Raw genomic sequence first — 57,671 nt, 5'->3', positions numbered from 1 at the left:
ATAGGCCTGGCGCAGCCACTGCAGCATGCCCGAGGTGGCGGTGCGCAGCGCATCATCGCTGGAGCCACCCTGGCCCAGGGTCATGATCTGCGTTGCCGATTCCACCCGCGGCGTTGCGATCGCATGCTGCTTCAGCAGCTCGACCTTCACCACCACATCCAGCGATGTCTCCAGCGCCCACTGCGTGGTTTCGCCATCGCCCTGGAGCGCATGCCCATCACCCAGGTACATCAGGGCACCAGGCTGCTGCACGGGCAGGTAGACCGTATTGCCTTCGACCACGGCGTTGAAGTCCATGTTGCCGCCGAAGTCACCGGTATCGCCGGTTGAAAACGGCGGGTAGCCGAAGCCCGGCGCCAGCGCCAGGCCGCCGAGCATCGGCTTCACCGGCACTTCGAAATGCCGCAGGCCACCACCTGCGCCCTGCGGACGGGCGACGCCCCTGCTGCGGTCCAGCTGCCAGCGCACCGGCTTGCCCAGCCCAGTGGCTTCGGCAGCCACCCGCGGCGTTTTCAAGCGTCCCACCAGGCCATCCAGGCTGTCGGCGTAGTCACGGTTGAGCTTCAACGAGGTAAGCGTGATCGCCAGCGTGTCGCCGGGTTCGGCACCGACCACGAAGAACGGCCCGACCTGTGGATTGCCGAACAGCGCGCGGGTGACACCCTTCTCGTCCACGCCGCCGGAGTCCAGCGTACGGGTCTGCACCGAGTCCCCCGGCCAGATCACCAGCACCGGCGCACGGTCGGCGCTGAACGTATTGGAGTAGTCCGTCGGCGTGAACACATGGTGCTGAGGTGCGGTCGAAACCCGCGCCGGTACTTTCCAGGCGCTGAAGGCGTGGACGGCACGCGCCTCGCGGTTGTTGGTGTCCGGCTGATCGCTCTGTCCCTGCATCCGCGCCCCGTCAATGCGCCCGTCGAACTGGTAGCGCTGGCCCTGGCTGTCGGTTGCGGTGAATACCATCTGCCCGGCACCCAGGGTGCCGGTGACCGGGTCGGCGTCCAGACGGCCGGCGATACGCCCGTCCTGCACGTCCACCTGCAGGGTCTGGTAGTTCCTGCTGCCCCACAGGTCGGTGGCAACGATCCATTGTTCGGCAGCCAGCGCATTCAAGGGCAGCAGCGCCAGCAGCACTGCAGGCAATCGCATGGGGGTGGGCACGGCGCGAGCATCCAGGAGCGCCGACATGGCGGGTTGACCCAGTGTAGGAACACCCTGGCAACCTCCGCAGTGTCGAACGTAATGCGGCCCGGCCGCAGTCTTCCGGCAGGGGGGGATGGTCGGCACGCGCAGTTTCCACTGTCTATAGTGAGCAGCCATGCGGCGCACGGCCTTTTCAAACGATCGCTTTAAACACCACTAATTTCGCCGAACTGGACAGCATCCTCAGCTTCCGCCAGACTGCCGCCCTTTCCCGTCAATCGGATCCCATGGCGAAGCTGCTGGTCCTGCATGGCCCCAACCTCAACCTGCTCGGCAGCCGCGAGCCGGAGGTCTACGGCCACACCACGCTGGCCGACATCGACCAGGCGCTGGCCGCCCAGGCCGCTGCCGCAGGTCATGCGCTGGAGAGCCTGCAGTCCAACGCCGAGCACGTCCTGGTGGATCGTGTACAGGCCGCACGCACCGACGGAACGGCCTTCATCCTGATCAACCCGGCCGCCTTCACCCATACCTCGGTTGCCCTGCGCGATGCGCTGGCGGCGGTCGCGGTGCCGTTCATCGAGATCCACCTGTCCAACCCGCATACCCGCGAGCCCTTCCGCCAGCACAGCTATTTCAGCGACAAGGCGGTGGGCGTGGTGTGTGGCTTCGGTGCCGACAGCTACCGCTATGCGATGGACGCGGCATTGGCGCGCGTGCAGGCTGCCGCCGCATCATGAGCCTGTCGCGCGTCCTCGCCAGCGTTGTGCTGTGGGCCGGCCTGTGCGGCGCTGCCAGCGCGTTCGACCGCAAGGACGAGGGCATCGACTGCGCGCATCCGACCACCACGATGGAGAGCGACCTGTGCGCCTCGGACGTGGCAGCGGCCGCCGACGTCGAACTCAACACCGTCTACGCCCAGGCACGCAGGCAGCTGCGCACGCCGGCCAACGGCGGCACCTGCAGCTACTGCGGCAACGCCGAACAGGAACTGGTGCTGGCCCAGCGCGCATGGATGCAGCTGCGCGACCACGACTGCCAAGCGGTGTACGCCCTCAATTCCGACGGCACCGCGCGCAACGGCGCGCAGATGCGCTGCCTGATCACCCTCGCGCGCGACCGCACCCGGCAGCTGCGCGACTTCTACGAACTGCTTTGACCCGAGCGCAACGCGCTTCCCACCACACTGACATCAAAGAGCAAAGAGGCCACCATGGATCTCCGCAAAATCAAGAAGCTGATCGACCTGCTGGAAGAGTCGAACCTGGCTGAAATCGAAATCAAGGAAGGCGAAGAGTCGGTGCGCCTGTCGCGCGCTCCGGTGTCCGGCTACGGCATGATGCAGGCCCCGCCGCAGATGATGATGGCCGCTCCGGCCGCCGCCCAGCCGGCCACCCCGGCCATGCCGATGCAGTCGCCGACCGAAGCCTCCACCGGCGGCACCGCCAAGCCGGGCAACGCGCTGCCGGAAGGCCACGTGCTGCGCTCGCCGATGGTCGGCACCTTCTATGCCTCGTCCGCACCGGACAAGCCGGCGTTCGTCAGCATCGGCCAGCAAGTCAAGGCCGGCGAGACCCTGGCCATCATCGAAGCGATGAAGATGTTCAACCCGATCGAAGCCGATGCGTCGGGCACCATCGTCGCCATCCTCGGCGAGAACGGCCAGCCGGTGGAATTCGACCAGCCGCTGTTCGTGATCGGCTAAGGGGCGGCTGCCATGCTCGACAAAGTCGTCATCGCCAACCGAGGGGAAATCGCGCTGCGCATCCTGCGCGCGTGCAACACCCTGGGCATCCGCACGGTGGCCGTGCACTCCACGGTCGACCGCAATCTCAAGCACGTGGCCATGGCCGATGAATCGGTCTGCATCGGCCCGGCGGCGTCGGCGGAAAGCTACCTCAACATCCCGGCGTTGATCGCCGCGGCCGAGGTCACCGACGCCCAGGCCATCCACCCCGGTTATGGCTTCCTGTCCGAGAACGCCAACTTCGCCGAGCGCGTGGAAGAGTCCGGCTTCATCTTCATCGGCCCGAAGGCAGACACCATCCGCCTGATGGGCGACAAGGTCGAAGCGATCCGTGCCATGAAGTCGGCCGGTGTGCCGTGCGTGCCCGGTTCGGGCGGCCCGCTGGGCGACGACATCGTCGCCAACACCAAGATCGCCCGTGAGATCGGCTACCCGGTCATCATCAAGGCGGCCGGCGGCGGCGGTGGCCGCGGCATGCGCGTGGTGCACGCCGAAGCTTCCCTGAAGACCTCCATTGAAACCACCAAGAGCGAGGCCAAGGCCGCGTTCGGCAATGGCGAGGTCTACATGGAGAAGTTCCTGGAGAACCCGCGCCACGTGGAGATCCAGGTGCTGGCCGACGGCCAGGGCAACGCCATCCACCTCGGCGAGCGCGACTGCTCGATGCAGCGTCGTCACCAGAAGGTGGTCGAGGAAGCACCGGCACCTGGCATCACCGCCGAGCAGCGCGAGCAGATCGGCAAGGTGTGCGTGGAAGCCTGCATCCGCATCGGCTACCGCGGCGCCGGTACCTTCGAGTTCCTGTATGAAGACGGCCGTTTCTACTTCATCGAAATGAACACCCGCATCCAGGTGGAGCATCCGGTCACCGAGATGGTCACCGGTATCGACCTGGTCGCCGAACAGCTGAAGATCGCTGCCGGCCAGAAGCTGTCGATCAAGCAGAGCGATGTGGTGCTGACCGGTCACGCGATCGAGTGCCGCATCAATGCCGAAGACGCAGAAACCTTCGTACCGAGCCCGGGCACCATCACCGGCTTCCACGCACCGGGTGGTCCCGGCGTGCGCGTCGATACCCACATCTACAGTGGCTACCGCGTGCCGTCGAACTACGACTCGATGATCGGCAAGCTGATCGTGCACGGTCCGGACCGCGAGACCGCCATTGCCCGCATGCGGGTGGCGCTGAGCGAGATGGTGGTCGATGGCATCAAGACCAACATCGCCCTGCAGCAGCGGATCATGCGTGACAAGGGCTTCCAGGCCGGTGGGCAGAACATCCACTATCTGGAAAAGCGCCTTGCCGAGCGCAAGAGCAAGCCGATCGCGTTGACCTGATCGGCAACTGCAGTCGCTGCACATGAAAAGGGCGGGGTTTTCCCCGCCCTTTTTGCGTTTTTACGGTAGCGCCGGGCCATGCCCGGCGGCCTTCCATCGCCACCGCCCACCCGCCGGGCATGGCCCGGCGCTACCGGCGTGGCGTCAGCGCGCGTCGGCCGCGGTCGCCGGAATCTGCGAGTTCGCCAGAGGACGCACGCCGTTCGGCGAGGTCGGATCGACGATCACCATGGTCTCGCTGGACCCATCGGGCCACACCACCTGGAAGGTGCTGCCGGCCGGCAACGACGAGAACGGCACGCCGCTCTGCGCACGGTAAACGGCGGCAACCTGGCTGGCGCCGGCACGGCGTACGTCCTCCTGTGCCTTCACCGAGGTCAGCTCCACCTTCGACAGATGCCGGTAGCGGTCCTCGTAGGTGTCGATCATCAGCAGGCCTACCGCACCGGCCGAATAGGCCACGAACAACACCACCCAGAACCAGAACTTGGCCCCATGCAGGAATCGACGGTAGTTCATCGCCCGTCCCTCGTTCCAATCAATCGCTTGATCCATTCCTTCATTTTCCCCGCACCTTGCCGCGAAACCGCGGCGTCATACACAAATTCACGGAAGTCCTGCGTTCCATCCGGCGAACAGATCCCTCCATTCGCGCAAAAACTGTTGACCAGCACGCTGTCGGCTCCACAGGGAAGACCGAGTTCGCAGGCCGCAACCCGCCATGCCAGTTCACTCAGCTGTTCACCGGCCACCATGCCGGTCAATGCCTTGTCGCCCGCCGCACGCAATCCCATGCCCGGCGCGATCGCCATGTACGCCTCCGGATCGCGCGAGGTACGTACGCGTTCAACCAGGTCGCGGCGGTACTGCTCGCTGTCCTGCAGTGGCTCACCTTCGGCAAACAACGCCGCTTCGGCCGCCAGGTTGCCCTGCTGGGCCGCACGACGACGCTCGCCGATCACCAGTGCCGGGCCCAGCTTGTCGCCGGGCACGAAGCCACCGCAACGCTGCGCCACCCGTTCGCGCGCCTCCACCATCTCCGGCGCCGCACTCAGGCCGAGGCCGGACAGCACGTTGTTGTCCAGCCGGTAGCCGCCCGGGTCAACGGCGTACTGCGCGCAGTAGTCGTAGACCCGGCTGAGCATCCAGCGCGCCTCGTGGTTGCCCTGGTCGGCCTGCACGCGCAGGCGCTGCGCGTAGGCGTACAGATCGGTGGCACTTTCGATGTCGGCGCGGATATCCAGCGGCAGGCCCGACGGCAGCGCGGTGCCACGTTCGAAAGCCGCGAGGCGGCGTGCCAGCGCTTCGGGCATCACCGGTGCCAGCGCGCCCTGTGCATCGCTGGCCTGGGTGGCCAGCGGCACGTCGACGTGCGCGTCCATGGCCCGGCTGTGGCCGTTGGCCCGATAACCGGCCACGCCCAGCACGGCCACGGCCGGCAGGACGAGCAACCAGGTTTTCAGGGTCGGGGCGAAGGCCATCGGCAACGGTCGGCGGTACGGCGCACAGGAAAGCGCCGAGTTTAGCAAGGCCCGTGAGCCCTGTCTGAATCGGCTTCGTTCATCTCAAGGCATACGGAGACGCCCTGATGGTCTAGCATGGCCCCCTTTCCCGCGATTGCCCTCACCGCCATGCCGTTCCTGGAACTGACCCTGCGTTGTACTGAAGCCACCCAGCCCCGCTATGAGAATGCGCTGGAGGATGTGGGCGCGCTGGCGGTGACCCTGCTTGATGCCGAAGCCGACACCAGCAACGAACAGGCCATCCTCGAACCCGGCGTGGGCGAGACCCCGCTGTGGGACACCCTGGTGCTCAGCGCGCTGTTCCCGGCCGACAGCAATGCCTTGCTGCTGCTGGCCGCGCTGGAAGCCTTCGACCCGGAGCTGGACTGGAGCAACGGCAGCTTCCGCGCCGTGGAAGACGAAGACTGGGAGCGCGCGTGGCTGGACCAGTTCCAGCCGATGGACTTCGGCAGCCGTACCTGGATCGTGCCGTGGAACCACGAGCTGCCGGAAGCCGCGCAGGCCGCCGACGCCGCCATCGTGCGCCTCGACCCGGGCCTGGCCTTCGGCTCGGGCACCCACCCGACCACCGCGCTGTGCCTGCGCTGGCTGGACCAGTTGGCCGTTGATGGCCAGCTGCAGGGCCAGCGCGTGCTCGACTTCGGCTGTGGCTCGGGCATTCTCGCCTTGGCCGCGCTCAAGCTCGGTGCCGCCCAGGCCATCGGCGTGGACAACGACCCGCAGGCGTTGATCGCCACCGCCGACAATGCCGAACGCAACGGCGAACAGGCGCGCATGCAGGTGTACCTGCCGCAGGACGAACCGGTCGCCACCTACCCGATCGTGGTCGCCAACATCCTGGCCTCCGCGCTGGATGCACTGGCCGAACTGCTGGCCGCCCGTGTCGCCAGCGGTGGTCGCATCGCCCTGTCGGGCATCCTGCATGGCCAGGAAGACGAACTGCTGCAGCGCTATGCGGCCTGGTTCGACGACCTGCAGGCCACCCAGGATGGCGACTGGATGCGCATCACCGGCGTACGCCGCGCCTGATCGTGGTTGAATGACCGCTGGATCCGAGCCCGCGCCCTGAGCATGTCCGAGCCGAACCCACCGCGCCGCCCCCTGGCCACGTTCCTGCGCACCGCGCCGGGACGCGATGCCGCGCCTGAAGCCACCGAACCGCGCGAACCGGCGCCGAGCGATGCAGCGCCGGTGATCGAGGACATCGACCCGGCAACGGACATCGTGGCGGCAACCGAAACAGAACCGCTGGCCGCCGCTGATCCAATCATCGAGCCGGACTTCACCGCCAAACCCGGCATCGTTGCCACCGCCGCCGATGCGCCCAGCTTCCTCGGCGTACGCCCGCGGGCGCTGCCCACCCCACGCTGGCATTGGCTGCTGGTGGCCGCGCTGGCGCTGCTGCTGTTGCTGCAGAGCGTGTTTGCCGACCGTGCACGGCTGGCCGCCGATGCCGGTACCCGGCCGTGGATCAGTGCGCTGTGCAGCGTGCTGCGCTGCGAGCTGCCCGCCTGGCGCGAGCCCACTGCATTGACCATGACCAGCCGTGAAATCCGCCCGTTGCCGGCCCAGCCCGGCGTGCTGCAGATCCAGGCCAGCATCCGCAACGACGCGCGCTGGCCGCAGGCCTGGCCGGACCTGCGCCTGTCGCTGTCCGATGCCGATGGTCGTGTGATCGGCACCGGCGTGTTCGCACCAGCGCAGTACCTCGGCGAAAACCCGGGTGCGGCCCCTCTGGAACCGGGTCAAAGCGCACGCATCGCCTTCCGCGTGCAGGAGCCTGCCGCATCCACGGTCGCATTCACCTTCGAGTTCCTTTGACCTGGGCCTGACCGTCCGGCCGTGGCAGGTCGGGCACGCTCGCGCTAGACTGACCGCCATCACCTCATCCGGTCCGGCGCCCCGCGTGCATGGACCAACCAGATCGGGAACCCCCTTGAACGCTGTCCTTTCTCGTCCTGACAACAGTCGTGGCGCTGCCCGGCCACCGCTGCGCGAACATGTGGCCCAGTCCGTGCGCCGTTACCTGCGCGACCTCGATGGCTGCGATGCGGACGATGTCTACGAGATCGTGCTGCGCGAGATGGAGATTCCACTGTTCGTGGAAGTGCTCAACCACTGCGAAGGCAACCAGAGCCGCGCAGCGGCGATGCTGGGCATCCACCGCGCCACCCTGCGCAAGAAGCTGAAGGAATACGGCATCAGCGCGTAAGCGCAGCATGGGTAGTGCCGGCCGCTGGCCGCAACCGCAACACACTGTCATCATTCATGGGGTTGCCGGCCAGCGGCCGGCACTACCGGCTCCGGTAGATCCACGCCATGCGTGGATGAATCTCCCCCGCAGCTCAACCGCCACCTCCCGCCTTCCAGTAGTAACGCACCACGTGGAAGAACACCGGCGCGGCGAAGCACACTGAATCCAGCCGATCGAGCATGCCGCCATGGCCCTCGATCATGTTGCCCCAGTCCTTGATGCCGCGGTCGCGCTTGATCGCCGACATCACCAGGCCGCCCCAGAACCCCATCAGGTTGATCAGCAGCGACAGGCCGAACGCCTGCAGCGGCGTGAACGGGGTGATCCACCAGAGGGCGGCGCCCAACGCGCTGGCACAGAGCACGCCGCCCACGAAGCCTTCCACCGTCTTCGACGGCGACAGCTTCGGCGCGATCAGGTGCTTGCCCAGCAGCTTGCCCCAGATGTACTGCAGCACGTCCGACGACTGCACCACGATCACCAGGAAGGCGAACAGCAGCACGTTGCGCGCCGGATCGTAGCCCGGCACGCGCAGGTTCAGCAGCAGCGGCACGTGCGAGATGCAGAACACGCAGATCATCAGGCCCCACTGCACCTTCGACGTGCGCTCCAGGTAGTGGGTGGTGTCACCACCGATGGTGGCCAGGATCGGCAGGAACAGGAACGCGTACACCGGGATCAACAGCGTGTACATGCCATACCAGTCGATCCACACCAGGTAGTACTGCCACGGCAGCACGATGTAGAACGCGGCCAGCAACGCGTAGTAGTCACCTGATCGTGTTGGCGCCAGGGTGATGAATTCGCGCAGTGCGAACAGCGAGATGATGGCGAACAGCACGATCACTCCGGCGCGCCCGAAGAACAGCGCCAGCCCGACCACGATGGCCATCACCCACCACGCGCGGATGCGCGAGACCAGGTTGGCGATCACCGCGCTGGGCTGTCCACGCTGGCGCCAGCGCAGGGTTTCGGACACCAGCGTGGCCAGCACCAGCACCGCGCCTACGCCCGCGAACAGCAGCCCTGTCTGCTGGCCCACACTGCGTGCGGCAAGATCACCGGACACATCGATCATGAAGCTCATGCACGGCCTCCATTCGGTGCCAGAGCCAGCAGCGCCTGCCGGCTGCGTGCCAGGAACGCCGCCTTGTCCTCATCGGCCTGCAGCCGCAGCGGCGTACCGAAGGTTGCCGTGCACAGCAGCGGCAGCGGCAGGAAACGCCCTTTCGGCATCACCCGCTTGAGGTTGTCGATCCACACCGGCACGAACTCCAGCTCCGGGCGTTGCCGTGCGAGGTGGTAGATGCCGCTCTTGAACGGCAGCAGCGGCTCATCACCGATGTTGCGCGTGCCTTCCGGAAACAGGATCAACGAACAGCCCTCGTCCACCGCGTCACGCAGCACCTGCAGCGGATCCTGATGGCGGTTGCCGGCCTCGCGCTCCACCAGCACGCCATTGAATACCGCGTCGATCAGGTAACGACGCAGACCGTCGCGCTGCCAGTACTCGGCGGCGGCGACCGGCCGCACCTGGCGCCGCAGCGCCGGCGGCATCGACGACCAGATCAGCACGAAATCACCATGACTGGCATGGTTGCCGTAGTACACGCGGTGCTCGCTGGACGGCGCGCAGCCAACCCACAGCGCGCGTGCGCCGGTCACTACATGGATGGCCGCGCTGCAGGCGCGGGCGATCAGTTCAGCAAACATCGGCACCTCCGGTCAGGTCTGCGGCCACAGCACGGCCAGCAGCAGGGCAGCGAACTGCAGCAGCGTGGCGGCGTACTGGCGCATCAGCAGACGCCGCATGCCGGTCCAGCGCGCATCCCAGCCACGCGTCGGTGCCGATGCGTCCAGCCTGCGCAGGCCAGCGGTGTGCAGCGCCTGGTCCACGCGTTGTGCCGCGACTTCACCCTGCAGGCCCTCCTGCTGCAGCAGGCGCAGCAGGCTGGCGTCCAACTGCACCCGCACCGCGTAGTACGCCTGCGCAACACCTGCAACCAGGCTCAGCAGCAGCAGGCCAGCGGCGAACATCGCCAGCCCAGGCTCGATACCCAGCAGCAACAGAGCCACCAGCAGCAGGCCCAGCGACAACGCGGCAGGCACTCGCCCCTGCCGCAGCAGCAGATGCATCATCGGCAGATCGGGCACGGCGCTCATGCAATGGCCTCCTGCGCGGCAGCGGCCGCGATCACCTGTAGATGAACGTCATGCAGCACGATCGACGGCCGCGCGCCACGCACGATCGACACCGCGTCAGCCACATCGCGCGCACGGCCGGTGCGCAGCAACCAGGTCGCCACGCTGGCCGCGCTACGTGAGTACCCCAGCGCACAGCAGACCAGGACGGGGCCATGGCCGCGCAGGCGTTCAATGGCATCTGCCGCGGCACGCAGCTGCGCCGCCGAAGGCACCACCAGGTCCAGCATCGGCACGCTGGCGTACGCTGCTCCCGGCGCGCGGCAGGACAGCTCCGCACAGGTGTCGACCACGCCCACCAGCGGTGCCGGCAGTGCGGTACCTGGCAGGCGCCCCAGCCAGACAGCGTCGACGACCGGCACCGGCTGCGGCGCGCGGCGCGTCCACAACCGCGAGTTGATCCACGCCGCACCCAGGTACGGTGCCAGCAGCCAGCGCGCGGCCATCGTCAACCGGCCATCGGCGCGCTTCTGGAACACCGCCGTGCCCAGCCCGGCATAGGCCAGCGACACCAGCAGCAACGACACCACGGGCCACAGCAGCCACAATGCGGTGCCGCGCAGCATCACCACCGGCACCAGCAGCAGGCCGGCACCCAACACATACAACGCGGCCAGCCGACAACGCTTCGGGTCACCTGCAGCCTGCCAGGCACGCAACGGCGGCGTGCCCTGCTCTGGCCACAGCCACACGCACAACCAGCCGGCCAGCAGCCCGGTGGGAATGTCGATGAAGTGATGCTGGAACGTGGTCAGCACCGAAATGCCGATCAGCAGCGCCCACACATGCAGCACCAGCCGCCAGACCCCGTGCAGGTACTGCGCGAACTTCACCCACAGCACGATCAGCAGCACGATATGCAGCGACGGCGCCTGGTTGAATGGCTTGTCGAAGCCCAGCAGCACGTCGAACAACCAGCCGAACACACCGCCGATTTCCGGCCGTTCGAAGCTGAAGCGCAACGGCCACAACAGGAAGCACGCCACCGCGATCACCTGCGCGCTGAGCAGGCGCAGCGCGTGCCGGTCCAACTCCAGCCGGCGCCGGCACAGGAAGAACGAGATCGCATAGAACAGGTCGATCGACCAGTACGGCACGATCGTCCACGGCACGAACGGAATCCGCGCCTCCCAGGCAAATGCCATCACCGGCAGCTGGGCATGACGGCCGGCCATCCAGTTGGCGAAGCCATAGCTGGCGAAGAAGAACGGACCGAGCAGGGCCAGCCACAGCAGGGCGCGCCGCCAGGGGCGCGCCTCGCTGGATGATGCGGTTGCCGCCAGCGTCGCCATCACGCGATCCGTCGTGCCAGCGATACGGTGAAGATGCCGAAGTCATCGATGCGCTGGGCCACCTTCTGGAAGCCGGCCAGGCGCACCAGTTCGTCCATCTCGTGCTGGGTACGGCGGCGCATCACCCACGCCGCGCCACCACGATGGCTGGTCAACGCACGCGCGATGAACTCCAGCTGCGGATGCCACGGCTGCCCGGTATAGGCCAGGTAACCGCCCACCGGCACCGTCGCAGCGATGCCCTGCAGTGAACGCAGCACCGCATCGTTGTCGGGGAACAGTTCGTAGAGGCCGGATACCACCGCCAGCGTCGGCGCCGGTTCCACTGCTGCCAGCTGCGCCGGATCGAACGCATCGCCCTGTTCGAAGCGGGCGATGTCGGCCGCGCCGAGGCGCTCGATCAAGGCCTTGCCCTGCGTTACGTTCAGATCGCTGAAATCGCGCAGCACGATGCGGTCGGCACGCTGTTCGCCCTGGCCGAGTGCTTCCAGCACGTAACGGCCATGGCCGGCCGCCACGTCCAGCACGCGCACCGGCGCGCCCTGCCCGCGCAGTCGCTGGGCGGCATCGCGCAGCAGTTCCTGCAGGTGCTTGCCGCGCACGCGGATGCCGCGCCAACCGATCGCATCCAGATAGTTGCGGTCGACCATCCGGCCCAGCGGGCCCTTGCCCCGCGCCTCATCACGGTAGATGTAGTCCAGCGTGCTGCCCGAGTCGAAACCGGTCTGCAGGCCCAGCGCGATGCCCTCCGACAGCGTGCCGCCGAAACGCAGGCCACCGCGCACCACGCGCCAACGCAGGTCGGCCAGGCTGTTGCGCTCCGGTGGCCACGACAGGATCTCCGATTCCTCGAAGGTCGGGCCATGCCGATGCGCATCGCGCCGCGACAGCTCCTGCAGCGGTTCGGCAAAGCGTGCCTGGATGAAGCTGCGGATACGCGCCAGCGCCGGTGCACGGTCACGCTCGCCGAGGGTGTCGTGGAAGAAGCCCGGCAGGTGCACGCGCTCCTTGATCGGGCTGGACAGGCGTTCGTAGAAGCGGTCCTGCGGGCCGCGATGCACCACGAAGTCCGAGCCCGAAACCAGCAACTGCACCGGCACGCTGATCGCCTGCGCGTCGGCCACGATGCGGTCGGCCGCTTCGTACAGGCCCAGCAGCACGCGCACCGAGATCGGCCGGGTGATCAGCGGATCGGTGCGGTAGCTTTCCACCCGTGCCGGGTCGTGGGTCAGCCACTGCGGCTTGACGTAGCTGTTGACGAAGAAGTTGCCGCGCAGTTTCTGCATCAGCGCCAGTCCAGCGCGTGCGAACGGTACGTACAGCTTCACCTTGAATGCCGGCGAAGCCATCACCAGCGCGCGCAGCCGCGGCGCATAGTCATGCACCCAGGTGGCGGCAACCACCGCGCCCACGCTCTGCGCGATCACCACGATGTCCTCCACCGCGATGCCATGCTCGGCACTGATGTGGGCGATGAAGCTGTCCAGGTCGCGCACCAGCGCCGGGAAGCCCGGTGCGTCGCCGCGCGTGCCGGGCGAGCGACCATTGCCGCGCGCATCCCACGCGAAGAACGCGGTGTCGGGCAGGTCCAGCTCGTCGACCAGATGGGTGACCCGGCCGGAGTGTTCATGGCCGCGATGCAGCAGCACGATGGCCTTGGCCGGCGTGGTTGCCGTGGTGCTCGGCCAGTACCGGTAGAACAGCGGTACCTGGTCGAAGCTGTGGAATTCCCGTTCCTGCGCCTGACGCATGCAATCTCCGTATGGATAGGGCGTGTAATCGTGTTGTGCTTACCGCTGCGATATCGCCGCGGCTTCCTTCAATCCCTGGCGTACGCGACGGACCACCGTCACCCCACACAGCAGTGCGGCCAGTGCGGCGACCGCGCTGACCACGGTTGCGCCTGCCCAGCCAAACGCCAGCAGCAGGCCCAGCACGCCGATCACGAACGCACGGTCGCTCTTGCCCATCGGGCCGTCATAGCGGCGGCTGGCGCCGACCATCAGGCCCAGCACGCCGGCGTACTCGCTCAGCGCGGCGGCCCAGGCCAGCAGCCACAGTGCCTCGGGGCGCACGCCCGGTACGCTGAGCAGGCTCAGGTACAGCGCCGCGTCGGCGATCACATCGCACAACTCGTTCAGATAGGCGCCCAGCCGCGATTGCTGGCCGAACTCGCGGGCCAGCATGCCGTCGACGGCGTTGAGGGCCATGCGCAGCAGCATCCACAGCGGCAGGGCCAGATACAGCAGCGGCTGGGTGGGAGCGCAGCACCACACCGCAGCGGCCACCAGCAGCGAGACCACGGCCGCAGCCACGGTCACCGTGTTGGCGGTGATCCCCACGCGGTACAGGCCGTGTACGGCCGGACGCAGCAGGTCCTGGAAACGTCCTTTCAATGCATAGATCGACACGATCTGAACCCGCTAATCCTTGGCAGTGCGGGCACAGCCTACCTGATTGCGACAGCGCCACGTATCGAATTGCGCCCAATGCCGGCCCATGCAGGTGCTGTCGAGCGGACCAGGACGGGAGTCTGCACCGGCCAATTTCCCCCACCAGCGCCCGCCACCGGCCCCCACCGCCTACAATATCGGCCCCGCTCCGCTGCCGATTGCCCTGTCCCCATGACTGCTGATCTGTTGCCCGTCCGCCGGGCCCTCCTCTCCGTTTCCGACAAGACCGGCCTGGTCGAGCTGGCCACCGCGCTGGCTGCACGCGGCGTGGAGCTGTTGTCCACCGGCGGTACCGCCAAGGCGATCCGCGATGCGGGCCTGGCCGTGAAGGACGTAGCCGAGGTCACCGGCTTCCCGGAAATGATGGATGGCCGGGTCAAGACCCTGCATCCGATGGTGCATGGCGGCCTGCTGGGCCGCTCCGGCCTGGACGACGCGGTGATGGCCGAACACGGCATCGGTGCCATCGACCTGCTGGTGCTGAACCTGTACCCGTTCGAATCGGTCACTGCCAAGGCCGACTGCACCCTGGCCGACGCGGTGGAGAACATCGACATCGGCGGCCCGGCGATGCTGCGCTCGGCGGCCAAGAACTTCGCCCGCGTGGCGGTGGCCACCGACCCGTCGCAGTACGCCGAACTGCTGGCCTCGCTGGATGCCAACGACGGTCAGCTGTCGGCCGGCACCCGTTTCGCCTTCTCGGCGGCCGCATTCAACCGCGTTGCCCAGTACGACGCGGCGATCAGCAACTACCTGTCGGCCGTCACCGCCACCGACGCCGCCGTGCCGGTGCGCGCCGAGTACCCGGCGCAGATGAATTCCACCTTCGTGAAGGTGATGGACCTGCGCTACGGCGAAAACCCGCACCAGAGCGGCGCGTTCTATCGCGACCTGCATCCGGTGCCGGGCACGCTGGCCACCTTCCAGCAGCTGCAGGGCAAGGAGCTGAGCTACAACAACCTGGCCGATGCCGATGCAGCCTGGGAATGCGTGCGCCAGTTCGACGCGCCGGCCTGTGTCATCGTCAAGCATGCCAACCCGTGCGGCGTGGCCGTTGGCGCCGGCAACGGCGATGCCTACGAGCTGGCCTACGCCACCGACCCGACCAGCGCCTTCGGCGGCATCATCGCCTTCAACAAGCCGCTCGACGCAGCCACCGCGCAGGTGATCCTGGACCGCCAGTTCGTTGAAGTCCTGATTGCGCCGGACTACGAACCGGCCGCGCTGGAATACGCGCAGAAGAAGGCCAACGTGCGCGTGCTGCGCATCCCGCACGGCGACGGCCTGAACAACTTCGACAACAAGCGCGTGGGCTCCGGCCTGCTGCTGCAGTCGTCGGACAACCGCGGCATGACCCGCGACGAACTGAAGGTGGTCAGCAAGCTGGCACCGACCGACAAGCAGTTCACCGACCTGCTGTTCGCCTGGAAGGTCGCCAAGTTCGTGAAGTCCAATGCGATCGTCTACGCCAAGGACAACCGCACCATCGGCGTGGGTGCCGGCCAGATGAGCCGCGTCTACTCGGCGCGCATCGCCGGCATCAAGGCCGCCGACGCGAACCTGGTGGTCGAAGGGTCGGTGATGGCCTCCGATGCGTTCTTCCCGTTCCGCGACGGCATCGACGCCGCTGCCGCCGCCGGCATCAAGGCGGTGATCCAGCCGGGCGGTTCGATGCGCGATGCTGAAGTCATCGCTGCCGCCGATGAACATGGCCTGGCCATGGTGTTCACCGGCGTTCGCCACTTCCGCCACTGATACCTGGAGCGACACGGATGTCTGCAGTCTCTTTGAAACCGCTTGCCGTGCTCGCCTTCGCTGGCACGGCCCTGCTGGCCGGCTGCAAGCCGGCCGCCGAGCCCGCATCTGCCCCCCAGGCAGATGCGGCAAAGCCCGCCGCCAGCGAACCGGCAGCGCATGTCAGTCGCACCGCGCGGCTGCAGGCCTTCCTGACCGGGCGTTACGGCAAGGACGCCAAGCTTTCCGGCCAATGGCGCGGCAGCTGGACCCAGGACGATGAAACGCGCGCGATCGACTGGCAGGTCTGCGCCGAGCAGCCGGTGGTGACCGGCGACAGCTGGCAGCAGCTGCTGGCGGTGTGTGGTGCGCTGGTCGATGGCGCGCATATCGACCCGGGAACGATCGAGTTCTTCGTGCTGCAGCCCAAGGGCGATGGCTTCGGGGTGACCAGCGAGCTGACCGGCGAGCGCTTCGGCAGTGGTGGCCAGCCCGGCACCGCCAGCATCATCCGCGCCGGCAGCGATTTCTACGGCTTCCGCGTCGAGGATGGCTGGTTCGGCCAGGGCTTCTCGCTGCTCTCGCAGACCCTGGTCCTGCCGGGCCCGAAAGGCCTGACCAGCACCGGCAACGTGCGCAGCCACATCGACAACGACGCCCAGTACGAATGCGAGAACGTCGACGCGGCCGCCGACCCCGATACCGCCGAAGACTGCCGCACCCGCCGCTTCAGCATCGATTTCGCACTGCGTTTCGACGACAGCGACCGCAGTGCGCGCATCTGGCCACTGCTGATCGAGGAATCCGGCAACACCTGCGGCGGCAAGCGGGTGCGTCAGGAGCACCGCTTCACCCTGGACCCGAAGTCCTGGACCTACTCCTTCCCCGAATCGCTGCGACGCGAAGGCTGCGAATGACGCACACGCGCCGCCGGGGACCTGGAACTTCCCTTCCCACGCAATCTGGAATCTCGTGATGAACGTACTTGTCATCGGCTCTGGCGGCCGCGAACACGCTCTGGCATGGAAGCTGGCCCAGTCCTCCCGTGTCACTGAAGTGCTCGTGGCGCCCGGCAATGCCGGCACCGCCAACGAAGACAAGTGCCGCAACGTCGCGGTGAAGGTCACCGACATCGATGGCCTGCTCGCCCTGGCCCAGGCCGAAGGCGTGGCGCTGACCGTGGTCGGCCCGGAAGTGCCGCTGGTGGCCGGCGTGGTCGACCGCTTCCGCGCCGCCGGCCTGCGCATCTTCGGGCCGACGGCGGCAGCCGCGCAGCTGGAAGGCAGCAAGGCCTACGCCAAGGATTTCCTGGCACGCCACAACATCCCCACCGCGTTCTATTCGGTGCACACCGAGATCGAGCCGGCACTGGCCTACCTGCGCGAGAAGGGCGCACCGATCGTGGTCAAGGCCGACGGCCTGGCCGCCGGCAAGGGCGTGATCGTGGCGATGACCCTCGCCGAAGCCGAAGACGCGGTGCGCGACATGCTTTCGGGCAACGCCTTCGGCGATGCCGGCGCGCGCGTGGTGATCGAGGAATTCCTCGACGGCGAGGAGGCCAGCTTCATTTCGATGGTCGATGGCGTGCATGCACTGCCGATGGCCACCTCGCAGGATCACAAGCGCGTCGGCGACGGCGACACCGGTCCGAACACCGGCGGCATGGGTGCGTACTCGCCGGCTCCGGTGGTGACACCTGAAGTGCATGCACGGGTGATGCGCGAGGTGGTGAACCCGACCGTGCAGGGCATGATTGCCGACGGCATCCCATTCACCGGCTTCCTCTATGCCGGCCTGATGATCGATGCCAGCGGCGCGCCGAAGGTGATCGAGTTCAACGTGCGTTTCGGCGACCCTGAAACCCAGCCGGTGATGCTGCGCCTGCAGTCGGACCTGGTGGACCTGGTGGACGCGGCGATCGATGGCTGCCTGGACCAGGTGGATGCGCAGTGGGATCCGCGCCCGTCGCTCGGCGTGGTGCTGGCAGCCAAGCCGTACCCGGAAACGCCGATCACCGGCGAGGTGATCTCCGGCCTGGATGATGTGCCGGCAACGGCCAAGGTGTTCCATGCAGGAACGACGCTGGATGCGCAGGGCCAGGTGCTCAGCGCAGGTGGCCGCGTGCTGTGCGTGGCAGCACTGGGTGACAGCGTGCGCGAGGCGCAGGCGAACGCGTACGCGGGCGTGGCGAAGGTGACCTGGGCCAACGAGTTCCACCGCACCGACATCGGCTGGCGCGCGATCGCGCGGGAAATCTGAGACCGCGCTGATCCACGCGTGGCGTGGATCTACTGGATCGCGACGTAGATCCACGCCATGCGTGGATCCAGCAGGAAAAAAAGGCCCGGCAATGCCGGGCCTTTCCATTACTCAAACGCTTCGCCGCCTTATGCGGTGAACAGCGCCTTCATCTTCTTCAGCGCGTTCGCTTCAACCTGGCGGATACGCTCGGCCGATACGCCGTACTCGTCCGCCAACTCCTGCAGCGTCACCTTGCTGTCCGCATCCAGCCAACGGCGGCGGATGATGTCGCGCGAACGCGCATCCAGTTCCGCCAGGCCTTCGCGCAGCAGCTGCATCTGGTTGTCTTCGCTGTCCTCGCGCTCGTAGGCCATCGACGGATCTTCGTCATTGGCCACCAGATACGCAGCCGGCGACGGCGGCGCGTGGTCGTTGTCTTCATCGGTGGGGGCATCGAAACCGATATCGCGGCCGGACAGGCGCGATTCCATTTCCAGCACCTCGCGCTCGGACACGTTCAGGTCCTTGGCCACCGCACTGACTTCGGCCGCGTTCATCCAGCCCAGGCGCTTCTTCGACTTGCGCAGGTTGAAGAACAGCTTGCGCTGCGCCTTGGTCGTGGCGACCTTCACGATGCGCCAGTTCTTCAGGATGAACTCGTGCATCTCGGCACGGATCCAATGCACGGCGAAGGACACCAGGCGCACGCCCATGTCGGGGTCGAAGCGCTTGACCGCCTTCATCAGGCCGATGTTGCCTTCCTGGATCAGGTCGCCCAGCGCAAGGCCGTAGCCGTTGTAACCGCGGGCCACGTGCACCACGAAGCGCAGGTGCGAATGCACCAGCTCACGGGCAGCGTCCAGATCGTTGCCGTCGCGGAAGCGACGGGCCAGGTCCTGTTCGTTATCGACCGACAGCACCGGAATCTGGTGCACGGCACCGATATAGGCGTCCAGCGAACCGAGCGCACTGGGAATCGGCAGATTGTTTGCCACAAGGGCAGTAGAGGTGTTCTGGCTCATAGGCACCCATCTTAGCAGTCTGGGATTTGGACTGCTAAAGGAGGAAAAAGTTCCAGCATTCCACTGATGAAACACTGGTCCCAAACAGAACCCTACCGTAACGCGATTTGATGACAGTGGCGAGCGCGCTTTTCGGGATACACAATCCCTTGGAATTCAACCCACTAGCCCGGAAAGCGGGGCTATTCCGGGTCAAAGGCAGCTGAACGGGTGGCGGTTTCGCCCATTCAACAAGGGGCAGCGTTGTTCGCCGTTCAGCCCGATGGCGCCAGCGTCGCCCGCGGCGGCAGCGACCAGTCGATCGGCGCCTGGCCGCGGCGCTGCAGGTACTCGTTGGCCATCGAGAAATGACGGCAGCCGAGGAAGCCGCGGTGGGCCGACAGCGGCGAGGGATGCGGGGCTTTCAGCACGCGGTGGCGGCCGGTATCGATCACCTTGCCCTTCTGCTGCGCGTAGGCACCCCAGAGCATGAACACCAGGCCCTCGCGCTCACGGTTCAACACGTCCACCACATGGTCGGTGAAGCCTTCCCACCCGCGCCCCTGGTGCGCACCGGCCTTGCCCTCTTCCACCGTCAGCACCGCGTTGAGCAGCAGCACGCCGCGCTGCGCCCACGGGATCAGGCAGCCGTGGTCCGGGCGGGCAATACCGAGGTCACCCTCGATTTCCTTGTAGATGTTCAACAACGACGGCGGCACCGGCACGCCCGGCTGCACCGAGAAACTCAGGCCATGGGCCTGCCCACGGCCGTGGTACGGGTCCTGGCCGAGGATGACCACTTTCACCTGATCGAACGGGGTCGCATCGAAGGCGGCGAAGATCTGCGGTCCAGGCGGGAACACCGCCGCACCGCTGGCCTTGCGCTGCCGCAGGAAGCTGGACAGCTCGCGCATCTGCGGCTGCAGCAGGTAATCGCCCACACGCTGTTTCCAGCTCGGTTCCAGCTGGATCGCCGGGGTGTCCACTACTTCATCGATCATCGCAACACGTCATCGCAACAGGGGTCCATCATTCAACCGGGCCAGCCGCAGCTGGAACAGCACCTTGGTGATCAGCAGGCGCTCTTCGATCGGCTTCAGCACCAGGTCGTTGGCGCCGGCCTGGAGCAGGCCGGTCTGGTTGTGCGGATTGCCATCGCCGGTCATCACCAGCACCGGCAGGCGGCGCTTGCCGTAGCCGAAGTCCACGCGCACGCGCTGCACCACGTCGCGACCGCTCAGCTCTCCCTTCAGGGTCACATCGGTCAGCACCAGATCGATGCGATGGCGGCTGCGCCCGAGCGATTCGGCGGTGAGCAGGGTAAACGCTTCTTCAGCGCTGACCACATGCATAACGTTGAGCTGCTGGCGCTCGAGCATGCGCTTGGTCGCCTCGGCCACCACCCGGCTGTCCTCGATGTAGAGAATGGTCGCGCCGGGAATGGTCTGCGGCTGCACGTAGCCGCGCACGAAGGTCGCCAGGGCCTCGTGGCCCAGCGATTTGTCGAAGTAGTCGGTGACGTACTCGGTGAAGCGGCGCTGCTCCAGGTGCTGCTGGGCGTCGCCAGAGACCACGATCACCGGCACATAGGCCTGCCCTGCCGCTTCGCGCACCATCCGCGCCAGCGCCAGGCCGTCGCCATCGCGCAGGGTCAACGAGGTGGTGACCAGATCGACCGGCCCCTGCGCCAGCGCATGCTGTGCGTCTTCGATGCTGTCGCAGCCGATCACCTCCACGCCCGGCAGATCGCGCTGCAGGACGTCGGCGATCAGCTTGCGCACCAGCTTGGAGCCGTCAACCACCATCACCCGCGTCGCGGGCCCTTCAAGGTGCTTCAGCGCTTGCGGTTGCATGCCGGTCTCAGGTGTCGGTCGGGCGGGTCTGGCGGAGGAAGTGGCCGGTCACCAGCCATGCACCCAGCCAGCCCAGCAACAAGGTGCCAAGCAGCACCAGGCTGCCATGCAGCAGGTCCAGGCCATGCAGCACGAACGGGCTGCCGTAGCTGCGCGACAGCTCGGCCAGCGGCGCGCGCAGGGCGGCACCGGCAATGCCGATCAGGCCCAGCGCGACCGCACCGGCGCCCAGGCCATACCAGGCGCCCAGGTACAGGAACGGGCGGCGGATGAAACCATCGCTGGCGCCGAGCAGCTGCAGCACGCCGATTTCCTCGCGGCGGGCCTGGATGTCCAAGCGCACGGTGTTGCCGACCACCAGCGCGGCACCGGCGCCGAGCAGCACCGACAGCACCTGCACCAGCCGCGCACCAAACGCGAGCCAGGCATCCAGGCGCTGCCGCCACAGGGCGTCGTGCTGCACCAGGTCGGCACCGGGCAGGCTTTCCAGCGCGCGTGCCAGTCGTGCATCGTCCTGGCCCTGGCCGGGGGTGACCACCAGCAACGAGGGCAACGGGTTGTCGTTGAGTGCGTCGATGGCTTCGCCGAGGCCGGCCTGGCGCAGTTCCTCCAGGCCCTGCTCCGGCGTGCGCACGGTGACACTGGCCACGTCCGGCCGGTCGCGCAGCTCCCCGGCCAGGCGCAGCGCACCCGGGCCGTCGACGTCCGCCTTCAGGAAGACATTGATGTCGCGCGACTGCTGCACGCTGCCGGCAAACTGCTTGAGGTTGTCCAGCGCGATCGACAGGCCCAGCGGCAGCGCCAGGGCCAGCGCCATGACCATCACGGTCAGCAGCGTCGCCCACGGTTTGCGGCAGGCACGGCCGAGGCTGAACACCACGCTGTGCACGTGGTGCTGGAACCACACGCCCAGGCGCGACGGCGCAGCGGCTTCGGTGTTTTCGTTCTTGGCCATGGTTACTCCGCCAGATCCTGCGGCGAGATGTCGTCCACCAGCCGGCCGTGGTCGAGGATCAGCACGCGCTTGCGCATGTGGCGCAGCAGCGGCAGGTCATGGCTGACCACCAGCACGCTGGTGCCGCGTGCGGGCAGCTCGGCGAACAGGGACATGATCTCGGCCGCCAGGGTGGGATCGAGGTTGCCGGTCGGCTCGTCGGCCACCAGCAGCTTGGGCTCGCCGACGATCGCCCGGGCGATGCCGACGCGCTGCTGCTCACCGGCCGACAGCTGCGAGGGCAGCGCCTTTTCGCGGTGGCCAAGGCCCATGCGCTCGAGCACCGAACGCACGCGCTTGTTGATGTCGCCACGGCGGGTGCCGCGCAGGATCAGCGGCAGGGCCACGTTCTCGGCGATGGAGCGGTCCATCAGCAGGCGGTGGTCCTGGTAGACCGCGCCGACCGCGCGTCGATGCCGCGGCACATCACCGCCGCGCACCTTCAGCAGGTTGCGCTCGTCGAACATCACCGCGCCGCGGCTGGGCCGCTCGTCGAGGTGGATCAACTTGAGCAGGGTGCTCTTGCCCGCCCCGGAGTGACCGGTGACGAACAGCATTTCGCCCGGCGCGACCTCGAAGCTGACATCGGTCAGGGCTTCGTGGCCACCGGCGTACTGTTTGCTGACATTGTCGAAGCGCAGGACACTCATGCCCCGATTATGCAGGACCGGCGCGACAGATCGGTAGCGCCGGGCCATGCCCGGCGAAAACCTTCCGGCATCGCGGCCCCGGACGGAGGCCGCTGCGCTCGCCGGGCGTGGCCCGGCGCTACCGGCTTAATTGCCGGACAGCATCCGGCGGATCTTGCGGCCGATACGGGTCAGGAACGAGTCGCCGGCATCGGCGCTGGTACGCACCGGCTTGGCCACCACCTGCACCGGGGTAACCGGGCTGGCGCCGTTGCCGGCGTTGCTTGCCACACCTTCGGCGCCCTCGACCGGACGGCCGTGGCGACGACGACGGCGCTTGCGCGGCTTGCGCTCGCCGTCCACCGCACCTTCCGGCGCAGCTTCAGCGCGCGGCGGACGCGGGGCCTGCACGGCAGCAGCTTCAGCCGTCACTGCACCCTCGACTGCGGCGGCAGCAACCTGCTCACCTTCCACACGCGGCTTGCGCGGGCCACGCGGACGGCGTTCGCCGCTACGCTCGCCATCGCGGCCACCACGCCCAGCGCCAGCACCACTGCCGGAGCGACCGCCACTACGGCCGCCGCCACGACGCTCTTCCTCGGCGGCGCGCGCTTCGCGTGCTTCGCGGAAGATCTGGCCGACGCTTTCATTCTCGTCGCCTTCCTCGCCCGGTGCCGGGGCGGCACGCTCAGGGCGCGGCAGCGAAGTCAGGATCTCGCTGGTGACCGCTTCGACCGGGATCTTCTGTTCGATGTAGGCCTCGATGTCCGGCAGGCCCATCGCATAGCGCTCGCAGGCGAAGCTGATGGCATCGCCTTCCTCGCCCAGGCGGGCGGTACGGCCGATGCGGTGCACGTAGTCTTCGGCGTCGAACGGCAGGTCGTAGTTGTAGACGTACTTGATGCCGTCGATATGCAGGCCGCGGGCGGCCACATCGGTGGCCACCAGGATTTCCAGCTGGCCCTTCTGGAAGCGGTTGAGCAGGCTCTCGCGCTTCTTCTGCGGCACGTCGCCGGACAGCACGCCGACGCGGTAGCCGGAACGCTCCAGCGAACGGGCCACGCGCTCGACGAACACCTTGGTGTTGACGAAGACCATGGTGCGCGCGCCTTCGCTGCGCGACAGCAGGCCCAGCAGCAACGGGATCTTCTCTTCGTCGGCCGGGAAGTAGATGCGCTGGCGCACGCGCGCGGCGGTGATGGTCTCGGCTTCGACCACCAGCTTCTGCGGCTCGTTCATGTGCTCATAGGCCAGCTCGAGCACGCGGTGGCTCAAGGTGGCGCTGAACAGCAGGGTCTGCCGGGTGGAGCGCTCGGGCATGCGGCGCAGCAGGAAGCGGATGTCCTTGATGAAGCCCAGGTCGAACATGCGGTCGGCTTCGTCCAGCACGCAGATCTCGCAGGCGTGCAGCGACACCACCTTGTGCTGCTTGACGTAGTCGATCAGGCGGCCGGGGGTGGCGATGATCACGTCCACGCCCTGCTGCAGGATCTCGCGCTGCTTGTCGTAGTCAACGCCGCCGTAGACCAGCGCGAAACGCAAACCCAGGTCCGAACCGAACTTGACCGCATCCTTGTGGATCTGGATGGCCAGTTCGCGGGTGGGGGCCAGGATCAGCGCGCGCGGGTCTTCCGGCTTGCGATCGGCCAGTGCCGGGCGGGTCAGCAGGCGGTTCACGACAGCGACCAGGAAGGCCAGCGTCTTGCCGGTGCCCGTCTGGGCCTGGCCGGCGACGTCGCCACCGGGCAGCGCGACCGGCAGGGTCAGCGCCTGGATGGGCGTGCAGCGGGTGAATCCGGCTCCTTCAAGACCGGCCTGCAGGGCCGGATGCAGATCAAAGGAGGAAAAAGTCAAATCGGTCAGCGGTTTGTCGCTCATGTGTCCGTCTTGGTATGGCCACGCGCCTGCGGGCGGCGGCACTGAAATCTGTCTGGGGCTCCGTCGCAAACTGCGGCCCCTGCGGCGGGTCGGGCTGGCCGGGACCCCTCGGGTCCGCGCGCCGCACAATGCCCCAGTTTACCGCACTCGGGCCAGCAAACCGGAATCGGGCGTCTCACAGCTTACGGAGACGCGCCTCTTCACCCCGCAGTACCGCGCTTGAACAGCGGCGCGGGCTCCCATGGCCTACCGCGCCAGCACCCCCATTTCAGCCATGGACAGTGACATCGGACACATACCGGGCTCAGCACCGATCACGATACGCTGGGTTCCAGCCAGCATCTGTCCCTGCCCTGCGATAGGGGTACACTGCCGGCCGTGAGCGTCCAGGCATCCCGCCGAACGCACCGTGGCAGTCCGCCGCGAGGCAACGACGAGGGTCACGCCACCGGGCATGGCCCAGTTCACCCACCTCCGGCCTGGCCGGGTGCAATCCAAGACGAGAAACCAAGATGAGCGACAAGGTTGTACACGTCGGCGATGCCGACTTTGATAGCGCCGTACTGAATTCCAAGGAACCGGTGCTGGTCGATTTCTGGGCCGAGTGGTGTGGCCCGTGCAAGATGATCGCCCCGGCGCTGGATGAACTGGCCGATGCCTACCAGGGCCGCGCCAAGATCGCCAAGGTCAACGTGGACAACAACCGCGCCCTGGCCGCCAAGTACCACGTGCGTTCGATTCCCTACCTGGTCGTCTTCAAGGACGGCGAGAAGGTGGGCGAGCAGATCGGTGCCGTTGGCAAGGCCCAGCTGGCCGGCCTGCTGGACAAGGCCCTGGCCTGATCCCGCGCTTTCCGGCAGCCGTTTTCGACGGCTGCCGGGCAGGCGCCCCGGCGCCTGACTGAATACCGTATCCGGCGACCCTTGCGTGGCGCCGCGGGCCGATGATAGTGTCGGCACATCCGGCCGCGTTCGCGTGCCGCATCTTCTGGACGCAGTTTCTTCCAGACCCATTCCCAATGTTCGCCGCCCCAGCCGGGCGCTCGCACCTTCAAGCGAGGAATAACGCTCTTGTCCGATAACACTCCCGAAACCGGTAGCGCTGATGCGCCCGCCGAAAAGCGCGTGCGCAAAGCCCGCGTAACCAAGGCTGCCGCTCCGGCCGCCGCCGAAACCAGCGCCGCCCCTGCGCAGCCTGCCCTGCCGCTGGCAGCCGCGCCCGAGGCGCCGGCACCGGCCGCAGCGCCTTCCGCGCCGAGCGCACCCGCCACCGAGGCCCCTGCCAGCAGTGGCGGCGGCGAAGGTGGCGAGGGCCGCGAATCCGGCCAGCCGCGGCAGTCGCAGCAGAACAACCAGGGCGGTGGCCAGAACCAGAACCCCTACAACCAGGGCGGTCAGCAGGGCCAGCAAGGCCAAGGCAACCGCCGTGACCGTTTCCGCAACCGCCGCGACCGTGATCGCAATGGCGGCGGTGGTGGTGGTGGTGGCAACGGCGGTCGCTTCCGCGACGACGGCATGCCCAACGACAACGGCGAACAGCAGCCGTTCGTACCGCGTCCGCACGCCAACGTCCCCGAAGGCTTCCCGGTCTATTCGCTGAGCGACCTCAAGCGCATGCCGGCCCAGAAGCTGCTGGAGATCGCCGAGCAGCTGCAGATTTCCGAAGGCGTGGCCCGTGCCCGCAAGCAGGACGTGATCTTCGCGCTGCTGAAGGTGCTGACCCGCCACGGCGACGGCGTTGCCGCCGACGGCGTGCTGGAAATCCTGCCGGACGGCTTCGGCTTCCTGCGCGCGGCCGAGGCCAGCTACCTTGCCGGCCCGGACGACACCTACATTTCGCCCAGCCAGATCCGCCGCTTCAACCTGCGTACCGGCGACCACCTGTCCGGCCGCATCCGCTTCCCGAAGGACGGCGAGCGCTACTTCGCGCTGTCGATCGTGGACACCATCAACGGTGAGCCGCTGGAAGCGTCGAAGAACAAGGTGCTGTTCGAGAACCTGACCCCCCTGTTCCCGCGTCGCCGCTTCACCCTGGAGCGCGGCAACGGTTCGTCGGAAGACATCACCGGCCGCATCCTCGACCTGATGGCGCCGCAGGGCAAGGGCCAGCGCTCGCTCATCGTGTCCCAGCCGAAGGCCGGCAAGACGATGATGATGCAGCAGGTGGCCACGGCCATCACCACCAACCATCCGGACGTGCACCTGATCGTGCTGCTGATCGACGAGCGCCCGGAAGAAGTGACCGAAATGCAGCGCACCGTGCGCGGCGAGGTCATCAGCTCGACCTTCGACGAACCGGCCGCGCGCCACGTGCAGGTGGCCGAAATGGTCATCGAGCGCGCCAAGCGCCTGGTCGAGCACAAGAAGGACGTGGTGATCCTGCTCGACTCGATCACCCGCCTGGCGCGTGCCTACAACAACGTCGTGCCGAGCTCGGGCAAGGTGCTGACCGGTGGTGTGGACGCCAACGCCCTGCATCGCCCCAAGCGCTTCTTCGGTGCCGCGCGCAACGTGGAAGAAGGCGGCAGCCTGACCATCATCGCCACCGCGCTGGTCGATACCGGCTCGAAGATGGACGAGGTGATCTACGAAGAGTTCAAGGGCACCGGCAACAGCGAAGTGCACCTGAGCCGTCGCATCGCTGAAAAGCGCGTGTTCCCGGCCATCGACATCAACCGTTCGGGCACCCGTCGCGAAGACCTGCTGATCGAGCCGGAGCTGCTGCAGAAGATCTGGATCCTGCGCAAGCTGCTGCATCCGATGGATGAAATGACGGCGATGGAATTCCTGCTCGACAAGATGAAGAACACCAAGTCCAACGACGAGTTCTTCGGTTCGATGAAGCGCTGATCGCGCGGGATTGATGGAATACGGAAAGGCCCCGCAGTGCGGGGCTTTTTCTTTGGGTGGCGGCAGGACAAACGGCTTCACTTCGCGGCCCGGTGATTTGGCGATAATCTGCGGGACAAATGCCTGACTCTCCGCCCCAGCCGCGCTGGCCGGGCCGCCGATTCCCGCTGTTGCCCCATCCGGAGGATCCGGCGGGTCCAGCCCTGCCCGATCCTTCAACTGCATGCGCACACTGTCTCCCCGGCTCAACCTGGGCAAGCTGATCCTTGCCCTGGCCCTGCTCAGCGCCGTCATCGCCCTGGCCAATACGCTGCTTGCCAGCTATCGCGTGCAGCGCGACCAGCTGGTGGGCAACACCCTGGAAGCCAACCGCGTGTACGCCACCAAGCTGGCCGAGACCACGCAGAACTTCCTGCTGGCCGCGCAGCAGCAGCTGGCCTATGCCGCCACCCGGCTTGGCGACAGCGACATGGATCCGGCCCAGGCGCAGGATGAGGCCCGTCGCCTGCAGCTGCAGTCCAGCAGCTTCAACTCCTCGCTGGTGGTGGCCAACGACGGGCGGGTGATCGCGACCTCGCCGCAGAGCCTGCAGCTGCAGGGCGAGATCCTGCGCAGCGCTGGCAACAAGGCAGCGTTGGAACGGCGCCAGCCGATGATCAGCGATCCCTACCAGTCGGCCACCGGCAAGCTGCTGATCTCGATCTCGCACCCGGTATTCGACCGCAGCGGCCAGTACCGGGGCTATGTGAGCGGCACCCTGTACCTGCGCCAGCGCAGTGCACTCAACACCCTGCTGGGTACGCACTACTACCGCGATGGTTCCTACCTGTACGTGGTGGACCGCCATGGCCGCCTGATCTATCACAACAACCCCAAGGAAGTGGGCACCTACGCGTTGAACAACCCGGCGGTGAAAGAAGTGATGCGCGGCCAGCGCGGTGCGCAGCAGGTGCGCAACAACCACCAGGTGGCGATGCTGGCCGGTTACGCGCCCGTGGCGGCAACCGGCTGGGGCATCGTCGCGCAGCGCCCGACCGAGGCGACGCTGCAGCCGCTGTCACGCCTGATGTCGGCGGTGATCTGGAATGCCATTCCGCTGGGCGTGCTGTCGCTGCTGATCACCTGGTGGTTCGCCCGCCGCATTTCGCTGCCGCTGTGGCAGCTGGCGCGCAACGTGCAGGACGGCGAAGACACCGGCAATGCGATCAGCCACGTCAATGGCATCCGCGCCTGGTACTTCGAAGTGGCGCAGCTGAAACAGGCCGTGCTGTACAGCTTCAATGCGCTGCAGGACCGGATCGGCACGCTCAACCGCGCCAGCCGTACCGATCCGCTGACCGGCCTGCTCAACCGTCGCGGGCTGCAGCAGGCGCTCGACGCGCTGCAGGCGCAGGGCCTGCCGTTTGCGATCCTGACGCTGGATATCGACCGCTTCAAGTCGATCAACGACAGCCACGGTCACGACATCGGTGATGCGGCCATCGTGCATATCGCCGAACAGATGCGCCGCCATTCGCGCGAGACCGACGTGCTGTGCCGCGCCGGTGGCGAGGAGTTCCTGGTGCTGCTGCCGGGCGTTGGCATCGAAGCGGCCCGGCAGACCGGCGAGCGCCTGCGCCAGGCCATCGCCGACGAACCGTTTGCTCCGGTGGGCACCATCACCGTGTCACTGGGAGTGGCCCACTTCCCCAGTTTCCATACCGATCCGGAACAGGCACTGCGCTTGGCCGACAAGGCCCTGTACCTGGCCAAGGAACAGGGCCGCAACCGGGTGGTGGTATACCCGCACGCCGATTGAGCACATCGATTCGAGCGGGATGCGCCGGGGCAGGCCCGGCGCATCCCGCAATGACGCATCAGCCCAGCGGGGTCAGCAGGCGCGGGCCTTCCTGCGCACGACCGACCATGTACACACCGCCTTCGGGCAGCAGGTCGCTTCCGGCGGCCAGGGTTTCCTCGCCGGTCTTCCACGGCGCCTGCTGGCGCGGGCCGGGAATGTACGCGGTCCAGCGGCCGTAACGCTCGCTCTGCTTGTCGAAGAAATAATTGACCGGCACGCGCACGGTCCAGAAGTCCCGGTCCTTGTCCTCGCCGGTAGTGGGCGGGTTGAAGGTCCATTCGCGGGCGCTCCTGACGCTGGCCTTGGCAAGCACGTCGCGCAGCTGGTTCATCGTACGCTCGGGACCGACCACGGTCAGGTTGGTCTGCTCGGCAATTACGTCAGCTACCTTGCCATCACGCCCGACCTTGACCAGAAGCATGACAGTGCCCTGCCCGCGGATCGATGCCGCCTGCGGTGGGTAGACCGGTGCGCGCGTCTTCGCTGCGGTGACGTCATCGGTGCTCGGCGCACTGGATCCGCCGAGCTTGCCGAAGCAGGCATCAACCACCCGTACCTGCATGCTGTTGCCCTCCATGTTGCCGGCAATCAGACGCAGGTGGACGGTAGTACGGGCAGGCATCGGCTTGCCGTCGACCAGCGTCGGCTCAAAGCGCCAGCTCTGCACCGCCTTGTCGACGAACCCCGCTACGCCAGCATCAACCTTCTCGCGACGATCGAGCTGGAACCCTTCAACCTGGCCTTCGCGGCCGATGTCGATGACCCCGCTGAGGGTCATGCTGGCCTCGGCCTGCCTGCGTACCTCGCGCGCGGTCTGTGCATCGGCGGTATCGATCAGGGCGCCACCGCCAGACACCGCAAGGGCCAGTGCCAGGAAAAGAGAAGAACGCATCATTGCCGATCCTTGGTGATGAAAGTGCCGAGATTACCCGAGTTCCTCGCCGTCGGCGCGGCCAATCACGCCAACCGCTGCGCAGCCGAATACGGTGGCGTGTCCGGATAATCGCCCGCCGCAAAGCGCGCCTGCAGCCCCTGCCACCAGGCGGGATCGAACAGATGGCGATAGTGCTCGCGCACCGCTGCCAGTTCCTGCGCCGGCAAGCCCATGAACGGCCCGAACCGCTCGGGGAAAACATCGCGCGGACCGACATGGAACCAGGGCTCATCGGCCATCGCTTCTTCCGGAGAGCTTGGCTTGGGCCAGGCCCGGAATACGCAGTCGCTGACCAGGCACAACTCGTCGTAGTCGTAGAACACGGCACGGCCGTGGCGCGACACGCCGAAGTTCTTCGGCAGCATGTCACCGGGGAAGATGTTGTTGCGCGCCATGTCGGTGATCGCCTGCGCGTAGTCGAGTACCGCTGCGCGCACGGCCTCGCCAGCCTGTTCGCGCAGATAGAGATTCAATGGCCGGAAGCGACGCTGCACGTAGCACAACGCGATCTCCACCTCGTCGCCATCCACGCGCACGCTCTGCGCGCACTGCTGCAGCAGCTCGTCCAGCAGCACCGGGGCGAAGCGTTCGCGCGGGAAACGCAGATGCCGGTAGGGCTGTGCGTCAAGCAGGCGACCGACACGGTCGAGGTTGAACACCAGGGCGTACTTCTCCTCCACCTGCTGCCGCGACATCGTCTTGGGCCAAGCGAAACGATCGCGGATCAGCTTGAACACCAGCGGGTAACTGGGCAGGGTGAACACCGCCATGACCATGCCCGGCGTGCCTTCGGCATGCGCCAGACGCTCGTTCGGGTGTTCATTGAAGTGGCGGAAGAACGTCCGGTAGCGCTCGGTCTTGCCCTGTTTGGCGCGTCCGAGCACGGTATAGATCTCGTCGATCGGCTTGCCCGGCAGCAGGCTGCGCAGGAACACCACCGCATCGCCAACCGTGCCCAGATCGGCCTGGAAATAGCTGCGCGACACGCCGAACAGATGGGCCACATCGCGCCGCCGGGTCAGCACGGCATCGGCGCGCAGGCCCTGGTCGTCGTTGACCAGCGCGATCACGCACGGCGAGAAACGGTGTTCACCGAACACGCGCCCGACCAGATAGGCGCGACGCTCGCGGTAGAACACGGTATCGAGCAGTTCGATGCTGCGTACCGGCGTGTCGCCCCAGTGCGCCAGATCGTCCTGCAGGCGTACGGCGATGGCGGCGGCGCAGCGCAGCTGGTGCGCGTACGGAACATCGAAGCGGTAGTCGGCCAACACCCGTTGCAGCGCCTCTACCGGCCGCGTCGGCGAGACCGCGTAGGTGTGGCGCGCCACCGGATGGGTGATCGCATCGGAGGGTTCGACATCGAAGGCGATGAACTCCACTTCCGGATCCACACCGCGGATGGCGAACAGCCGTCGCGACAACGTGTTGTAGAAGGTCTTGTAGAGCTCGGCGTCGATCAGGCCCTGCAGCAGGGCACTGAAGTGCGCGTGCACCTGCAGCCACAGCGCGCGTTCGCTGATGGCGTCACCGGCCAGCCGCCGCAGCGCATCCATCTGCTCGGCGATGCACTGGTCGTACAGGGCGATGCGCTCGACCGCATCGTGGCGCGCCGCCGCCCAGTCGCGCTGCTGGAAACGCACCCGGGCACGCGCCGTGATCGCGGCGAAGCGGGCGTGATAGTGCTCGAAACCATCGCGGATGGCCTCGGCGATGCGCGGTGCCAGTTCGGTTGCAGTGACAGGATCGGACATGCACGACGTATCCGGGGAAACCGACCTCACCATACGCTGGCGTGTGTGATGCCGTCGAGCGCGCAGACGGCGCCGCCCGTTGGCCGGCACCATCTGCCCCCCCTGGATGCAGGCAGGTGCCGGCCAGCGGCCGGCACTACCCTTCAGATCGCCAGTTCGGCCTCCACGTCCTGCACCTTGCGCCGCGCCAGGGCGAGGTTGGACTTGGTCCGGTCCAGCACGATGTAGAAGAACAGGCCCTTCTTCTTCGCCACCGGGCGCATGATGTGATACGCCTTGCCGAGCGAGATCAGGATGTCCTCGATGCCATCGTTGAGGTTGAGCGAGGCGGCGGTTTTCATCTTCGCGCGGATCACCTCGGTGTTGCCGGCCGCCGCCACTTCCATGTCCATGCCCGAACCGGCCTCGCCCAGCAGCATGCCGCTTTCGTAGTCGACCAGCGCCACGGCCTGCGCGCCATCGATACCCATCAGTGCAGTCAACGAATCATTCAATCCAGCCACGTTGCACCCCTCTCAATGTTGGTTCGAGCCCCTCGTTCCCCTGCGGCCGGGCTCACGATCCGCTGAGTTCGGCCAGGATCGCCTGGCCACATTCCCTGCTCTGCCACAGCACCTGGCCGATCACGCTGCGCTGGTCGCAGGCCGCCATCAGCAGCAGCGGCGCACGCCCCTCGGCCTGGATGGCCAGCATCAGTACCTTGCCGCCGGCGGCCTCCAGCATCAGCGTCTGCAGATCGCCCAGTGCCAGTTCGCGCCCCACTGCTGCAGCCAGGGCCAGCATCGCGCTGGTCATCGCCGCCAGGCGTTCGCCGCGCCCCTCCGCACCAGCACTGACCAGGGCAAAGCCATCGACGCTGGCCAGCACCACGGTCCGCACCCCTTCCACCCGCTGCTGCAGGTCCTGCAGCAACGGCTGCAGGCGCTCGCGCTGCTGCGCGTCCGGCAACGGCGCGCCTTGTCCATCAGCCATGTGCGGCCACCAGTGCATGCGCTTCCATTTCGCTCATCAATACGTCCATCAGCAGCAGTCCTTGTTCGCGATCGCGGGCATCCACCGCCAGCAACGGCAGCGGCTGGCCATCGAGCCGGGCGCGCTCGGCCCAGTCATCCAGCGCCGCTGCCGGCACCTGGTCAAGATGCGTCACCGCCACCACCAGGGCCAATGCCGGACCGAACGGGCGCAGCACCTGCAGGTAGGCGTCCAGCTCGGCGGCCACCCCGGCACGGCGCGCGTCCAGCAGCAACACCGCACCGCGCGCACCCTGCAGCAGGATCGGCCACAGGAAATCAAAGCGCTGCTGGCCAGGCGTGCCATACAGGCGCAGCCTCTCGCCGTTGGGCAGGTCGATATCGGCGTAGTCCAGCGCCACCGTGGTCGAAGCCTTGTCGGCACCCGCGCGGTCGCTGTTGGCTACGTCGGTGTCGACCACCGCACCGGCGGCGATGCTGCGTACCAATGTCGACTTGCCGCTGCCCATGCCACCGAGCACCACCACCTTGTGCTCACGCATCGCGATCACTCCCGCGCAGCGTCCGCCACAGGCGTGCGAGCAGGCCGTTGTCGGCAGTGCTGGCACGCGCACCCGCCAGCGGTACTGCAGGTGCGACCTGCAGCTGCGCATAGCCGCACAGGTAGGCGGCGTGGATGAAATCGCGCACGGCGGCGGCGGGAAGATCCAGCAGCATCGCGCATTCGTCCACCGTGCAGGCACGCTTGAGCAGCAGCGAACATAGACGGAAGCCATCGTGATCGTGGCCGAGCACGCGGAAGTCCGGCCAGCGCAGCAGCTTCACCGACGCCCCGCGCAGGCGCTCATCCAACGCCTGCCAGTGGCGGCTGCGCTGCGCCCATTGCCACAGCAACGGACGCAACGGCAGTCGCGCGCGGTCACCCGCCAGTGCCTGCAGCTGCGCCGGCAGCAGCGCATCCAGATACAGGTGCTCGAAGCCCTGCGCCAGCCGTTCCACCAGCACCGTAGCCGGCTCGTGCAGCAGCACCGCCTGGTCCTGCTCCAGATCCAGCAGCAGCAGCGGCTCTGCGCCCTCGCCCAGCAGCGCCTGGCCCTGCCGCGATGGCAGCCGCTCGCGCAGCAGGCGGGTGATCGCATGCGCGCCGTCAGCCAAGCGGATCGGTGTCGCATCGGTGCCGGTCTGCATGCCGCGCAGCGCCCGTCCTATCGCGCCATCATCCAGTACGTCCTGGCCGCCATCGCCTTCGCGCAACTGGCCGCCGAGGTCCTCGATCCAGCAGTGCAGGCGCGGGCGCTGCTGGCGCATGCGCAGTGCCGCGTTGCGCAGCGCCGGCGTATCGCGGATCACCAGCAGATCGCAGTCGTCCAGGTCCTGGCTGCGGCGGATCTGTCCGTCCGGCAGCGCCGAGGCCATCCGCAGCCTCTGCAGCAGGGCCTGTTCGCCCTGGATGTCGGTTCCCACTACGAGCACGCGTGCCATCCGTGTTCCCCGTGCGACCACCTCCCCGGCGGTCTCGCATCGCCAAGGCTAGGCCATGGCTTGCCGCCATCGTCGTGATCGACTGCTCATATTGGTGGCAGTGGTGAACATGCATGCGTCCGTTCTGCGACGGCCATCGCGGGCAAGTTTCATGCCGTGTTGACGGCGTTTCGACGGATGACGGATTTCACGGTTCCGGGCCCGAGTACATCCACGCCATGGGTGGGGTCAGATCCCTCTGCGGTACAGAGGGATCTGACCCCAGGCCCGCAAAAAAGAAACCCGCGCCGAGGCGCGGGTTTCTTTCCAGGTCTCAACCGGGCGGCGATGAATCAGCCGCGCAGCTGCTCCAGCGCGGCATTGAAGGTCGCGCTCGGACGCATCGCGGCAGCGGCCTTCGCCACATCCGGACGGTAGTAGCCGCCGATGTCCACGGCCTTGCCCTGCACCGCGATCAGCTCGTCAACGATCTTCTGCTCGTTGTCGGCCAGCGCCTTGGCCAGCGGAGCGAAGCGTGCCTGCAGTGCGGCATCTTCGTTCTGCGCTGCCAGGGCCTGCGCCCAGTACAGGGCGATGTAGAAGTGGCTGCCACGGTTGTCGATGCCACCGAGCTTGCGCGACGGCGACTTGTCGTTGTCCAGGAACTGGCCGTTGGCCTCGTCCAGCGCCTTGGCCAGCACGCGGGCGGCAGCGTTGTCGTAGCGGTTGCCCAGATGCTCCAGCGACGCGGCCAGGGCCAGGAACTCGCCCAGCGAATCCCAGCGCAGGTAGTCCTCTTCGACGAACTGCTGCACGTGCTTCGGTGCCGAACCGCCAGCACCGGTCTCGAACAGGCCGCCACCGGCCATCAGCGGCACGATCGACAGCATCTTGGCGCTGGTGCCCAGCTCCATGATCGGGAACAGATCGGTGAGGTAATCGCGCAGCACGTTGCCGGTCACCGAAATGGTGTCCTCGCCCTTGCGGATGCGGGCCAGCGAGAAGGTGGTCGCTTCCACCGGCGGCAGGATGCGGATATCCAGGCCGGTGGTGTCGTGGTCCTTCAGGTACGTCTCGACCTTGGCGATGACCTGCGCGTCGTGGGCGCGGGCGGCGTCCAGCCAGAACACGGCCGGGGTGCTGCTCAGGCGCGCGCGTTCGACGGCCAGCTTGACCCAGTCCTGGATCGGCGCGTCCTTGGTCTGGCACATGCGCCAGATGTCACCGGCTTCCACGGCGTGTTCGAACACCACGTTGCCGGCCTCGTCGGTGACCTTGACCACGCCGTCGGCAGCGATCTGGAAGGTCTTGTCGTGCGAGCCGTACTCTTCAGCCTTCTGCGCCATCAGGCCGACGTTGGGCACCGAGCCCATGGTTGCCGGGTTGAAGGCACCGTTGCTGCGGCAGTCGTCGATGACAGCCTGGTACACGCCGGCATAGCAGCGGTCCGGAATGACCGCCTTGGTGTCCTGCAGCTTGCCTTCGGCATTCCACATCTTGCCGGAGTCGCGGATCATCGCCGGCATCGAGGCGTCGACGATCACGTCGCTCGGCACGTGCAGGTTGGTGATGCCCTTGTCCGAGTTGACCATGGCCAGGCCCGGACGCTGCGCGTACTCGGCCTGCAGGTCGGCTTCGATGGCGGCACGGGTGGCTTCGGGCAGCGACGGCAGGCGCGCGACCAGATCACCGATGCCGTTGTTGGCATCGAAACCGGCCTGCTTGAGCGTGTCGGCGTGCTTGGCGAGCACGTCCTTGTAGAACTCGTTGACGACCACGCCGAACATGATCGGGTCGGAGACCTTCATCATGGTCGCCTTCAGGTGCAGCGAGAACAGCACGCCCTGCGACTTGGCGTCGGCGATCTGCGCATCGATGAAGGCGGCCAGCGCCTTGCGGCTCATCACTGCCGCGTCGACGATCTCACCGGCCTTGACCGCGGTCTTTTCCTTCAGCACGACGGTGCTGCCGTCCTTGCCGTGCAGGGTGATCTTCAGCGCGCCGGCGTTGGCCAGGGTGGCCGACTTCTCGCTGCCGTAGAAATCACCCGCGTCCATGTGCGCAACGTGCGACTTCGAATCGGACGCCCAAGCGCCCATGCGGTGCGGGTGCTTGCGGGCGTAGTTCTTCACCGACAGCGGCGCGCGCCGGTCGGAGTTGCCTTCGCGCAGCACCGGATTGACTGCGCTGCCCTTGACCTTGTCGTAGCGCGCCTTGTAGTCGCGCTGCTGGTCGTCGGCCGGGGTTTCCGGGTAATCGGGCAGCGGATAGCCCTGGTCCTGCAGTTCCTTGATGGCGGCCTTCAGCTGCGGCACCGAGGCGGAGATGTTCGGCAGCTTGATGATGTTGGCGTCGGGGGTGGTCGCCAGCTGGCCCAGCTCGGCCAGGTCATCGTTGACCTTCTGCGCATCGCTCAGCAGTTCCGGGAACAGCGACAGGATGCGGCCGGACAACGAGATGTCACGGGTCTCCACTGCGATGCCCGCGGTGGAGGTATAGGCGTCGACGATCGGCAGCAGCGACTGGGTGGCCAGGAACGGTGCTTCGTCGGTCAGCGTGTAGAGGATCTTGGACATGGGGGACTTGGACTCTGTAGCAGTGCTCAGGGGAAGGCCGGCGCCAGCGCCGGGCCACGTGCAACCGTGTCACTTTCCCCGCCGCCGTCAGGGTGGGCGCGCGCCGGGGAAACCCCTGCATTGTCGCGTTTTCAGCCGCGCGGGGCAAAGCCGTGCCATACGCGGCGGTACTGCACACCGGCAACGCTGTGATCCATCCACGCATGGCGTGGGTCTGCGGAAACATCCCTGCGCGAAGATCGGCCAGGTGTCTGCACCTGTAGATCCACGCCATGCGTGGATGAGGCCTTCCCGCAACGCCACCAACAAAAAAGGACGCAGCCTCGCGGCTGCGTCCATCGTGAGTCCAACCGGGAGAGAGTCGGCGGGACTTACTTGACCTCGAACTCCTGCGGCGTTCCGGCCGCCTTGCCATCAACCATGACTTCGGCGCGGTACTTGCCGGCCGGCCAGCCATTGGCATTCTTGAAGGTGATGTTGGTGGTCTCTGCACCGCTGGTGTTCAGGGTTGCGTTCTGCTCACCGGCCACCTGGCCATCCTGGAAGGTCAGCTTGGCGCCGACGGTGACATTGTTGGCCGCGCCATCGGTCTTCACCGAGACGATGACATCGTCCTTCGGCGCGAACAGGGCGGCCGTGGTCACCGACTTGTCAGCTGCGGCGGTCTTGCCGACAGTGACCGCCGATACCGCTACGGCCGATGCAGCCATCGGCGGCGGCGCGCCGGTCATCGGCGCGGGCGCTTCGGCCGGCGTGGTTGCCGCCGGAGCCGCGTTGTTGTCTGCGGTTTCTTCCTTCTTCTTGCAGCCCACCAGGGCGACGCTGCCCAGCAGCGCGGCCAGCAGGGCATTCTGAAGCGGGGTCGTCTTGATCATTCGGGATTCCTCCAAGGATTGTTCGGACGGCGATGGGATCGCCGGTATTACTTCGGCGGCAGTTTCAGGGTCTGGCCCGGGAAGATCTTGTCCGGGTCGTCGAGCACATCGCGGTTGGCTTCGAAGATCTTCTTCCAGGCGTTGGCATCGCCCAGGTGCTGCTTGGCGATCTTCGACAGCGAATCCCCCTTCTGCACGGTGTAGGTGCCACCGCTGACCACCTCGGCGGTACTGTCCACCGAAGCACTGACGCCGGAAAAGTCCGCCTTGGGGACCTGCTGGGCGGTACTGTCGACGCTGCCACTGACGCCGGAGAAATCGGCTTTCTTCTCGGTACTCATCCACACACTCCCGTCTGTATGACTACATGGCTGGCACGGTGTCATAGAGGTTGTTAAATGGGGATGGTGCCGATGTGAAGCCGCCCCCCGGGGCAGCTGAACAATCGGGGCCCAACCGGTTTGCCGGGCCATGCCGGGCGGCTCCGTATGGGGCCGCTGCGCTCGCCGGGCATGGCCCGGCGCTACCTGTAACCGCCTGCGGCGGTTACTGCCGCAGTTCGCGGTAGGTCGCGGCCGGGGCGGCAATGCCGGGGCTGGCGCGCCACGGGTTGATGTCCAGGCCACCGCGACGGGTATAGCGGGCTTCCACTTCCAGCCACTGCGGCCGGCAGCGCGCGGACACTTCACTGAAGATGCGCTCGACGCACTGCTCATGGAACTCGGCGTGCTCGCGGTAGCTGACCAGGTAGCGCAGCAGGCCGGCACGATCGATCTGCGGGCCGCGGTAGCGCAGGCTGACGGTGGCCCAGTCCGGCTGGCCGGTGACCGGGCAGTTGGACTTCAGCAGGGCCGAGACCAGGGTCTCCTCCACCAGCGCATCGGCGTTGGCCGACAGATAGTCCGCCTGCGGCGGGCCATAGCAGTCGATGTCCACCTCGAGGCTGTCGATCGACTCGCCCAGCGGTGATTCGCGCAACGCCGGCAGGCCGAACGTGACCTGGACCGGGGCACCTGCGCAGGCCGACAGGTCGGCGACGAGGCGCTCGCGCAGGGCTTCGGCACTGTCGATGCGGGTGCTGTTGAGGGAGTTCAGGTACAGCTTGAACGACTTCGATTCGATCAACCGCGGCGAGGTGCACGGCACCTGCACGGTGGCGACGGCGACCTGCGGTTTGCCACGCAGGTCAAGCCAGCTCAGCTCGAAGGCGTGCCAGCGGTCATGGCCGACGAAGGGCAGCGCGGCCTCGTCCAGACCGATCTCGGCGCGGGCGCCGACGCGCGGGATGGGAAACAGCAGGCCGGGATCGTACTGCGACGGGTAACTGACCTCGCGACCGAGGCTGGAATCCTGTGGGGTGTTCATGGTGCTTATTGTATCGCGCGCAGAGCGGGCCTTCGGCCGGGTCGGCCAACGGCGGAGCCCCTCCGTGGTGGGGTTGGTTGGCCGGCAGAGCGGTCTATCGGGTTGGCCGGGAGGGTGGGTTGGCTGGGGGACGCCGTGAATACGTCCTTGTAGGCTCGGGCGCGCCATGCATGGCGCTTACGCCCCCAGCCCCCCCCCTCCCGGCCACGGTCAATTTCCCGCGCCACCACGGGAAAGATCAGAAAAATCAAAATCAAAAGCCAATGCTTCAGACGTTCATGATGTCCGCCGTGTCGACCAAGGTCGACACCTACCAAAGCAGGATGTCGTTCCGACAGCCGCGGGAAGCTGTCGAAGGCGGGGTGGGTCCGGTTGCGGGGGTGTCCGCGGCATGGATGCCGCGGCCAAGCCCCCATGGACGGGTTTACGGCGTCCCCCGCAACCGGACCCACCCCGCCATCCCACAGATAGCCAGCTTTTGCCGTTGCTGTTGCTGTTGCTGTTGCTGTTGAGGTTGCCGGCCAGCGGCCGGCACTACCGCTTCGGCGGGTGCAGGGCGCAGCCCTGCCGGAAACCCTCAACCCGCCGGGGTGCCCGCACCATGCAGGTAATCCAGGCTCACCTGCAGCAGCGCACGGAATCCGACATCCAGCGCCTTCTCATCCAACAGGAACTTCGGCGAATGGTTGGCCGGCGCCGTCGCCGGGTCGATGCCCACGCTGGTGGAACCAACGAAGAAGAACATGCCCGGCACTTCCTTGGCGTACAGCGAGAAATCCTCCGCGCCCATCTGCAGCGGCGGCTCGTACACGTTGTCCTTGCCCACCACCGCCTGCAGGCTCGGCAGCATCTTCGCGGTCAGCGCCGGGTCGTTCACCGTGGCCGGGTTGCCTTCCGATTCGTAGATGTCGGTAACCGCCTTGGCCCCATGCGCGGCAGCGGTGTGGTCGGCCACGTTGCGCAGGTCGGCGAAGATCTGCTGGCGCATGCCTTCGTCGAAGGTGCGGATGGTGCCGACCATCTCCACTTCATCGGGAATGATGTTGTAGCGGATGCCGCCGTTGATCGCGCCGAAGGTCAGCACCGCCGGCTGCTTGGACAGGTTGGCGCGACGGCTGACGATGGTCTGTGCGGTGCCGATCAGATCAGCAGTGGCCACGATCGGATCCACGCCGTTCCACGGTGCCGAGCCATGGGTCTGGCGGCCGATCACCTTGATGCCGAAACGATCGGACGCGGCCATCAGCGGGCCACCGCGCACCGCGATCTGCCCTGCCTGCACGCTGGAGAACACATGCAGGCCGAACACCGCCTCGGGCTTGAAGTCGGCAAACAGGCCTTCCTTCAGCATCAGCGCCGCACCGCCCTCTTCCGGCGGCGGCGCACCTTCTTCGGACGGCTGGAAGATCAGCATCACCTGGCCCGGCAGGTCCTTCTTCATCGCCACCAGCGCTTCGGCCACGCCCAGCAGGGTGGCAGTGTGCGCGTCATGGCCACAGGCATGCATCACGCCTACGGTCTGCCCGCGGTACTGCGCGGTGGCCTTGGAAGCGAACGGCAGGCCGGTCTGCTCGGTCACCGGCAGTGCGTCCATGTCCGCGCGCAGGGCGATCTTCGGCCCCGGCTTGCCGCCTTCGATGATCGCCACCACGCCGTGGTGGGCAATGCCGGTCTTCGGCTTCAGGCCCATCGCGCGCAGGCGCTTGGCGACCTCGGCGGAGGTGCGCTCCTCGCGGTTGGACAGTTCCGGGTGCTGATGGAAATCGCGGCGCCATTCAACCACCTTGGCCTGCAGGCGCTGTGCGGCAGCGGTCACTTCCGGGCGCTGTGCGTCCTCGGCGTGGGCAAGGGACGGCAGGGCCAGCAGCAGGGCGGACAGCAGCAACGAACGGCGCATCTCGATCTCCACGGAAGGGGTCTGCACCTGAATGTAGGGCAACCTTGCCGTTACGGGAACCTCCAGCGTCGTCCATCTGTCAGAGCGCCCGTCCCATCCGTCATGCAGGAAACCCGGTGGGCCACAGGTATGCTTTGCGCATTGCCACCCGGGGTGCCACCCCGTCCAGCCCTCTTGGAGTCTTGAATGTCACGTGTTTGGAAGATCGTGCTGCTGGTCGTGGCGGTACTGGTGCTGGCCGTGGTCGGCCTGCGCGTACTCGGTGGCGGCAAGGACAAGGCTGCCGGGCAGCAGGCAGGCGCCGGCCAGGGGGGCGAAGATCCCGATGCCGGCCCGGTGCCGGTGACCGTGGTCGATGCCGCGCGCCAGGACGTGCCGGTGTATGCCAGCGCGCTGGGCACGGTGACCGCGATGAACACCGTGACGGTCAGCCCGCAGGTGGGCGGCCAGCTGATGAGCCTCAATTTCCGCGAAGGCCAGGAAGTGAAGAAGGGCGACGTGCTGGCGGTGATCGACCCGCGCACCGCCCAGGCCAGCTATGACCAGGCCGTTGCATCCAAGCGCCAGAACGAAGCCCTGCTGGCCACCGCACGTTCGAACTACCAGCGCTCGAACGCGCCGGAGTACCGCCAGTTCGTGGCCAAGACCGATCTGGATACACAACGAAACCAGGTGGCACAGTACGAAAGCGCAGTGGCGGCCAATGAAGCCAGCATGCGTTCGGCGCAGGTGCAGCTGCAGTACACCCGGGTCACCGCGCCGATCACCGGTATCGCCGGCATCCGCGCGGTCGACGCCGGCAACGTGGTCAACGCCGGTACCGCACTGGTCACCCTGACCCAGATCCATCCGATCCACGTGCTGTTCAACCTGCCCGAACGCCAGCTCGGCGACGTGCGCCAGGCGCAGGCCGCCGGCAGCGTGCCGATCGCAGCGCTGGACCGCGCCGATTCGCACGTGCTCAGCGGCGACGGCAAGCTGGACGTGGTCGACAACCTGATCAGCGCCGACAGCGGCACCTTCAAGGCACGCGCGGTGTTCGACAACACCGACAACGGCCTGTGGCCGGGCCAGTTCGTCAATGTGCGCATGCAGCTGCGCACCATCGGCGGCGGCGTGGTGATCCCGACGCAGGCAGTGCTGCGTGGCCCGGACGGCGAGTACGTCTACGTCGTGCAGGGCGACAACACGGTGAAGATGCAGACCGTGCGCAGTGGCGTGGAAGTGGGCGACAGCCAGGTGCAGATCGCCGAAGGCCTGAAGGGCGGCGAGCGCGTGGTCAGCGAAGGCCAGTTCCGCCTGAAGCCGGGCAGCAAGGTGACCGCGCTGAAGCCGGGTGAGACCCCGGCCGCACCGACCGAGGCCGAACTGAAGGCCGCCGAACAGAAGAGTGGCGGCGGCCGCCGCGGTGGTGGCCCGCGCTGAGCGCAGGCCCCTGCTCTTCCCCGCGCCGGCGATCCCGCCGGCGCTGCCATTGAAGTGCCAGCAAGGATCAGTCCGTGGGCTTTTCGACGATCTTCATCCGCCGCCCGATTGCCACCTCGCTGTTGATGGCGGGCTTGTTGCTGCTGGGCATCCTCGGTTACCGCAAGCTGCCGGTGTCGGCGCTGCCGGAAATCGATGCGCCCAGCCTGGTGGTGACCACGCAGTACCCCGGTGCCAACGCCACCACCATGGCCTCGCTGGTGACCACGCCGCTGGAGCGGCAGTTCGGGCAGATCTCCGGGCTGGAACTGATGACCTCCGATTCCTCGGCGGGGTTGTCGACGATCATCCTGCAGTTCTCGATGGACCGCGACATCGACATCGCCGCACAGGACGTGCAGGCGGCGATCCGCCAGGCCACCCTGCCCTCGTCGCTGCCGTACCAGCCGGTCTACAACCGGGTGAACCCGGCCGACGCGGCCATCGTCACCCTCAAGCTGACCTCCGATACGCGGCCGCTGCGCGACGTCAACAACTACGCTGACTCGATCCTCGCCCAGCGCCTGTCGCAGGTGCAGGGCGTGGGCCTGGTGTCGATCGCCGGCAACGTGCGTCCGGCCGTGCGCATCCAGGTCAATCCGGCGCAGCTGTCCAACATGGGCTTGACCCTGGAAGAGCTGCGCAGCGCGCTCACCCAGGCCAACGTCAATGCGCCGAAGGGCTCGCTGAACGGCAAGACCCAGTCCTACAGCATCGGCACCAACGACCAGCTGGCCAGCGCCGCCGAGTACCGCGACACCATCATCAGCTACAAGAACGGCCGCCCGGTGCGTCTGTCCGACGTGGCCGAAGTGATCGATGGCGTGGAGAACGACCAGCTGGCGGCATGGGCCGACGGCAAGCCGGCCGTGCTGCTGGAAGTGCGCCGGCAGCCGGGCGCCAACATCGTGCAGACCGTCGAGCGCATCCGCGCGCTGCTGCCGCAGCTGCAGGGCGTACTGCCGGCCGACGTGCACCTGGAGGTGTTCTCCGACCGTACCGAAACCATCCGCGCCTCGGTGCATGAAGTGCAGTTCACCCTGATCCTGACGATCGGCCTGGTGGTGGCGGTGATCTTCGTGTTCCTGCGCCGATTCTGGGCCACCATCATTCCCTCGGTGGCGGTGCCGTTGTCGCTGGCCGGCACCTTCGCGGTGATGGCCTTCACCGGCATGTCGCTGGACAACCTCTCGCTGATGGCGCTGGTGGTGGCCACCGGCTTCGTTGTCGACGATGCGATCGTGATGATCGAGAACATCGTGCGCTACATCGAACAAGGCAAGAGCGGCAAGGAGGCGGCCGAGATCGGTGCGCGCCAGATCGGCTTCACCGTGCTGTCGCTGACGGTTTCACTGGTGGCGGTGTTCCTGCCGCTGCTGCTGATGCCCGGCGTCACCGGCCGCCTGTTCCACGAGTTCGCCTGGGTGCTGAGCATCGCCGTGGTGCTGTCGATGCTGATCTCGCTGACGCTCACCCCGATGATGTGCGCCTACCTGCTCAAGCCCGATGCGCTGCCCGAGGGCGAAGACGCGCACGAACGTGCGGCCGCGGCCGGCAAGCAGAACCTGTGGACGCGCACCGTCGGCCTGTATGAGCGCAGCCTGGACTGGGTGCTGGAACACCAGCCGCTCACCCTGGCCGTGGCCGCGGCCGCGCTGGTACTGACCGTGCTGCTGTACGTGCTGATTCCCAAGGGCCTGCTGCCCGAGCAGGACACCGGCCTGATCACCGCCGTGGTCCAGGCCGACCAGAACATCGCCTTCCCGCAGATGGAGCAACGCACCCAGCAGGTGGCCGAAGCGCTGCGCAGGGATCCGGACGTGACCGGCGTATCGGCCTTCATCGGTGCCGGCAGCATGAACCCCACGCTCAACCAGGGCCAGCTGTCGATCGTGCTGAAAGAGCGCGGCGAACGTGATGGGCTGGAAGACATCCTGCCACGCCTGCAGAAATCGGTCGCCGGTATTCCCGGCGTGGCGCTGTACCTGAAGCCGGTACAGGACGTGACCCTGGACACCCGCGTGGCCGCCACCGAGTACCAGTACTCGCTGTCGGACGTGGACAGCGCGGAAGTCGCGCTGCAGGCCAACCGCCTGACCCAGGCGCTGCGCCAGCGCCCGGAACTGGCCGACGTCGACAACAACCTGTCCAACCAGGGCCGCGCACTGGAACTGAACATCGACCGCGACAAGGCCAGCGTGCTGGGCGTGCCGATGCAGACCATCGACGACACCCTCTACGATGCGTTCGGCCAGCGCCAGATCTCGACCATCTTCACCGAGCTCAACCAGTACCGCGTGGTGCTGGAAGTGGCGCCGCAGTTCCGTACCAGCACTGCGCTGATGGAACAGCTGGCGGTCGCCTCCAACGGTGCCGGCGCACTCACCGGCACCAACGCGACCAGCTTCGGCCAGGTCACCTCGTCCAACTCGTCGACCGCCACCGGTATCGGTGCACAGAACACCGGCATCACCGTCGGTGCGGGCGGCATCATCCCGTTGTCGGCGCTGGCCGAGGCGAAGGTTTCCAGCGCGCCGCTGCTGGTCAGCCACCAGCAGCAGCTGCCTGCGGTGACGGTTTCCTTCAACGTCGCGGCGGGCTATTCGCTGTCCGATGCGGTCAAGGCCATCGAAGAGACCAAGGCCAGCCTGGACATGCCGGCGCACGTGCATGCGCAGTTCATCGGCAAGGCCGCTGAATTCACCGGCAGCCAGACCGACGTGGTGTGGCTGCTGCTGGCCTCGCTGGTGGTGATCTACATCGTGCTGGGCGTGCTGTACGAGAGCTACATCCACCCGATCACGATCATCTCGACCCTGCCGCCGGCCGGCGTCGGTGCGCTGCTGGCATTGATGGTCTGTGGCCTGAGCCTGTCGGTGGACGGCATCGTCGGCATCGTGCTGCTGATCGGTATCGTCAAGAAGAACGGCATCATGATGGTCGACTTCGCCATCGAGGCGCGGCGCACCGGCGCCAACGCGCGCGAAGCCATCCGCCGCGCCTGCCTGCTGCGCTTCCGCCCGATCATGATGACCACCGCTGCAGCCATGCTTGGCGCGTTGCCGCTGGCGCTGGGCACCGGCATCGGCTCGGAACTGCGTCGGCCGCTGGGCATCGCCATCGTCGGCGGCCTGCTGCTGTCGCAGCTGGTAACCCTGTACACCACGCCGGTGATCTACCTGTACATGGAACGCTTCTCGGAATGGCTCGCCCGTCGCCGTGAACAGCGTGCGCTGCGCGATGGCACGGTGCAGGAGCCGCAGGCATGACCCTGGCCCCGCACCTTCGGGGGGCTGCACGATGAACCTGTCCGGCCCCTTCATCCGTCGCCCGATCGGCACCGCCCTGCTGGCCATCGGCTTGTTCATGGTCGGCGTGATCTGTTACCTGCGGCTCGGCGTGTCGGCACTGCCGAACATCGAGATCCCGGTGATCTTCGTGCACGCCAGCCAGTCCGGTGCGGATGCGGCGACCATGGCCTCCACGGTGACCGCGCCGCTGGAGCGCCACCTCGGCCAGCTGCCGGGCATCGACCGCATGCGCTCGTCGAGTTCGGAAGGCAGCTCGCTGGTGTTCATGATCTTCCAGAGCGACCGCGACATCGATTCGGCCGCGCTGGACGTACAGACCGCGATCAATTCGGCGCAGGCCGACCTGCCCTCGGGCATGGGCTCGCCGATGTACCAGAAGGCGAACCCGAACGACGATCCGGTGATCGCCATCGCGCTGACCTCGCAGACGCAGTCCGCCGATGAGCTGTACAACGTCGCCGATTCGCTGCTGGCCCAGCGCATCCGCCAGATCGGCGGCGTCGCCTCGGTGGATATCGCCGGTGCCTCGACGCCGGCGGTGCGTGTGGACGTCAACCTGCGCCTGATGAACGCGCTGGGACTGACCGCCGACGACCTGCGCAATGCCGTGCGCGCGGCCAACGTGACCTCGCCCACCGGCTTCCTCAGCGATGGCAACACCACCACGGCGATCATCGCCAACGATTCGGTCGCACGCGCCGCCGACTTCGCCGATCTGGTGGTCAAGACCCAGGGCGATGGCCGGGTGATCCGCCTGAAGGACATCGCCAACGTCTACGACGGCCAGCAGGACGCCTACCAGGCCGCGTGGTTCGACCACAAACCGGCCGTGGTGATGTATGTGTTCACCCGCGCCGGCGCCAACATCGTCGAGACCGTGGACCGGGTGAAAGCGCAGATTCCCGCGTTGCGCGACTACCTGCAGCCGGGCACCACGATGACGCCCTACTTCGACCGCACCCCGACCATCCGGTCGTCGCTGCATGAAGTGCAGATCACCCTGCTGATCAGCCTGGCGATGGTGGTGCTGACCATGGCGCTGTTCCTGCGCCGGTTGGCGCCGACGCTGATCGCGGCGGTCACCGTGCCGCTGTCGCTGGCCGGTGCCGCGCTGGTGATGTACGTGATGGGCTTCACCCTGAACAACCTGAGCCTGCTGGCGCTGGTGATCGCGATCGGCTTCGTGGTCGACGACGCGATCGTGGTGATCGAGAACATCATGCGCCACCTCGACGAGGGCATGCCGCGGATGCAGGCGGCCTTCGCCGGTGCGCGCGAAATCGGCTTCACCATCGTCTCGATCACCGCTTCGCTGGTGGCGGTGTTCATCCCGCTGCTGTTCGCCAGCGGCATGATGGGCGCGTTCTTCCGCGAATTCACCGTGACCCTGGTGGCGGCGATCGTCGTGTCGATGATCGTTTCGCTGACGCTGACCCCGGCGCTGTGCAGCCGCTTCCTCAGCGCGCACGACCACACGGCGGCACCGTCGCGCTTCGGCCGCTGGCTCGATGCCGGTCACGAGCGGATGCTGCGCGTCTACACCGTGTTCCTTGATTTTTCGCTGCGTCATGCGCTGCTGCTGTCATTGACGCCGTTGATCCTGATCGGCGTCACCATCTTCCTGTTCGGTGCGGTGAAGAAGGGCGCGTTCCCGCCGCAGGACACCGGCCTGATCTGGGGCCGCGCCAATTCCAGCGCAACGGTGTCCTTCGAGGACATGGTCAGCCGCCAGCGCCGCATCACCGACATGCTGATGGCCGACCCGGCAGTGAAGACCGTGGGCGTACGCCTGGGCAGCGGACGCCAGGGTTCCAGCGCGCAGTTCAACGTGGAACTGAAGTCGCGCAAGGAAGGCCGCCGCGAAACCACCGCACACGCACTGGCACGGCTGAGTGCGAAGGCCGACCGCTACCCGGACCTGCAGCTGCGCCTGCGCGCGATCCAGGACCTGCCCAGCAACGATGGCGGTGGCAACAGCCAGGGCGCGCAGTACCGCGTCTCGCTGCAGGGCAACGACCTGGCCGCACTGCAGGAATGGCTGCCCAAGCTGCAGGCGGCATTGAAGAAGAACCCGAAGCTGCGTGATGTCGGCACCGACGTCGACAACGCCGGCCTGCGCCAGAACATCGAGATCGACCGGGCCAAGGCCGCGCGCCTGGGCATCTCGGTCGGCGCCATCGACGGTGCGTTGTACGGCGCCTTCGGCCAGCGCCAGATCTCCACCATCTACTCGGACATCAACCAGTACAGTGTGGTGGTCAATGCGCTGCCGTCGCAGACCGCCACGCCTTCGGCGCTGGACGAAGTGCATGTGCGTGCACGCAACGGCGAGATGGTGCCGATCACGGCGGTGGCCCGCCAGGCGCCGGGCCTGGCGCCCTCGCAGATCACCCATGAAAACCAGTACACGACGATGGACCTGAGCTACAACCTCGCCCCCGGCGTCAGCATGGGCGAGGCCAAGGCCATCATCGACAGCACCGTGGCCGGCATGCGCATGCCCGGCGACATCCGCTTGGCCGACGACGCCGGCTTCGGCTTCAATTCCGACCCCAGCGACATGCTGATCCTGGTGCTGGCAGCCATCCTCACCGTCTACCTGGTGCTGGGCATCCTGTACGAAAGCCTGATCCACCCGGTGACGATCCTGTCCACCCTGCCGGCCGCCGGCGTCGGTGCGTTGCTGGCGCTGTTCGGCACCAACACCGAACTGTCGGTGATCTCGATGATCGCGCTGGTGCTGCTGATCGGCATCGTCAAGAAGAACGCGATCATGATGATCGACTTCGCCCTGGTGGCGCAGCGCGAACATGGGCTGACTCCGCGCGATGCTGCCCGTGAAGCCAGCATCGTGCGTTTCCGCCCGATCATGATGACCACGATGGTGGCGATCCTGGCGGCGGTGCCGCTGGCGATCGGCCTGGGCGAAGGTTCAGAGCTGCGTCGCCCGCTGGGCATCGCGATGATCGGCGGCCTGCTGTTCTCGCAGAGCCTGACCCTGCTCAGCACGCCGGCGCTGTACGTGATCTTCTCGTGCCTGGCCGAGCGCTGGAAGGCGCGGCGCGCGCGCAGGCGTGAAGCGAAGCTGCTCAGGCGCGCACAGCGGGCCTGACTTCGGTAGCGCTGGGCCATGCCCGGCGGCCTTTCAGCAATCCGCGCTGCGCGCTCGCCGGGCATGGCCCGGCGCTACCGGCCTCTGGTGGGTGCGGACCGTTGGTCCGCACGCCGATGGCATTTGACGCGCTGTAACGAAAAGAGAACAATTCTCATCCAGCCATGGTCCTGCGCCCCCTTGTGGCGCCCCGCTGCCGTCCCCGGCACGCCTGCGTGATCCCAGCCACCGACCTTTCCCCCCTGCATGGGCGGATGGCCCGTGGCCGCCCGCCGAGGATCTCCATCGATGTTGCCGATTCGCTCCCCCCGCCTGGCCGTACTGGCCGTCGCGCTGTCCGCCGCCTGCACTGCACACGCCGAAGCCCCGGCCGGATCCCGCAGCGCCACCGATCTGGACGCGGTCAAGGTCATCGCCGAGCGTACCCATACCGAGGCTGGCGCCCTCGGCGATCGCGCGCTGCGTGATACCCCGTTCGCGATCACCGCCGTCGGCCGTGAGCAGATCGAACAGCGCCAGGTCGTGTCGCTGGGCGAAGCCTTCCTGCTCGACCCCTCGGTCACCACCCAGGTCAGCGCCTATGCCAGTGGCTGGAGCTCGCCGATCCGCAACCGTGGCATCGACCTGAATTTCGACAGCTACCGGGTCAACGGCCTGCAGGTCTCGTCCTGGGGCACCGAATGGCCGCTGGAAGTGATGGAACAGGTCGACCTGCTGAAGGGTCCGGGAGGTTTCCTGTACGGCTTCGGCGCGCCGGGCGGCATCGTCAACTACATCACCAAGAAGCCGACCGACGTACCGACCTTCTCCGCCCAGCTCGGCTGGCGCGAGCAGGGCATCGTCAGCGGCGGCATCGACGTCGGCGGCCGCTTCGGCAACGAGCAGATGTTCGGCTACCGCTTCAACGCATACCAGGAAAAGGGCGAAACCTTCAACGGTGGCCATGTCGATCGCAAGGTCGGTGCACTGTCGCTGGACGCGCGCCTGAGCGATGCGCTCACCTGGACCTTCGACGGCGTGTTCCAGTCGCGCGACCTGCGCGAGGAATCACCGCAGTACTACTTCCGTGGCCTGACCTCACTGCCGCGGCCGATCGCCGGCGATGTCGACAACAGCGTGCCCGGCACCTACTACGACACCCGCTCCAGCCTGCTGTCCACCGCACTGAACTGGCAGATCAACAGCGACTGGAAGGCCAGCCTGAGCTATGGCGTCACCACCTCGTGGAACGACGTCAACAAGATCTTCGCCTACATCGACGATACCAACGGCGACTACGCCGTCAACGTCTATGAGCTCGGTGGCAAGAGCGAGTGGAAGCTGGCACAGGCACTGGTGCAGGGCCGCTTCGGCACCGGCCCACTGCAGCACCAGCTGGTGGCCGGTGTGAGCCACCAGACCGGGCTGGGCTGGGACCGTCCCTACGAGTTCAGCCTGATCGGCCGCGCCAACCTCTACCAGCGCCATGGCATCCGTCACGACGCGGTGGGTTCCCGGGTGATGACCCGCGGTGACGAGACCGTGCAGCAGGCGGTGTTCGTCAGCGATACCGTCGATCTCGGCCATGACTGGTCGGTACTGGCCGGTTGGCGCTACAACGACTTCGAGACCAAGGGCGCGTACCACACCTATCCGGTCACCCCGACCTATGCGGTCATGTTCAAGCCCAGCGAGGCCGTCACCCTGTATGCCAGCTACATCGAGTCGCTGGAAGCAGGCAGCCGCGTAGGCAGCAGCTACATCAATGCCGGCGATGTGCTCGACCCCACCATCAGCAAGCAGTACGAGATCGGCGCCAAGGTGGAAGCGAATCGCTGGAACGCGAACGTCGCTGCGTTCCGCCTGGAACGTGGCGCCAACATCGATCAGCTGACCGATGCAGGCAAGCGCCTGGTGCAGGATGGCATCACCCTGTACGAAGGCATCGAAGCCAGCGCCGACCTGCACCTGACCGATGCGCTGACCGTGGGCGGTGGCGTGACCTGGCTGGACCCGACCTACGACAAGCTGTCACCGGGCAGCGCGGCGCAGGAAGGCAACCGTACCGTCGGTGCTGCGCGCTGGAGCGGCGTGCTGCACGCCACTTACCAGCTGCCGTGGGTGGAAGGGCTGGAGACCTATGCCGCCGTGCGCTATTACGGCGATGTCTGGTACGACGCCGACAACACCCTGAAGCTGCCCGACTACACCCTCGTCAACGCCGGCATCGGTTACCGCCTGCTGGCCTCCGGCCATCCGGTGACCCTGCGGGCCAGCGTGGAGAACCTGGCCAACCGCAGGTACTGGTCCAATGCCGGCGTCGGCCTGCCGCGCACCTTCGCGCTCAGCGTGCGGTTCGACATGTAACGGGCCTCGGTAGCGCCGGGCCATGCCCGGCGGCTGCATGCCACGCCGCGCTGCGTGCTCGCCGCGCATGGCGCGGCGCTACCGGATTTCACGCGTGGCCCGTAATAATGGTGGCCGATCCTTTCGCCGAGCCTGCATGTCCGCACGCGAATCCCGCCTCAGCCGCCTGTGGGCCCACGAGAAGGCCAGCTATGGCCTGCGGGTGTTCATTGCCCTGACCGCGGCCATGGCCGTGTGCTGGCATCTGGATGCGCTGACCGCGCTGCCCGGCGTGTTCCTCGGCATCATCGCCAGTGCGATTGCCGAGACCGATGACAACTGGTGGGGCCGGACCAAGGCCGTGCTGCTGTCGCTGTTGTGCTTCTGCCTGGCAGCGGCCTCGGTGATCTGGCTGTTCCCCTGGCCGTGGATATTCATCGCGGCCCTGGCGCTGTCCACGTTCGGCCTGACACTGCTCGGTGCACTGGGCGAGCGCTACGCGTCCATCGCCCAGGCGACCGTCACGCTGGCCATCTACACCATGATCGGCCTGGAACAGCATGGCGCCCATGACGTGCACAGTGCGCTGGATGCGGTCAGCCACCTGCTTGCGGGTGCGGTCTGGTACGGGCTGCTGTCGATCCTGTGGACTACGCTGTTCGCCAACCGGCCGGTGCGCGAGCGCGTGGCCCGCCTGTACGTGGAACTGGGCCGTTACCTGCAGCTCAAGGCCGCGCTGTTCGAACCCGTACGCGAGGCGGACCTGCAGCGCCGCCAACTCGACCTGGCCGAACAGAACCGTCGCGTGGTCGGCGCGCTGAACGAGGCCAAGACCGCGATCCTGGCGCGCTTTGGCCGCTCCGGACGGCCCGGCGTCAACTCCGGCCTGTACCTGCGCCTGTACTACATGGCACAGGATTTCCATGAGCGCGCCAGCTCCTCGCATTACCCGTACGGCGCGCTGGTCGACGCGTTCTTCCACAGCGACGTGCTGTACCGCTGCCAGCGCCTGCTCGACCTGCAGGGCCAGGCCTGCGCACGGCTGGGCGAAGCGATCCGGCTGCGTCGTCCGTTCGTCTACGGCGAGAGCAACCAGCAGGCCGGGCGCGATCTGGCCGATGCCCTGGCCTACCTGCGCGACCAGCAACGCCCGCAGTGGCAGCGCCTGCTCGGCTCGCTGGACCTGCTGGTGCACAACCTGCGCAGCATCGAGCGCCGCCTGCTCGATGCCGAACGTTCCGAAGCCAGCCTGGACAACGTCGACACCCGCCTGCGCGACAGCAACCCGCACACGCTGCGCGAAATGGGCGTGCGCGTGCGCCAGCAGCTCACCCCCGGCTCGGTATTGTTCCGCCATGGCCTGCGCATGGCGCTGGCACTGATCGCCGGTTTCGTTGCCATCCATCTGTTCAATGCACAGAACGGCTCGTGGGTCCTGCTGACCATCGTGTTCGTGTGCCGGCCCAGCTTCGGTGCCACCCGCCAGCGCCTGGCCCAGCGCATCGTCGGTACGCTTGCCGGCCTGGTGCTGACCTGGGCGCTGCTGCAGCTGTTCCCAACCCTGGAGATCCAGCTGCTGATCGCATTGCTGTCGGCACTGCTGTTCTTCTTCACCCGTACCGACCGCTATCTGGTCGCCTCGGCCGCCATCACGGTGATGGCGCTGACCTGCTTCAACCTGATCGGCGACGGCTTCGTGCTGATCGTGCCACGCATGGTCGATACGATCCTGGGGTGCGCGATCGCCGCAGCGGCCGCGTTCCTGATCCTGCCGGACTGGCAGGGTCGACAGCTGCACCGCGTGCTGGCGCGGGTGCTGGATACCGCCGCCCGTTATCTGGAATCGGTGCTGGGCCAGTACCGCAGCGGCATGCGCGACGACCTGGCCTACCGCATCGCCCGCCGCGACATGCACAACGCCGATGCCGCACTGTCCACCGCATTGTCGAACATGCTGCGCGAACCGGGCCACGTGCGCCGCAACCTCGATTCGGGTTTCCACTTCCTGGCGTTGTCCAACACCCTGCTCGGGCATCTGTCAGCGCTGGGTGCGCACCGCGACCAGGTCGACAGCTACGCGGGCGATCCACTCGCGCTGGCCGCTGGCGAGCGGGTGCGTAAAGCGCTGCAGCAGCTGGCATCGGCATTGACGGCGCAGCAGCCGGTGTCGGAGGAGGACAACGACGCCGATCGTGCGGTGGCCGCCGAACTGGAGCAGCTCGATGAGACGATGCCGCCGAAACTGCAGTTGATCCGCACGCAGATGGCGCTGGTGCTGCGGATGTTGCCGAAGGTGAGGGCAGCGGCCAATGGCGCGGTGCGCGGCCTGGCCTGAGCGGACGGCATCCACGCGTGGCGTGGATCTACTGGAGCGGTATTCGGGCGTGACCCTGTCGGCCGTGCAACATCGTGTTGCGTGCACGGGGGCATTCCGATCACGCCCCGACGCCGATACTGCGGTGTCGCCCACGCAGGATCTCCCCCATGAAGATCGAACTCAACGACCGCACCGCACTGGTCACCGCCTCCACCGCCGGCATCGGTCTGGCCATCGCGCAGGGGCTTGCCGCCGCGGGTGCGCAGGTCATCCTCAACGGCCGCAGTACCGACAGCGTGGAACGCGCACGGCAGCGCCTGCTGGCTGCAATTCCCGGCGCCAACGTGCTCGGCGTGGCCGCCGACCTGTCCGACGCCCGCGGGGTCGACGCGCTGCTGGCCGGCCTGCCGGGCAACGTCGACATCCTGGTCAACAATGCCGGCATCTTCGGCCCGCAGGACTTCTTCGAGACCGACGATGCCACCTGGGAGCAGTACTGGCAGACCAATGTCATGTCCGGCGTGCGCCTGTCGCGCGCCCTGCTGCCGGCGATGGTCGACGCCGGTTGGGGCCGCGTGCTGTTCATCTCCTCCGAATCGGCACGCAACATTCCTGCCGACATGATCCATTACGGCGTCAGCAAGACCGCGCAGCTGTCGTTGTCGCGCGGCCTGGCCAAGCGCGTGGCCGGCAGCGGCGTCACCGTCAATGCGGTGCTGCCCGGCCCGACGTTGTCCGATGGCTTCGCAACGATGTTCGAAGAAGAGCGTGCACGCACCGGCAAGCCGCTGGAACAGATCGGCCGTGAGTTCGTGATGGCACATCGTCCTGCATCGGTGATCCAGCGCGCGGCCACGGTCGAGGAAGTGGCCAACATGGTGGTCTACCTCGCCTCGCCGCAGGCGTCGGCCACCTCCGGCGCAGCGCTGCGGGTCGATGGCGGCGTGGTCGACGATATCGTGTGAGCGTTGGTGAGGTGTGTGGACCAACGGTCCGCACCTACCGCATCCCTGCCTGACAGGCAGGGATGCTAGGCTGCGCCGGTCCAAGGAGGTTCCATGTCCGGTCACAACCAGTTCGCCCTGCTGCGCCAGCGCCGTTTCCTGCCGTTCTTCATCGTGCAGGGGTTGGGTGCCTTCAACGACAACGTGTACCGGCAGGCGATCATCGGCCTGCTGTTCTACCTGGGCGTGGCCGAGAGCGAGCGCACGCTCTACACCAACCTGGCACCGGCGCTGTTCATCCTGCCCTACTTCCTGTTCTCCGCCCTGGCCGGGCAGATCGCCGAAAAGCTGGAGAAGTCGCGGCTGATCGTGATCACCACCACCATGGAGATCGTGATCATGACGCTGGCTGCGGTGGGCTTTCTCACCGAGAGCCTGCCGGTGCTGCTGGTGGCCCTGTTCTGCACGGGCCTGCAGTCCACCTTGTTCGGCCCGGTGAAGTACTCGGTGCTGCCCTCGGTGCTGCGTCCGGAAGAACTGACCGGTGGCAATGGCCTGGTCGAGATGGGTACGTCGATGTCGATCCTGACCGGCATGATCGTCGGCGGCCTGGTGTTCACCCTGGCAGGCAGCCATGGCCCGATCGTGGCCGCCACCTCTGTCATCGCGCTGGCGATCTGCGGCAACCTGGCCGCGCGCATGATCCCCAAGGTGGATGCCGGCGCCCCGGACCTGAAGATCAACTGGAACCCGATCCCCGAATCGCTGGCCGTGCTGCGCATGGCCAGGAAACAGAAGGCGGTACGCAACGCCATCCTCGGCGTGTCCTGGTTCTGGTTCGTCGGCACCATCCTGACCGCGCAGCTGCCGTCCTATGCGGTCACCAACCTCGGTGGCGAGCCCACCCTGTACATCTTCGCCCTGGCGCTGTTCTCGGTCGGCACCGGTGTCGGTTCGCTGCTGTGCGAAAAGCTGTCGGCGCGCACGGTGGAGATCGGCCTGGTGCCGCTGGGTGCGTTCGGCATGACCGCCTTCCTGCTGGACCTGTACTTCGCACGCGCCGGTGAGGCCACCGCGCAAGGCCTGTCGGTCACCCAGTTCGTGCACCAGGCCGGCAGCATCCGCATCATCATCGACCTGCTCGGCATCGGCCTGTTCACCGGCTTCTTCGTGGTGCCGCTGTTTGCTTTGATCCAGAGCCGCACGCCGAAATCGGAGATGTCGCGCGTATTCGCCGCGCTGAACATCCAGAACTCCGGCTTCATCGTCGCTGCGGCCGTACTCGGCCTGCTCACCCAGCGCCTGCTCGGCTGGACCATCCCGCAGCTGTTCCTGGCACTGGCCATCGCCAATGCCGTGGTGGCGATCTACATCTTCACCATCGTCCCCGAATTCCTGATGCGCTTCCTCAGCTGGGTGATGGTGCGCACGCTGTACCGGCTGCGCCCGCACGGCATCGAAGCGAACGTGCCCGATGAGGGCGCCGCGCTGCTGGTCTGCAACCACGTCAGCTACATGGACGCGCTGATCCTGTCGGCGACGATCCCGCGCCCGGTGCGCTTCGTCATGTACTACAAGATCTTCAACATACCGGTCATGCGCTGGATCTTCCGCACCGCCAAGGCGATTCCGATCGCTGGTGCGCGCGAAGACCCCGCCCTGATGCAGCGCGCGTTCGATGAAGTCGACGCCGCACTCGCCGAGGGCGAGCTGGTATGCATCTTCCCGGAAGGCGCACTGACCCGCGACGGCACGATGGCAGCGTTCAAATCCGGCGTGGAGAAGATCCTCGAACGCCGTCCGGTACCGGTGGTGCCGATGGCCCTGCGCGGCATGTGGTCGAGCATGTGGAGCCGCCGCGATACCCGTCTGGGCCGCATGCGCGTGCCGCGCCGGTTCCGGGCGACAGTGGAGGTGGTCGCCGCCCCGGCGGTGGATGGCCATTCAACCGATGCCGCCGCCCTGGAAGCGCAGGTCCGCACCCTGCGCGGCGACCTCGCCTGACGCAATCGCCCCCATCCGGGGGTGATGACGGTACGCTGCATACGCCACCGTCCAAGGGCGATGCGAGGCCTGACGGGGCTGAAAACGCATACATGCGTCGTTGGTTGCGGTAGATTACGCACCCACAGGGGGGAGGTTCGGCCCGTTCACACGGCCGACCACCAAGGAATGGAGTCTTGCTTTGAATCAACCGCCACCGCTCAGCCGTCCGGTCTACATCCCCAACCATCTGGTCTGGGCGATCCTGACGACGCTGTTCTGCTGCCTGCCGTTGGGCGTGGTGTCGATCGTGTATGCCGCCCAGGTCGATGGTCGCAATGCGGCCGGTGACCTGCCGGGGGCCTATAGCGCGTCGCGCAAGGCGGGCTGGTGGGCGGTGGCTTCGGCCGCGGCCCTGCCGGTCCTGTTGCTGTTGTGGTTCGGGCTGTTCGGCGGCTTGGCCGCGCTGGGCGCTCTATCCGACCTTTGATTCACCACCACCACCCATCGAGGAGCTTGAACCATGAACACCACCACTGCGCAGGTCCCCAACAATCTGGTCTGGGCCATCCTGTCCACCCTGTTCTGCTGCCTGCCGGCCGGCATCGTGTCGATCGTCTACGCCGCGCAGGTCAACGGCAAGCTGGCTGCCGGCGACGTCGCCGGTGCCCGTGATTCGGCCGACAAGGCCAAGAAGTGGGCCATCTGGTCGGCCATCGCTGCCGTTGTGGTTGGCGTCCTGTACTTCATCATCATCATGGCCGTTGGCGGCCTGGGCGCCCTGAGCGGCGGCAACGGCAGCTACTGATGCCCGCGACGGGGTCCGGCCATGCGCCGGATCCCGCCCCCGCATGTCCGCACTTCCTGCTCGTTCCCGACTTACCCGCTGGGCTCCGCTGCTGGCCGCGTCCGGCCTGGCTGCGGGTGCCGCCGTGGTCCTGCGTCACGTCAATCCGTATGTCTCCGGCAATCCGCTGCCGGGCTGTCCGCTGTACGCACTGACCGGCTTCTACTGCCCCGGCTGCGGCAGCACGCGCTGCCTGTACTCACTGGTCCACTTCGACCTGCCCGGCGCGATGGCGATGAACCCGTTGCTGGTCATCAGCCTGCCCTTCCTGTTCCTGATGCTGCTCAACACCGCCGGCGTACGCCCGCGCGTGCTTGATCCACTGATGCGGGTACTGGCCAGCCCCACGTTCTGGCTGTGGCTGCTGCCCGGCTATGCCGTGCTGCGCAACCTGCCGTGGGCACCGTTCACCGCCCTGGCTCCGGTGTAGGTTTCCAGCCAACGGCGCAGCCCCTCGTGGTGGAAGGCAGAAGCTGGGGTTGGCCGGGCGGGTGGGTTGCGCAGGGGCCGCTGCAAGTACGTCCATGTAAGCTCGGTCGCGCCATCCATGGCGCTTACGCCCCT

At 66.9% G+C, this 57,671-nt stretch carries 49 protein-coding genes (1 of these 49 running past the window's edge); 23 read left to right on the top strand and 26 right to left on the bottom strand.

Translation table 11 applies throughout. The features are described from left to right. Window positions 1-1,161, bottom strand: the 5' portion of a protein-coding gene (locus LC407_RS20900; protein ID WP_223483079.1) for an acetamidase/formamidase family protein. Its footprint begins 180 nt before the window's first position; the window shows 1,161 of its 1,341 coding nt (coding positions 1-1,161); it begins with the start codon at window positions 1,159-1,161; its stop codon lies beyond the left edge, outside the window. Between the two features lie 269 nt (window positions 1,162-1,430). Between LC407_RS20900 and aroQ the strand changes: the two genes are divergently transcribed. The 4 genes from aroQ to accC are packed head-to-tail and all read left to right on the top strand — an operon-like array spanning window position 1,431 to window position 4,228. Further along, complete coding sequence (aroQ, locus tag LC407_RS14690; protein WP_025878630.1) at window positions 1,431-1,883, top strand: type II 3-dehydroquinate dehydratase; 453 nt, start codon at window positions 1,431-1,433, stop codon at window positions 1,881-1,883. Then, window positions 1,880-2,302: a lysozyme inhibitor LprI family protein gene (locus LC407_RS14685; RefSeq protein ID WP_032976445.1), complete on the top strand. Its 423-nt coding sequence runs from the start codon at window positions 1,880-1,882 to the stop codon at window positions 2,300-2,302. Before aroQ ends, LC407_RS14685 begins: the two co-directional genes overlap by 4 nt. 54 nt (window positions 2,303-2,356) lie before the next feature. Further along, a complete protein-coding gene (gene accB / locus LC407_RS14680) occupies window positions 2,357-2,848 on the top strand; it encodes an acetyl-CoA carboxylase biotin carboxyl carrier protein (protein WP_025878628.1) in 492 nt (163 codons plus the stop codon). Window positions 2,849-2,860: 12 nt separating this feature from the next. Then, complete coding sequence (gene accC / locus LC407_RS14675) at window positions 2,861-4,228, top strand: acetyl-CoA carboxylase biotin carboxylase subunit (protein ID WP_025878627.1); 1,368 nt, start codon at window positions 2,861-2,863, stop codon at window positions 4,226-4,228. Window positions 4,229-4,372: 144 nt separating this feature from the next. Here the strand turns inward: accC and LC407_RS14670 are convergent, their stop codons facing one another. Together LC407_RS14670 and LC407_RS14665 are read right to left on the bottom strand one after the other, a co-directional pair. Beyond that, entirely contained in the window at window positions 4,373-4,747 is a 375-nt protein-coding gene (locus LC407_RS14670) for a hypothetical protein (RefSeq protein ID WP_105164750.1), read from the bottom strand. Next, on the bottom strand, window positions 4,744-5,709 hold the full coding sequence (locus LC407_RS14665; RefSeq protein WP_223483078.1) for a hypothetical protein: 966 nt from the start codon (window positions 5,707-5,709) through the stop codon (window positions 4,744-4,746). The genes LC407_RS14670 and LC407_RS14665 overlap by 4 nt, the downstream gene beginning before the upstream one ends. Before the next feature lie 150 nt (window positions 5,710-5,859). Between LC407_RS14665 and prmA the strand changes: the two genes are divergently transcribed. The 3 genes from prmA to fis all read left to right on the top strand — a co-directional run bounded on the left by prmA (window position 5,860) and on the right by fis (window position 7,963). After that, window positions 5,860-6,780 (top strand): 50S ribosomal protein L11 methyltransferase, encoded by a 921-nt coding sequence (gene prmA, locus LC407_RS14660; protein WP_059065374.1) that lies wholly within the window; start codon window positions 5,860-5,862, stop codon window positions 6,778-6,780. 42 nt (window positions 6,781-6,822) lie between these two features. Then, a complete protein-coding gene (locus LC407_RS14655) occupies window positions 6,823-7,572 on the top strand; it encodes a DUF3426 domain-containing protein (RefSeq protein ID WP_223483077.1) in 750 nt (249 codons plus the stop codon). A 115-nt stretch (window positions 7,573-7,687) separates the two neighbouring features. Beyond that, entirely contained in the window at window positions 7,688-7,963 is a 276-nt protein-coding gene (gene fis, locus LC407_RS14650; protein WP_006397198.1) for a DNA-binding transcriptional regulator Fis, read from the top strand. Window positions 7,964-8,096: 133 nt separating this feature from the next. Here the strand turns inward: fis and LC407_RS14645 are convergent, their stop codons facing one another. From LC407_RS14645 to LC407_RS14620, 6 genes are read right to left on the bottom strand one after another with little or no spacing between them, the layout of a single operon-like run. Further along, window positions 8,097-9,092, bottom strand: coding sequence for a phosphatidate cytidylyltransferase (locus LC407_RS14645; RefSeq protein WP_025878622.1), 996 nt, complete (start codon window positions 9,090-9,092; stop codon window positions 8,097-8,099). Then, window positions 9,089-9,718 (bottom strand): lysophospholipid acyltransferase family protein, encoded by a 630-nt coding sequence (locus LC407_RS14640; RefSeq protein WP_025878621.1) that lies wholly within the window; start codon window positions 9,716-9,718, stop codon window positions 9,089-9,091. Before LC407_RS14640 ends, LC407_RS14645 begins: the two co-directional genes overlap by 4 nt. A gap of 12 nt (window positions 9,719-9,730) precedes the next feature. Next, window positions 9,731-10,168, bottom strand: coding sequence for a hypothetical protein (locus LC407_RS14635; RefSeq protein ID WP_134833173.1), 438 nt, complete (start codon window positions 10,166-10,168; stop codon window positions 9,731-9,733). After that, window positions 10,165-11,499, bottom strand: a complete 1,335-nt coding sequence (locus LC407_RS14630; protein WP_223483076.1) for a phosphatase PAP2/dual specificity phosphatase family protein — start codon at window positions 11,497-11,499, stop codon at window positions 10,165-10,167. The genes LC407_RS14635 and LC407_RS14630 overlap by 4 nt, the downstream gene beginning before the upstream one ends. Further along, on the bottom strand, window positions 11,499-13,250 hold the full coding sequence (locus tag LC407_RS14625) for a bifunctional alpha/beta hydrolase/class I SAM-dependent methyltransferase (RefSeq protein ID WP_059065327.1): 1,752 nt from the start codon (window positions 13,248-13,250) through the stop codon (window positions 11,499-11,501). Before LC407_RS14625 ends, LC407_RS14630 begins: the two co-directional genes overlap by 1 nt. A 39-nt stretch (window positions 13,251-13,289) precedes the next feature. Continuing rightward, window positions 13,290-13,910, bottom strand: coding sequence for a CDP-alcohol phosphatidyltransferase family protein (locus tag LC407_RS14620; RefSeq protein WP_033832378.1), 621 nt, complete (start codon window positions 13,908-13,910; stop codon window positions 13,290-13,292). Window positions 13,911-14,123: 213 nt separating this feature from the next. On the opposite strand from LC407_RS14620, the gene purH reads away from it, so the two are divergent. Genes purH through purD form a run of 3 tightly spaced genes read left to right on the top strand, consistent with a single transcriptional unit; the run spans window position 14,124 to window position 17,945 of the window. Further along, the gene (purH, locus tag LC407_RS14615) at window positions 14,124-15,707 is read left to right on the top strand and encodes a bifunctional phosphoribosylaminoimidazolecarboxamide formyltransferase/IMP cyclohydrolase (protein WP_223483075.1); all 1,584 of its coding nucleotides are present in this window, start codon (window positions 14,124-14,126) and stop codon (window positions 15,705-15,707) included. A gap of 17 nt (window positions 15,708-15,724) precedes the next feature. Further along, window positions 15,725-16,603, top strand: a complete 879-nt coding sequence (locus tag LC407_RS14610; protein ID WP_080149706.1) for a hypothetical protein — start codon at window positions 15,725-15,727, stop codon at window positions 16,601-16,603. 58 nt (window positions 16,604-16,661) lie between these two features. Beyond that, window positions 16,662-17,945, top strand: a complete 1,284-nt coding sequence (gene purD, locus LC407_RS14605; RefSeq protein WP_223483074.1) for a phosphoribosylamine--glycine ligase — start codon at window positions 16,662-16,664, stop codon at window positions 17,943-17,945. A 128-nt stretch (window positions 17,946-18,073) separates the two neighbouring features. Here the strand turns inward: purD and rpoH are convergent, their stop codons facing one another. From rpoH to rhlB, 6 genes are all read right to left on the bottom strand, one after another. Continuing rightward, window positions 18,074-18,949 carry an RNA polymerase sigma factor RpoH gene (rpoH, locus tag LC407_RS14600; RefSeq protein WP_025878613.1) on the bottom strand — a complete coding sequence of 292 codons (876 nt, stop codon included), beginning with the start codon at window positions 18,947-18,949 and terminating at the stop codon, window positions 18,074-18,076. 254 nt (window positions 18,950-19,203) lie between these two features. Then, window positions 19,204-19,929, bottom strand: a complete 726-nt coding sequence (gene ung / locus LC407_RS14595) for a uracil-DNA glycosylase (protein ID WP_033832381.1) — start codon at window positions 19,927-19,929, stop codon at window positions 19,204-19,206. 9 nt (window positions 19,930-19,938) lie between these two features. Then, window positions 19,939-20,781 (bottom strand): response regulator, encoded by an 843-nt coding sequence (locus LC407_RS14590; protein ID WP_025878611.1) that lies wholly within the window; start codon window positions 20,779-20,781, stop codon window positions 19,939-19,941. 7 nt (window positions 20,782-20,788) lie between these two features. After that, on the bottom strand, window positions 20,789-21,736 hold the full coding sequence (ftsX, locus tag LC407_RS14585) for a permease-like cell division protein FtsX (protein ID WP_025878610.1): 948 nt from the start codon (window positions 21,734-21,736) through the stop codon (window positions 20,789-20,791). A gap of 2 nt (window positions 21,737-21,738) precedes the next feature. Continuing rightward, on the bottom strand, window positions 21,739-22,425 hold the full coding sequence (gene ftsE / locus LC407_RS14580; RefSeq protein WP_025878609.1) for a cell division ATP-binding protein FtsE: 687 nt from the start codon (window positions 22,423-22,425) through the stop codon (window positions 21,739-21,741). A gap of 126 nt (window positions 22,426-22,551) precedes the next feature. Further along, window positions 22,552-24,282, bottom strand: coding sequence for an ATP-dependent RNA helicase RhlB (gene rhlB, locus LC407_RS14575; protein WP_025878608.1), 1,731 nt, complete (start codon window positions 24,280-24,282; stop codon window positions 22,552-22,554). Between the two features lie 512 nt (window positions 24,283-24,794). Here rhlB and trxA point away from each other — a divergent pair. The 3 genes from trxA (at window position 24,795) to LC407_RS14560 (ending at window position 28,929) form a co-directional block, all read left to right on the top strand. Next, complete coding sequence (gene trxA / locus LC407_RS14570; protein ID WP_025878607.1) at window positions 24,795-25,124, top strand: thioredoxin; 330 nt, start codon at window positions 24,795-24,797, stop codon at window positions 25,122-25,124. Between the two features lie 228 nt (window positions 25,125-25,352). Further along, window positions 25,353-27,131, top strand: a complete 1,779-nt coding sequence (gene rho, locus LC407_RS14565; RefSeq protein WP_025878606.1) for a transcription termination factor Rho — start codon at window positions 25,353-25,355, stop codon at window positions 27,129-27,131. A 223-nt stretch (window positions 27,132-27,354) separates the two neighbouring features. Beyond that, on the top strand, window positions 27,355-28,929 hold the full coding sequence (locus LC407_RS14560; protein ID WP_025878605.1) for a sensor domain-containing diguanylate cyclase: 1,575 nt from the start codon (window positions 27,355-27,357) through the stop codon (window positions 28,927-28,929). Window positions 28,930-28,987: 58 nt separating this feature from the next. On the opposite strand, the gene LC407_RS14555 is transcribed toward LC407_RS14560, so the two are convergent. The 11 genes from LC407_RS14555 to LC407_RS14505 all read right to left on the bottom strand — a co-directional run bounded on the left by LC407_RS14555 (window position 28,988) and on the right by LC407_RS14505 (window position 40,804). Then, window positions 28,988-29,863 (bottom strand): energy transducer TonB, encoded by an 876-nt coding sequence (locus LC407_RS14555; RefSeq protein ID WP_317850722.1) that lies wholly within the window; start codon window positions 29,861-29,863, stop codon window positions 28,988-28,990. Window positions 29,864-29,928: 65 nt separating this feature from the next. Continuing rightward, window positions 29,929-31,659 (bottom strand): bifunctional isocitrate dehydrogenase kinase/phosphatase, encoded by a 1,731-nt coding sequence (gene aceK, locus LC407_RS14550; RefSeq protein WP_223483072.1) that lies wholly within the window; start codon window positions 31,657-31,659, stop codon window positions 29,929-29,931. A 143-nt stretch (window positions 31,660-31,802) separates the two neighbouring features. Then, window positions 31,803-32,162 (bottom strand): hypothetical protein, encoded by a 360-nt coding sequence (locus LC407_RS14545; protein ID WP_025878601.1) that lies wholly within the window; start codon window positions 32,160-32,162, stop codon window positions 31,803-31,805. A 52-nt stretch (window positions 32,163-32,214) separates the two neighbouring features. Beyond that, window positions 32,215-32,631, bottom strand: coding sequence for a roadblock/LC7 domain-containing protein (locus LC407_RS14540; RefSeq protein ID WP_032976421.1), 417 nt, complete (start codon window positions 32,629-32,631; stop codon window positions 32,215-32,217). Next, complete coding sequence (locus LC407_RS14535; RefSeq protein ID WP_025878599.1) at window positions 32,624-33,172, bottom strand: ATP/GTP-binding protein; 549 nt, start codon at window positions 33,170-33,172, stop codon at window positions 32,624-32,626. The genes LC407_RS14540 and LC407_RS14535 overlap by 8 nt, the downstream gene beginning before the upstream one ends. After that, entirely contained in the window at window positions 33,165-34,112 is a 948-nt protein-coding gene (locus LC407_RS14530; protein ID WP_223483071.1) for a hypothetical protein, read from the bottom strand. Before LC407_RS14530 ends, LC407_RS14535 begins: the two co-directional genes overlap by 8 nt. 332 nt (window positions 34,113-34,444) lie before the next feature. Beyond that, window positions 34,445-36,667 (bottom strand): NADP-dependent isocitrate dehydrogenase, encoded by a 2,223-nt coding sequence (locus LC407_RS14525; RefSeq protein ID WP_033832390.1) that lies wholly within the window; start codon window positions 36,665-36,667, stop codon window positions 34,445-34,447. Between the two features lie 371 nt (window positions 36,668-37,038). After that, entirely contained in the window at window positions 37,039-37,542 is a 504-nt protein-coding gene (locus tag LC407_RS14520; protein WP_025878596.1) for a hypothetical protein, read from the bottom strand. Window positions 37,543-37,589: 47 nt separating this feature from the next. Then, a complete protein-coding gene (locus LC407_RS14515) occupies window positions 37,590-37,883 on the bottom strand; it encodes a LysM peptidoglycan-binding domain-containing protein (RefSeq protein WP_025878595.1) in 294 nt (97 codons plus the stop codon). A 205-nt stretch (window positions 37,884-38,088) separates the two neighbouring features. Then, window positions 38,089-38,907, bottom strand: a complete 819-nt coding sequence (queF, locus tag LC407_RS14510) for an NADPH-dependent 7-cyano-7-deazaguanine reductase QueF (RefSeq protein ID WP_080149695.1) — start codon at window positions 38,905-38,907, stop codon at window positions 38,089-38,091. Between the two features lie 577 nt (window positions 38,908-39,484). Continuing rightward, complete coding sequence (locus LC407_RS14505; protein WP_080149909.1) at window positions 39,485-40,804, bottom strand: M20 family metallopeptidase; 1,320 nt, start codon at window positions 40,802-40,804, stop codon at window positions 39,485-39,487. A gap of 186 nt (window positions 40,805-40,990) precedes the next feature. Here LC407_RS14505 and LC407_RS14500 point away from each other — a divergent pair, with 186 nt between their 5' ends. From LC407_RS14500 to LC407_RS14455, 10 genes are all read left to right on the top strand, one after another. Continuing rightward, entirely contained in the window at window positions 40,991-42,229 is a 1,239-nt protein-coding gene (locus tag LC407_RS14500) for an efflux RND transporter periplasmic adaptor subunit (protein WP_080149694.1), read from the top strand. A 74-nt stretch (window positions 42,230-42,303) separates the two neighbouring features. Further along, window positions 42,304-45,537 carry an efflux RND transporter permease subunit gene (locus LC407_RS14495; protein ID WP_025874642.1) on the top strand — a complete coding sequence of 1,078 codons (3,234 nt, stop codon included), beginning with the start codon at window positions 42,304-42,306 and terminating at the stop codon, window positions 45,535-45,537. Between the two features lie 31 nt (window positions 45,538-45,568). After that, complete coding sequence (locus tag LC407_RS14490) at window positions 45,569-48,691, top strand: efflux RND transporter permease subunit (RefSeq protein WP_025874641.1); 3,123 nt, start codon at window positions 45,569-45,571, stop codon at window positions 48,689-48,691. 288 nt (window positions 48,692-48,979) lie between these two features. Next, window positions 48,980-51,037, top strand: coding sequence for a TonB-dependent receptor (locus LC407_RS14485; protein WP_223483070.1), 2,058 nt, complete (start codon window positions 48,980-48,982; stop codon window positions 51,035-51,037). Window positions 51,038-51,173: 136 nt separating this feature from the next. Continuing rightward, complete coding sequence (gene yccS / locus LC407_RS14480; RefSeq protein ID WP_223483069.1) at window positions 51,174-53,351, top strand: YccS family putative transporter; 2,178 nt, start codon at window positions 51,174-51,176, stop codon at window positions 53,349-53,351. A 149-nt stretch (window positions 53,352-53,500) separates the two neighbouring features. Then, entirely contained in the window at window positions 53,501-54,298 is a 798-nt protein-coding gene (locus LC407_RS14475) for an SDR family oxidoreductase (protein WP_025874638.1), read from the top strand. Window positions 54,299-54,391: 93 nt separating this feature from the next. Beyond that, window positions 54,392-56,281 carry an MFS transporter gene (locus LC407_RS14470; protein WP_025874637.1) on the top strand — a complete coding sequence of 630 codons (1,890 nt, stop codon included), beginning with the start codon at window positions 54,392-54,394 and terminating at the stop codon, window positions 56,279-56,281. 181 nt (window positions 56,282-56,462) lie between these two features. Next, window positions 56,463-56,750 carry a CD225/dispanin family protein gene (locus LC407_RS14465; RefSeq protein WP_025874636.1) on the top strand — a complete coding sequence of 96 codons (288 nt, stop codon included), beginning with the start codon at window positions 56,463-56,465 and terminating at the stop codon, window positions 56,748-56,750. Window positions 56,751-56,783: 33 nt separating this feature from the next. Beyond that, complete coding sequence (locus LC407_RS14460; protein ID WP_025874635.1) at window positions 56,784-57,068, top strand: CD225/dispanin family protein; 285 nt, start codon at window positions 56,784-56,786, stop codon at window positions 57,066-57,068. A 43-nt stretch (window positions 57,069-57,111) separates the two neighbouring features. Continuing rightward, on the top strand, window positions 57,112-57,537 hold the full coding sequence (locus LC407_RS14455; RefSeq protein ID WP_025874634.1) for a DUF2752 domain-containing protein: 426 nt from the start codon (window positions 57,112-57,114) through the stop codon (window positions 57,535-57,537). Window positions 57,538-57,671: the final 134 nt, after the last annotated feature.

Source organism: Stenotrophomonas sp. OVS01A (assembly GCF_019969775.1).
Taxonomy (GTDB): domain Bacteria; phylum Pseudomonadota; class Gammaproteobacteria; order Xanthomonadales; family Xanthomonadaceae; genus Stenotrophomonas; species Stenotrophomonas indicatrix.
This window is presented reverse-complemented; position numbering and strand designations above follow the sequence as displayed.

What these genes read in the sequence shown, in the direction of transcription:
- aroQ (WP_025878630.1), top strand. Translation starts at nt 1,431, where the DNA reads ATGGCGAAGCTGCTGGTCCTGCATGGCCCCAACCTCAACCTGCTCGGC.
- LC407_RS14685 (WP_032976445.1), top strand. Translation starts at nt 1,880, where the DNA reads ATGAGCCTGTCGCGCGTCCTCGCCAGCGTTGTGCTGTGGGCCGGCCTG.
- accB (WP_025878628.1), top strand. Translation starts at nt 2,357, where the DNA reads ATGGATCTCCGCAAAATCAAGAAGCTGATCGACCTGCTGGAAGAGTCG.
- accC (WP_025878627.1), top strand. Translation starts at nt 2,861, where the DNA reads ATGCTCGACAAAGTCGTCATCGCCAACCGAGGGGAAATCGCGCTGCGC.
- LC407_RS14670 (WP_105164750.1), bottom strand. Translation starts at nt 4,747, where the DNA reads ATGAACTACCGTCGATTCCTGCATGGGGCCAAGTTCTGGTTCTGGGTG.
- LC407_RS14665 (WP_223483078.1), bottom strand. Translation starts at nt 5,709, where the DNA reads ATGGCCTTCGCCCCGACCCTGAAAACCTGGTTGCTCGTCCTGCCGGCC.
- prmA (WP_059065374.1), top strand. Translation starts at nt 5,860, where the DNA reads ATGCCGTTCCTGGAACTGACCCTGCGTTGTACTGAAGCCACCCAGCCC.
- LC407_RS14655 (WP_223483077.1), top strand. Translation starts at nt 6,823, where the DNA reads ATGTCCGAGCCGAACCCACCGCGCCGCCCCCTGGCCACGTTCCTGCGC.
- LC407_RS14645 (WP_025878622.1), bottom strand. Translation starts at nt 9,092, where the DNA reads ATGAGCTTCATGATCGATGTGTCCGGTGATCTTGCCGCACGCAGTGTG.
- LC407_RS14640 (WP_025878621.1), bottom strand. Translation starts at nt 9,718, where the DNA reads ATGTTTGCTGAACTGATCGCCCGCGCCTGCAGCGCGGCCATCCATGTA.
- LC407_RS14635 (WP_134833173.1), bottom strand. Translation starts at nt 10,168, where the DNA reads ATGAGCGCCGTGCCCGATCTGCCGATGATGCATCTGCTGCTGCGGCAG.
- LC407_RS14630 (WP_223483076.1), bottom strand. Translation starts at nt 11,499, where the DNA reads ATGGCGACGCTGGCGGCAACCGCATCATCCAGCGAGGCGCGCCCCTGG.
- LC407_RS14625 (WP_059065327.1), bottom strand. Translation starts at nt 13,250, where the DNA reads ATGCGTCAGGCGCAGGAACGGGAATTCCACAGCTTCGACCAGGTACCG.
- purH (WP_223483075.1), top strand. Translation starts at nt 14,124, where the DNA reads ATGACTGCTGATCTGTTGCCCGTCCGCCGGGCCCTCCTCTCCGTTTCC.
- LC407_RS14610 (WP_080149706.1), top strand. Translation starts at nt 15,725, where the DNA reads ATGTCTGCAGTCTCTTTGAAACCGCTTGCCGTGCTCGCCTTCGCTGGC.
- purD (WP_223483074.1), top strand. Translation starts at nt 16,662, where the DNA reads ATGAACGTACTTGTCATCGGCTCTGGCGGCCGCGAACACGCTCTGGCA.
- rpoH (WP_025878613.1), bottom strand. Translation starts at nt 18,949, where the DNA reads ATGAGCCAGAACACCTCTACTGCCCTTGTGGCAAACAATCTGCCGATT.
- ung (WP_033832381.1), bottom strand. Translation starts at nt 19,929, where the DNA reads ATGATCGATGAAGTAGTGGACACCCCGGCGATCCAGCTGGAACCGAGC.
- LC407_RS14590 (WP_025878611.1), bottom strand. Translation starts at nt 20,781, where the DNA reads ATGCAACCGCAAGCGCTGAAGCACCTTGAAGGGCCCGCGACGCGGGTG.
- ftsX (WP_025878610.1), bottom strand. Translation starts at nt 21,736, where the DNA reads ATGGCCAAGAACGAAAACACCGAAGCCGCTGCGCCGTCGCGCCTGGGC.
- ftsE (WP_025878609.1), bottom strand. Translation starts at nt 22,425, where the DNA reads ATGAGTGTCCTGCGCTTCGACAATGTCAGCAAACAGTACGCCGGTGGC.
- rhlB (WP_025878608.1), bottom strand. Translation starts at nt 24,282, where the DNA reads ATGAGCGACAAACCGCTGACCGATTTGACTTTTTCCTCCTTTGATCTG.
- trxA (WP_025878607.1), top strand. Translation starts at nt 24,795, where the DNA reads ATGAGCGACAAGGTTGTACACGTCGGCGATGCCGACTTTGATAGCGCC.
- LC407_RS14560 (WP_025878605.1), top strand. Translation starts at nt 27,355, where the DNA reads ATGCGCACACTGTCTCCCCGGCTCAACCTGGGCAAGCTGATCCTTGCC.
- LC407_RS14555 (WP_317850722.1), bottom strand. Translation starts at nt 29,863, where the DNA reads ATGCGTTCTTCTCTTTTCCTGGCACTGGCCCTTGCGGTGTCTGGCGGT.
- aceK (WP_223483072.1), bottom strand. Translation starts at nt 31,659, where the DNA reads ATGTCCGATCCTGTCACTGCAACCGAACTGGCACCGCGCATCGCCGAG.
- LC407_RS14540 (WP_032976421.1), bottom strand. Translation starts at nt 32,631, where the DNA reads ATGGCTGATGGACAAGGCGCGCCGTTGCCGGACGCGCAGCAGCGCGAG.
- LC407_RS14535 (WP_025878599.1), bottom strand. Translation starts at nt 33,172, where the DNA reads ATGCGTGAGCACAAGGTGGTGGTGCTCGGTGGCATGGGCAGCGGCAAG.
- LC407_RS14530 (WP_223483071.1), bottom strand. Translation starts at nt 34,112, where the DNA reads ATGGCACGCGTGCTCGTAGTGGGAACCGACATCCAGGGCGAACAGGCC.
- LC407_RS14525 (WP_033832390.1), bottom strand. Translation starts at nt 36,667, where the DNA reads ATGTCCAAGATCCTCTACACGCTGACCGACGAAGCACCGTTCCTGGCC.
- LC407_RS14520 (WP_025878596.1), bottom strand. Translation starts at nt 37,542, where the DNA reads ATGATCAAGACGACCCCGCTTCAGAATGCCCTGCTGGCCGCGCTGCTG.
- LC407_RS14515 (WP_025878595.1), bottom strand. Translation starts at nt 37,883, where the DNA reads ATGAGTACCGAGAAGAAAGCCGATTTCTCCGGCGTCAGTGGCAGCGTC.
- queF (WP_080149695.1), bottom strand. Translation starts at nt 38,907, where the DNA reads ATGAACACCCCACAGGATTCCAGCCTCGGTCGCGAGGTCAGTTACCCG.
- LC407_RS14505 (WP_080149909.1), bottom strand. Translation starts at nt 40,804, where the DNA reads ATGCGCCGTTCGTTGCTGCTGTCCGCCCTGCTGCTGGCCCTGCCGTCC.
- LC407_RS14500 (WP_080149694.1), top strand. Translation starts at nt 40,991, where the DNA reads ATGTCACGTGTTTGGAAGATCGTGCTGCTGGTCGTGGCGGTACTGGTG.
- LC407_RS14490 (WP_025874641.1), top strand. Translation starts at nt 45,569, where the DNA reads ATGAACCTGTCCGGCCCCTTCATCCGTCGCCCGATCGGCACCGCCCTG.
- LC407_RS14485 (WP_223483070.1), top strand. Translation starts at nt 48,980, where the DNA reads ATGTTGCCGATTCGCTCCCCCCGCCTGGCCGTACTGGCCGTCGCGCTG.
- yccS (WP_223483069.1), top strand. Translation starts at nt 51,174, where the DNA reads ATGTCCGCACGCGAATCCCGCCTCAGCCGCCTGTGGGCCCACGAGAAG.
- LC407_RS14475 (WP_025874638.1), top strand. Translation starts at nt 53,501, where the DNA reads ATGAAGATCGAACTCAACGACCGCACCGCACTGGTCACCGCCTCCACC.
- LC407_RS14470 (WP_025874637.1), top strand. Translation starts at nt 54,392, where the DNA reads ATGTCCGGTCACAACCAGTTCGCCCTGCTGCGCCAGCGCCGTTTCCTG.
- LC407_RS14460 (WP_025874635.1), top strand. Translation starts at nt 56,784, where the DNA reads ATGAACACCACCACTGCGCAGGTCCCCAACAATCTGGTCTGGGCCATC.
- LC407_RS14455 (WP_025874634.1), top strand. Translation starts at nt 57,112, where the DNA reads ATGTCCGCACTTCCTGCTCGTTCCCGACTTACCCGCTGGGCTCCGCTG.